Annotated in this window: 49 protein-coding genes and 1 riboswitch; of the genes, 20 read left to right on the forward strand and 29 right to left on the reverse strand. The window is 64.0% G+C overall.

Translation table 11 applies throughout. The features are described from left to right. Positions 1-40 precede the first annotated feature (40 nt). The 11 genes from GEU01_RS08150 to ade all read right to left on the reverse strand — a co-directional run bounded on the left by GEU01_RS08150 (position 41) and on the right by ade (position 12,358). Positions 41-388, reverse strand: coding sequence for an IS5 family transposase (locus GEU01_RS08150; protein ID WP_026018594.1), 348 nt, complete (start codon positions 386-388; stop codon positions 41-43). Between the two features lie 91 nt (positions 389-479). Then, a complete protein-coding gene (locus GEU01_RS08155) occupies positions 480-1,823 on the reverse strand; it encodes a nucleobase:cation symporter-2 family protein (protein ID WP_232272458.1) in 1,344 nt (447 codons plus the stop codon). 111 nt (positions 1,824-1,934) lie between these two features. Beyond that, positions 1,935-4,439 carry a TonB-dependent receptor gene (locus GEU01_RS08160; RefSeq protein WP_010508231.1) on the reverse strand — a complete coding sequence of 835 codons (2,505 nt, stop codon included), beginning with the start codon at positions 4,437-4,439 and terminating at the stop codon, positions 1,935-1,937. A gap of 485 nt (positions 4,440-4,924) precedes the next feature. Then, the gene (locus GEU01_RS08165) at positions 4,925-5,362 is read right to left on the reverse strand and encodes an ExbD/TolR family protein (protein ID WP_010508230.1); all 438 of its coding nucleotides are present in this window, start codon (positions 5,360-5,362) and stop codon (positions 4,925-4,927) included. A gap of 54 nt (positions 5,363-5,416) precedes the next feature. After that, a complete protein-coding gene (locus GEU01_RS08170) occupies positions 5,417-5,839 on the reverse strand; it encodes an ExbD/TolR family protein (RefSeq protein WP_010508229.1) in 423 nt (140 codons plus the stop codon). A gap of 2 nt (positions 5,840-5,841) precedes the next feature. After that, complete coding sequence (locus GEU01_RS22495) at positions 5,842-6,858, reverse strand: MotA/TolQ/ExbB proton channel family protein (RefSeq protein WP_010508228.1); 1,017 nt, start codon at positions 6,856-6,858, stop codon at positions 5,842-5,844. An 86-nt stretch (positions 6,859-6,944) separates the two neighbouring features. Beyond that, the gene (locus GEU01_RS08180) at positions 6,945-7,613 is read right to left on the reverse strand and encodes an energy transducer TonB (protein ID WP_019085681.1); all 669 of its coding nucleotides are present in this window, start codon (positions 7,611-7,613) and stop codon (positions 6,945-6,947) included. A gap of 622 nt (positions 7,614-8,235) precedes the next feature. Further along, positions 8,236-9,063: a hypothetical protein gene (locus GEU01_RS08185; protein ID WP_019085682.1), complete on the reverse strand. Its 828-nt coding sequence runs from the start codon at positions 9,061-9,063 to the stop codon at positions 8,236-8,238. Further along, the gene (locus GEU01_RS08190; protein WP_019085683.1) at positions 9,060-9,761 is read right to left on the reverse strand and encodes a hypothetical protein; all 702 of its coding nucleotides are present in this window, start codon (positions 9,759-9,761) and stop codon (positions 9,060-9,062) included. Before GEU01_RS08190 ends, GEU01_RS08185 begins: the two co-directional genes overlap by 4 nt. Then, on the reverse strand, positions 9,754-10,632 hold the full coding sequence (locus tag GEU01_RS08195; RefSeq protein ID WP_019085684.1) for a tyrosine-type recombinase/integrase: 879 nt from the start codon (positions 10,630-10,632) through the stop codon (positions 9,754-9,756). Before GEU01_RS08195 ends, GEU01_RS08190 begins: the two co-directional genes overlap by 8 nt. Positions 10,633-10,657: 25 nt before the next feature. Then, positions 10,658-12,358, reverse strand: a complete 1,701-nt coding sequence (ade, locus tag GEU01_RS08200) for an adenine deaminase (RefSeq protein WP_026018596.1) — start codon at positions 12,356-12,358, stop codon at positions 10,658-10,660. Positions 12,359-12,753: 395 nt separating this feature from the next. Between ade and thiC the strand changes: the two genes are divergently transcribed. Then, positions 12,754-14,595 carry a phosphomethylpyrimidine synthase ThiC gene (gene thiC, locus GEU01_RS08210; protein ID WP_019085687.1) on the forward strand — a complete coding sequence of 614 codons (1,842 nt, stop codon included), beginning with the start codon at positions 12,754-12,756 and terminating at the stop codon, positions 14,593-14,595. Between the two features lie 125 nt (positions 14,596-14,720). On the opposite strand, the gene GEU01_RS08215 is transcribed toward thiC, so the two are convergent. The 4 genes from GEU01_RS08215 to GEU01_RS22500 all read right to left on the reverse strand — a co-directional run bounded on the left by GEU01_RS08215 (position 14,721) and on the right by GEU01_RS22500 (position 17,411). Then, positions 14,721-15,149, reverse strand: a complete 429-nt coding sequence (locus tag GEU01_RS08215) for a hypothetical protein (protein ID WP_010508217.1) — start codon at positions 15,147-15,149, stop codon at positions 14,721-14,723. Further along, complete coding sequence (locus tag GEU01_RS25675; protein WP_152927701.1) at positions 15,146-15,337, reverse strand: hypothetical protein; 192 nt, start codon at positions 15,335-15,337, stop codon at positions 15,146-15,148. The genes GEU01_RS08215 and GEU01_RS25675 overlap by 4 nt, the downstream gene beginning before the upstream one ends. Positions 15,338-15,375: 38 nt before the next feature. Continuing rightward, a complete protein-coding gene (locus GEU01_RS08220; RefSeq protein WP_010508216.1) occupies positions 15,376-16,467 on the reverse strand; it encodes a branched-chain amino acid aminotransferase in 1,092 nt (363 codons plus the stop codon). Positions 16,468-16,610: 143 nt separating this feature from the next. Further along, positions 16,611-17,411, reverse strand: a complete 801-nt coding sequence (locus GEU01_RS22500; RefSeq protein WP_019085688.1) for a nitroreductase family protein — start codon at positions 17,409-17,411, stop codon at positions 16,611-16,613. Positions 17,412-17,808: 397 nt separating this feature from the next. Here GEU01_RS22500 and acuI point away from each other — a divergent pair, with 397 nt between their 5' ends. Further along, on the forward strand, positions 17,809-18,789 hold the full coding sequence (acuI, locus tag GEU01_RS08235; RefSeq protein ID WP_019085690.1) for an acrylyl-CoA reductase (NADPH): 981 nt from the start codon (positions 17,809-17,811) through the stop codon (positions 18,787-18,789). Between the two features lie 102 nt (positions 18,790-18,891). On the opposite strand, the gene GEU01_RS08240 is transcribed toward acuI, so the two are convergent. Both GEU01_RS08240 and GEU01_RS08245 read right to left on the reverse strand, forming a co-directional pair. Further along, positions 18,892-19,122, reverse strand: a complete 231-nt coding sequence (locus GEU01_RS08240; protein ID WP_152927702.1) for a hypothetical protein — start codon at positions 19,120-19,122, stop codon at positions 18,892-18,894. After that, the gene (locus GEU01_RS08245; protein WP_019085692.1) at positions 19,085-19,309 is read right to left on the reverse strand and encodes a CbtB domain-containing protein; all 225 of its coding nucleotides are present in this window, start codon (positions 19,307-19,309) and stop codon (positions 19,085-19,087) included. The genes GEU01_RS08240 and GEU01_RS08245 overlap by 38 nt, the downstream gene beginning before the upstream one ends. 91 nt (positions 19,310-19,400) lie before the next feature. On the opposite strand from GEU01_RS08245, the gene GEU01_RS08250 reads away from it, so the two are divergent. From GEU01_RS08250 to cobJ, 8 genes are all read left to right on the forward strand, one after another. Further along, positions 19,401-20,009, forward strand: coding sequence for a histidine phosphatase family protein (locus tag GEU01_RS08250; protein ID WP_232272459.1), 609 nt, complete (start codon positions 19,401-19,403; stop codon positions 20,007-20,009). A 54-nt stretch (positions 20,010-20,063) separates the two neighbouring features. Further along, a riboswitch (cobalamin riboswitch) is annotated at positions 20,064-20,308 on the forward strand. 158 nt (positions 20,309-20,466) lie between these two features. Continuing rightward, positions 20,467-20,865 (forward strand): DUF1636 domain-containing protein, encoded by a 399-nt coding sequence (locus GEU01_RS08260; RefSeq protein WP_019085694.1) that lies wholly within the window; start codon positions 20,467-20,469, stop codon positions 20,863-20,865. A gap of 5 nt (positions 20,866-20,870) precedes the next feature. After that, on the forward strand, positions 20,871-21,923 hold the full coding sequence (gene cobW / locus GEU01_RS08265) for a cobalamin biosynthesis protein CobW (RefSeq protein WP_019085695.1): 1,053 nt from the start codon (positions 20,871-20,873) through the stop codon (positions 21,921-21,923). 32 nt (positions 21,924-21,955) lie between these two features. After that, positions 21,956-25,327 carry a cobaltochelatase subunit CobN gene (cobN, locus tag GEU01_RS08270; RefSeq protein WP_019085696.1) on the forward strand — a complete coding sequence of 1,124 codons (3,372 nt, stop codon included), beginning with the start codon at positions 21,956-21,958 and terminating at the stop codon, positions 25,325-25,327. Beyond that, positions 25,324-26,547 (forward strand): precorrin-3B synthase, encoded by a 1,224-nt coding sequence (gene cobG / locus GEU01_RS08275; protein ID WP_026018597.1) that lies wholly within the window; start codon positions 25,324-25,326, stop codon positions 26,545-26,547. The genes cobN and cobG overlap by 4 nt, the downstream gene beginning before the upstream one ends. A gap of 6 nt (positions 26,548-26,553) precedes the next feature. Next, complete coding sequence (locus tag GEU01_RS08280; protein WP_019085698.1) at positions 26,554-27,195, forward strand: precorrin-8X methylmutase; 642 nt, start codon at positions 26,554-26,556, stop codon at positions 27,193-27,195. Beyond that, on the forward strand, positions 27,192-27,929 hold the full coding sequence (locus GEU01_RS08285; RefSeq protein ID WP_010508203.1) for a precorrin-2 C(20)-methyltransferase: 738 nt from the start codon (positions 27,192-27,194) through the stop codon (positions 27,927-27,929). Before GEU01_RS08280 ends, GEU01_RS08285 begins: the two co-directional genes overlap by 4 nt. Continuing rightward, positions 27,926-28,699 carry a precorrin-3B C(17)-methyltransferase gene (gene cobJ, locus GEU01_RS08290; protein ID WP_019085699.1) on the forward strand — a complete coding sequence of 258 codons (774 nt, stop codon included), beginning with the start codon at positions 27,926-27,928 and terminating at the stop codon, positions 28,697-28,699. Before GEU01_RS08285 ends, cobJ begins: the two co-directional genes overlap by 4 nt. Here cobJ and GEU01_RS08295 read toward each other — a convergent pair. Continuing rightward, positions 28,663-29,433 (reverse strand): cobalt-precorrin-6A reductase, encoded by a 771-nt coding sequence (locus tag GEU01_RS08295; protein WP_026018598.1) that lies wholly within the window; start codon positions 29,431-29,433, stop codon positions 28,663-28,665. The genes cobJ and GEU01_RS08295 overlap by 37 nt on opposite strands. 32 nt (positions 29,434-29,465) lie before the next feature. Between GEU01_RS08295 and GEU01_RS08300 the strand changes: the two genes are divergently transcribed. The 3 genes from GEU01_RS08300 to cobM are packed head-to-tail and all read left to right on the forward strand — an operon-like array spanning position 29,466 to position 31,836. Then, positions 29,466-30,716 carry a bifunctional cobalt-precorrin-7 (C(5))-methyltransferase/cobalt-precorrin-6B (C(15))-methyltransferase gene (locus GEU01_RS08300; protein ID WP_019085701.1) on the forward strand — a complete coding sequence of 417 codons (1,251 nt, stop codon included), beginning with the start codon at positions 29,466-29,468 and terminating at the stop codon, positions 30,714-30,716. Beyond that, the gene (locus GEU01_RS08305) at positions 30,713-31,087 is read left to right on the forward strand and encodes a cobalamin biosynthesis protein (protein ID WP_019085702.1); all 375 of its coding nucleotides are present in this window, start codon (positions 30,713-30,715) and stop codon (positions 31,085-31,087) included. Before GEU01_RS08300 ends, GEU01_RS08305 begins: the two co-directional genes overlap by 4 nt. Further along, a complete protein-coding gene (gene cobM, locus GEU01_RS08310) occupies positions 31,084-31,836 on the forward strand; it encodes a precorrin-4 C(11)-methyltransferase (protein ID WP_019085703.1) in 753 nt (250 codons plus the stop codon). Before GEU01_RS08305 ends, cobM begins: the two co-directional genes overlap by 4 nt. A gap of 115 nt (positions 31,837-31,951) precedes the next feature. Here the strand turns inward: cobM and GEU01_RS08315 are convergent, their stop codons facing one another. Beyond that, entirely contained in the window at positions 31,952-33,037 is a 1,086-nt protein-coding gene (locus GEU01_RS08315; protein WP_019085704.1) for a cobalt-precorrin-5B (C(1))-methyltransferase, read from the reverse strand. 71 nt (positions 33,038-33,108) lie between these two features. On the opposite strand from GEU01_RS08315, the gene GEU01_RS08320 reads away from it, so the two are divergent. From GEU01_RS08320 to GEU01_RS22505, 5 genes are all read left to right on the forward strand, one after another. Continuing rightward, a complete protein-coding gene (locus tag GEU01_RS08320; RefSeq protein WP_026018599.1) occupies positions 33,109-34,434 on the forward strand; it encodes a cobyrinate a,c-diamide synthase in 1,326 nt (441 codons plus the stop codon). 200 nt (positions 34,435-34,634) lie between these two features. Beyond that, a complete protein-coding gene (locus GEU01_RS08325) occupies positions 34,635-34,883 on the forward strand; it encodes a FeoA family protein (RefSeq protein WP_010508194.1) in 249 nt (82 codons plus the stop codon). Continuing rightward, a complete protein-coding gene (gene feoB / locus GEU01_RS08330) occupies positions 34,880-36,715 on the forward strand; it encodes a ferrous iron transport protein B (RefSeq protein WP_019085706.1) in 1,836 nt (611 codons plus the stop codon). The genes GEU01_RS08325 and feoB overlap by 4 nt, the downstream gene beginning before the upstream one ends. Further along, positions 36,715-36,975: a DUF6587 family protein gene (locus GEU01_RS08335; protein WP_010508192.1), complete on the forward strand. Its 261-nt coding sequence runs from the start codon at positions 36,715-36,717 to the stop codon at positions 36,973-36,975. Before feoB ends, GEU01_RS08335 begins: the two co-directional genes overlap by 1 nt. Before the next feature lie 320 nt (positions 36,976-37,295). Then, positions 37,296-39,545 carry an EAL domain-containing protein gene (locus GEU01_RS22505; protein ID WP_019085707.1) on the forward strand — a complete coding sequence of 750 codons (2,250 nt, stop codon included), beginning with the start codon at positions 37,296-37,298 and terminating at the stop codon, positions 39,543-39,545. A gap of 431 nt (positions 39,546-39,976) precedes the next feature. Here the strand turns inward: GEU01_RS22505 and GEU01_RS08345 are convergent, their stop codons facing one another. From GEU01_RS08345 to GEU01_RS08360, 3 genes are all read right to left on the reverse strand, one after another. Continuing rightward, positions 39,977-40,600, reverse strand: a complete 624-nt coding sequence (locus GEU01_RS08345) for a hypothetical protein (RefSeq protein ID WP_019085708.1) — start codon at positions 40,598-40,600, stop codon at positions 39,977-39,979. Continuing rightward, the gene (locus GEU01_RS08350; protein ID WP_019085709.1) at positions 40,597-41,400 is read right to left on the reverse strand and encodes a hypothetical protein; all 804 of its coding nucleotides are present in this window, start codon (positions 41,398-41,400) and stop codon (positions 40,597-40,599) included. Before GEU01_RS08350 ends, GEU01_RS08345 begins: the two co-directional genes overlap by 4 nt. Before the next feature lie 441 nt (positions 41,401-41,841). Beyond that, on the reverse strand, positions 41,842-42,600 hold the full coding sequence (locus GEU01_RS08360) for a Rha family transcriptional regulator (protein WP_019085711.1): 759 nt from the start codon (positions 42,598-42,600) through the stop codon (positions 41,842-41,844). Between the two features lie 161 nt (positions 42,601-42,761). On the opposite strand from GEU01_RS08360, the gene GEU01_RS26760 reads away from it, so the two are divergent. Next, entirely contained in the window at positions 42,762-42,875 is a 114-nt protein-coding gene (locus tag GEU01_RS26760; RefSeq protein WP_232272460.1) for a ribbon-helix-helix protein, CopG family, read from the forward strand. 324 nt (positions 42,876-43,199) lie between these two features. Further along, on the forward strand, positions 43,200-43,649 hold the full coding sequence (locus tag GEU01_RS25680) for a hypothetical protein (protein ID WP_157212828.1): 450 nt from the start codon (positions 43,200-43,202) through the stop codon (positions 43,647-43,649). 177 nt (positions 43,650-43,826) lie between these two features. Here GEU01_RS25680 and GEU01_RS26210 read toward each other — a convergent pair whose 3' ends face one another. The 7 genes from GEU01_RS26210 to GEU01_RS08410 all read right to left on the reverse strand — a co-directional run bounded on the left by GEU01_RS26210 (position 43,827) and on the right by GEU01_RS08410 (position 48,012). Next, positions 43,827-43,970, reverse strand: a complete 144-nt coding sequence (locus GEU01_RS26210; protein ID WP_019085715.1) for a hypothetical protein — start codon at positions 43,968-43,970, stop codon at positions 43,827-43,829. Then, positions 43,967-44,545 (reverse strand): twin-arginine translocation signal domain-containing protein, encoded by a 579-nt coding sequence (locus GEU01_RS08385; protein ID WP_019085716.1) that lies wholly within the window; start codon positions 44,543-44,545, stop codon positions 43,967-43,969. Before GEU01_RS08385 ends, GEU01_RS26210 begins: the two co-directional genes overlap by 4 nt. A 23-nt stretch (positions 44,546-44,568) precedes the next feature. Continuing rightward, positions 44,569-44,910 carry a hypothetical protein gene (locus GEU01_RS08390; RefSeq protein WP_019085717.1) on the reverse strand — a complete coding sequence of 114 codons (342 nt, stop codon included), beginning with the start codon at positions 44,908-44,910 and terminating at the stop codon, positions 44,569-44,571. Continuing rightward, on the reverse strand, positions 44,907-45,329 hold the full coding sequence (locus tag GEU01_RS08395) for a structural protein (protein ID WP_019085718.1): 423 nt from the start codon (positions 45,327-45,329) through the stop codon (positions 44,907-44,909). The genes GEU01_RS08390 and GEU01_RS08395 overlap by 4 nt, the downstream gene beginning before the upstream one ends. Next, positions 45,329-45,772: a hypothetical protein gene (locus tag GEU01_RS08400; RefSeq protein WP_019085719.1), complete on the reverse strand. Its 444-nt coding sequence runs from the start codon at positions 45,770-45,772 to the stop codon at positions 45,329-45,331. Before GEU01_RS08400 ends, GEU01_RS08395 begins: the two co-directional genes overlap by 1 nt. A 62-nt stretch (positions 45,773-45,834) precedes the next feature. After that, positions 45,835-46,371: a hypothetical protein gene (locus GEU01_RS08405; RefSeq protein WP_019085720.1), complete on the reverse strand. Its 537-nt coding sequence runs from the start codon at positions 46,369-46,371 to the stop codon at positions 45,835-45,837. Between the two features lie 12 nt (positions 46,372-46,383). Then, entirely contained in the window at positions 46,384-48,012 is a 1,629-nt protein-coding gene (locus GEU01_RS08410) for a gp53-like domain-containing protein (RefSeq protein WP_019085721.1), read from the reverse strand. Between the last annotated feature and the right edge of the window lie 59 nt (positions 48,013-48,071).

Below are 48,071 nucleotides of genomic sequence, written 5' to 3' on the forward strand. Positions count from 1 at the left end.
ATGGCGATGATCCTGGTGGACCATCCCGTCACACTGCGTCCTATCGTCTGACTTCGGGTCCCCCTTTTGCGCCCTGGCCATGGCGGTGCATCCGGACCACCGTGCCGTCGATCATCGCATATTCCATGTCGGTCTCGTCAGAGACCGCTTCAAAAAGCCGTTTGAAAACACCGGCTTTCATCCAGTCGCTGTAGCGGGAATAGACCGAGTTCCAATGCCCGAAATACGTCGGAAGGTCCCGCCATGGGCTGCCGGTCCGGGCAATCCATAAGACCGCCTCGATAAAAAGACGGTTGTCCTGCCCGCTGCGCCCCCGATCCGTTTTCTTGCCAAGGCACAGCGGTTCCATTTTCGCCCATTGGGCATCTGTCAGTACGAAGCGATCCATACGGATTTTGAATCACATTCGGTGACTTTGAAAAAGCACAATTCCCAACAGACCCTGAAAAAAAGCTTCACCAAAACTTTTTCACATAGCCTCAGGAGGCAGCGCGTTCGTCCACCCTGTCCACCACGCTTTCAACATCCGGCGCGCTTTTCCCCACAATCAGGTTCAGCAGCACGCCCGACAGGATACACAGCAGCACGCCATTGCCCAGCAGCAGCCGCGCCAGCCCGTCCAGGTGGGTAAACAGGTCCGGGCACGCCATGGGCAATACGCCCAGACCAATGGACACGGCGGCGATCAGGCCATTGCGCGTCCCCTCGAAACGGACATGCAGCAGTTCGCGTATGCCCCCAATGGTGGTCATGCCGAACATGACCAGTCCACATCCCCCCAGCACCGGTGGCGGCAGGGCCGCGATCAGCGCACCCAGCTTGGGAAACAGTCCCAGCCCGATCATGACCACACCGGCTGCAGCGACGACAAAGCGGCTGCGGATATCGGTTATGGCGATCAGCCCAGTATTCTGCGTAAAGGCGTTGTAGGGAAAACTGTTGAACAGGCCGCCCAGCATGGTGGACAGGCCATCGGCCCGCAACGCGCCCGCAATGGTGGCGTCAGTCACCGGCACGTCAACCACGCGGCCAATGGCCAGGCAGTTGCCAGTGGTTTCGGCCACGATGATGACCATGCTCAGCAGCATGATGACAACCGGCATGACATGGAATTCCGGCAGGCCGAATGCAAAAGGCATACTGACGGCAAACCACGGGGCATCGGCCACCATGCCATAATGCCCCATGCCGCACAGGGCCGCGAGGATACTGCCCGCGATCAGCCCCACCAGAACGCTGATATTGGCCACGAACCCCCTGCCCCATGCCTGCACCCCCACGGTGATGAGGATGGTGACAAACGCCAGGCCCAGGTTTGCAATGCTGCCAAAACCGGGCGCGCCGGGTGTGCCGCCGCCAATCCATCGCCCCGCCACCGGCACCAGCGTCAGGCCGATGATGGTGATCAGGCACCCGATCACCACGGGCGGGAAAAACCGCATGAGCCGTGCCATGACCGGCGCCAGCACCACCATCGCCAGCCCCGCGCCAATGACCGCGCCAAAGACCGAGCGCACCCCGTATATCTGGCCGATCAGCAGCATGGACGCCAGCATGGCGAAGGATGACCCCTGCACGATGGGCAGGCGGGAGCCGAACCGGCCGATCCCGATGCTCTGTATGATCGTGGCGATGCCCGATGTCATCAGCCCGCAATTGATCAGCAGCACGGTCTGTGCAGGTGACAGGTGCATGGCGGCAGCAAAGACCAGCGGCACGGCGACCGTACCGGCGTACATGACCAATGCATGCTGCAGTCCAAAGGCAAACAGCATGCCTGCGGGCAGCATTTCATCAACGGGGTGTACTGGGCCTGTTTTCACAATCCATTTCCCGGGCTGACTGCCCCCGCGTTTTCGCGACGGCGGGACAGCATTGACACAAAGAACCCCGCCTTTTTTACAAAAGGCGGGGTTTGCCGTGTGTGGTGATGATCAGAAGGAAGTGGAGATCGTGCCGGTCATGCTGAAGCGCGGCTCGACCATGAAGGAATTGCCATCCGCATAGCGACCATTGCTGGCGCCATAAAAGACGGGATAGCCAGCCCCACCATTGCTCTGCGCGCCAGCATGGTAGATCGCGCCCATCGCCCCGGTCCGGACGATCGACCCGGTCAGGTTGGTGAAGTTGAGCTTGAAGGTCGGGGACTTGGCATACATGAACGGCTTGAAGTGATAGCCAAGCGACAGGGTATCGGTCACATAACCCGGAATGCGTTCGCTGTTGTCCAGCGCCACCGACTGCGGGCCGGTATAGTGCACCGCCGCGTTGGCGAAGAAGCCACGGTACTTATACGTCAGGCCAAAGTTCGCCATGATGCGCGGCGCCATGATCGCCTGCTGTCCCTTGGCGGCATAGGTCGTGCCGGTATTGGGGTCCGTGACGTTGGAATCCTGTGTCGCATGCAGGTACTCGAATGATGCATACGGGCTGAAACCATGGATCGGGCGGCTGGCGATCATGGCGTCAAAGCCGCGCATGGTCTGGTTGCCCGCCTCGATCGGCACATACTGGTTGGCCCCGATATAGGTATCCATCAGGCGATTGGTCACGTTGTAATTGAACAGTGACAGATCAAACATGACATATTTGTCGTGATACCGGTACCCCAGTTCTTCCTTGATGGAATACTGGTTCTTCAGCATCTTGGCATATTCCGGATCCAGCCAGCCCAGGTCGGTGGCGCTCGGTTCGCGGTAATCACCCTCTGCGTTGAAATAAACCTGGTGATGATCGTTGATGGTGTAGCTGACGGAAAGCTGCGGCAGGGGTTCCGTCGTGTTGGCCCCCATCCGGCCGGTAGCGGAACCGTTCTTGCCGTAAACCCATGACCCCGTGTTGGGATTGGATGTCCATCCCTTGTCCCACGCATCGGACATGACGAACTTGAAGCCCGCATGGATCTGCAGCTTGTCATTGAAATATTTTGCCGTGTCCTGAATGAACAGGGCATGCAGTTCATAGCCCGCGTTCACACCCGTGGTGCCAAACGACGTGACCTGATAGGCAGGCCAGTTCGGGCTGGGCCCTTCACCATTCGCCATGGTGTTGCTGGTGGGATAGTTCTGGATGGTCTGGTTGTTTTCATACCAGTAGCCAAACGACAGGTGGTTATGCCTGTCGATATCATAACCGACCTTGGCCACCACACCGACCTGCCGAGCTTCGTTTTCAAGGAAGTAAGAGGTCTGGTTCTGGGCCTGCTTTACATCCCAGTACGGACCATTCGCATTGGTGCCCGACGCCGAAACATAGGGCGTGCCGTTACCCGGCGAGGCATCCCACCCCTGACCAAAGCTGAAATAGGGCTGCAGGTCGAATGCGAATTTCGCAGGCAGCACGACATGCACCGGCGCCGTCAGGAAGATCTGGTTCCAGTGATCGTTGTTGTTCTTCCAGTAGTTGTCACTGGTCGGGTCGGAGTTACGGCCGTAACCCGTGCCCGTGTGCTTGTAGTCATAGAACGCCGTGCTGTCGGGATAGGCATCAATGGTGAAATCTTCGGAGTTCCATGACAGGAACAGCCGTGCGTTCGAACCGTTTTCCCAGTCTTTCTGCAGGCCGAAATCGATATGCTTGCGCTGGTTGATGCCCGACCCCATCCACGAGCGTGCATGCGTGTTGGAGAACGAGAAGTAGCCACGGATGCCGGTCTTGCCGATATCACCCGATTCAAGGCGGATGAATTCACGCGACAGGTTGTTCGTCCCGTAGGAAAAGTCCGTCATGCCGCCGAATTTGTGCGATGCCGTGTGCGAATGTTCGTTCATCACGCCACCGGCGGCGGACATGACCGGCAGGTCGGTGCCCGCCGTGCCCGGTGTCACCTCGACACTGTCGAGGTTTTCGGAATCAATGTCTTCCGCCATGTATTTGGCCGCCGCGGCAGGCGCGCCGTCAACCATCAGGCCCATGTCCAGATCGGTCAGGCCGCGGGTCTGGATCTGGCCACCCTCCATGCCCGAGGAATCCGGGGTGGTGACATTCATGCTGGGCAGGTTCTTGACCAGATCGAGCGCCGTGCTGGTCGGGCTGCGCATGTCAATGAACTGCTTGCCCACGGTCTGGACCGCATGCGGCGCCGTTTCCAGCCGCATCATGCCGCCGCCGCCATCACGCGCCTGACGGGACGAGGCGACGCGGATCATTTCCGGCCCCTGATGGTCCACGATACCCGTGGGCTGCGCCGGGGCGGCAGTCTTCGGCTGTGCCGCCGCAACGTGCCTGGGCGTGACATGATGGTGCTGTGCCGGTGTTGAGGTCGCCGTCTGTGCCCACGCATCCGCCCCCGTGGCGATACAGACGGTCCCCACCAGGCAGGACATGGCACGCAGCCGTGTCTTCAGTCCCGGCATCCGCAGACCGGCAAGTCCGGGACGCCCCCCCGCGATCCGTACCTGACGTTTTACTGCGCTATAGATATCCCGGCCCGTCTTCATGTATTCCCCCGCAAATATATGTGGCGTCCGCTTTTACGGGCAGCCATACGGTTTCCAGTGGCAGCTATCCCCGTCTGCCTTCCTGTCCACAGCCCCCGTCCCGTCCGGTCATGCTGAAGTAATTACGGAAACTGAATATTCCGCCTGTCTGTTGACTTATGAAATACACATGCGCAGGCAAAGTTTAAAAAATGCAACACGCTGTTTATCTATCTGACCACGGCATGGCCACCGCACCGGGTATCGGACTGTATCCCCCGAAAATACAACGATTCTTGCGTTTTTTCTGATTTGCCGGAAACGTCAGGCACGGCTGGAACAGGCGGAACAATGTGGCCTGTGTGTCTTTGATACCACAGGCCCGATCACCAGAATGCCCTAAAAAACGGCATTTCTTCCCGCCGGGACCGGGCATGAAAAAACGGCCCTTCCCGAAGGAAGGGCCGTTGTGCTGGCCGATCTACAATAATCAGGAACAGGCCGGCTTACTGTGCATCCATGAACTGGTCGCTGCCCATGATACCCAGCTTGCTCACACCCAGGCGCTGCGCATCCGCCAGCACCTTCGCCACGACCTTGTAGCTGGCCAGGCGATCGGGATGGATGTGCATTTCCGGCTGGACCGGCTGGGCCGCCGCATCCCTGAAACGGGCCTGCAGGTCCGCGTCATCGGCAACGGGTTCGCCATTCCATGTGATGGTGTTGTCAAAATCGATCGCCACCGTATCCACAACCGGATCCGGAGCGGAAGACGGCGGGGGATTACCCTGCGGCAGATCGATCGAGACTGAATGCGTCTGGAGCGGAATGGTGATGATCAGCATGATCAACAGCACCAGCATGACGTCAATCAGGGGCGTGGTATTGATATCGACAATACCTTCGTCCTCGGTCGTGCTGTCTGAGCCGATATTCATGCCCATGGTCTACTCTCCCGAAATTGGCCGGGGCACACAGGCCCCGGCCGGGAATGGATATCAGCCGTGCGGCTGCTCGGTAATGAAGTCGATGTGGATGATACCGGCCTGCTGACAGGCTGCAATCACCTTGCCCACACCTTCGTATTTCGCCGCCTGGTCACCACGGATCTGGATCTGTGGCTGCGGGTTTTCCGCCGCCACGTGCTCCAGGTGGGATTCCAGGTCGGCATAACTGGTAAGCGGCGTTTCGTTCCAGTATGCCTGCCCCTGCGGGGTCACCGCGATGACGATGTTGTTCATCATCGTCCGGGTGGGCTGGTTAGCATCCATGGGGAGGCTAACCTTGATGGTATGTGTCGCGACGGGGATGGTGATCAGGAAGATGATCAGCAGCACCAGCATGACATCGACAAGCGGTGTGGTGTTGATGGCGGACACCACCTCGTCTTCATCGCTGCCACCTCCAACTTGCATACCCATGATCAGGCCACCCGGTTATCGATAGTCGTCGTGGTCGGGGAGTTGTCCGGATGAATGGTGATTTCCGCACCATGGCGATAACCACCCATCAGGATCGACTGCACGTCAGCGGCGAAGTTGCGGATCTTGTCCATCGCACCCTTGTTGCGGCGGACCAGCAGGTTGTAGCCCAGCACCGCAGGCACGGCGGTGCCCAGGCCGATGGCGGTCATGATCAGCGATTCACCAACCGGACCGGCAACCTTGTCGATCGAGGCCTGACCCGCGATGCCGATGGCCGTCAGGGCGTGGTAGATACCCCAGACCGTGCCGAACAGACCCACGAACGGCGAGGTCGAACCCACGGTGCCGAGGAAGGCAAGGCCGCCCTGCAGCTTGGTCTGGATTACGTCAACCGAACGCTGGATGGACATGGTGGTCCAGGAATGCAGGTCGATGGATTCCTGCATCGTGCCTTCGTGGTGTTCGGCGGCCTTGACGCCGGTATCGGCGATGTAGCGGAACGGGGAGTTCGCGGGCAGGGCGGCGGCGCCGTCCTTGATGGAACCCTTGGTCCAGAAGTCGCTCATGACCTGCTTGGCGGCGTTCATGACACGCGCCTGCTCAAAGAACTTGGTGATCATGATGTACCATGTGCCAAGCGACATGAAGACCATGATCAGCAGGACGCCACGGGCAATGAAGTCACCATTGGCCCACAACGCGCCAAGGCCGTACGGGTTGCCCTCGGGCGCCTTGGGGGGGGCGTCGGCCGGCGGGGCTTCAGCAGCTGGCGCAGGCGCCGGGGCGGCGTCTGCCGGGGCGGCTGCCTGCGGGGCCGGTGCATCCGCGCCGGGCGCCGGGGTGGCGGCAGCGCCGCTGCCATCGGTTGCGGGGGCGGAAACCGCCGGTGCCGTGGCCGCATCGCTAGCGGCCGGGGCGGCATCCTGGGCCAGCGCGGCAAGCGGGGAAGCCGCGCACAGCATGGCAGCGAAAGCAGCCGAGGCAACAAGAGTGTGTTTACGATGCAGTCTGATCATTTAACCAAAATCCTCTGGAGCAGGATGTTTTTTCCGAGGCGGCGGGGTGCTGCCGGCCCCCGCCGTGCCTGACCTAACATTCAGGCTCAGTCATTCAGACTGAACGTGATCGTATAGAGATGGTGGAACTCCTTGACGGGCACACCATTTTTGACAGCCGGCGCATAACGCGAACGGCGGACTGCCTTCAGCGCGGCATCAGCGAATGCCTGACCGCCCTTTACGTTGACCACCTGGCAGTTGCTGGTGACACCGCTGGGTTCCACGTCACATGCCACGGACACGACGCCTTCACGGCCTTCTTCCGACATTTCTTCCGGATATTCCGGAACGACATGGTTCAGCGGCGACGTGCCGGCCATGTGATCGGGCACCGGCGGGGCGTTGGACACGGGCGCATCAGCCGGCGGGGTCGCCTTTGCGGGCGGCATTGCCTTCGGCGGCTTCGTGTGGGTCACCTTCATCGGCGGCGGCGGCGTCGGCACCTGAATCTTCGGCGGCGGAATATACGGCGGCGGCGGCTGCGTAATTTCCGGCGGCGGCGGTGGTGGTGGCGGCGGTGGTGGCGGTGGTGGCGGTTCCTTGATCATGTGGACCTGCACCGGCGGCCGCGGCGGTTCCTTGGGTGCATCCGGCGGGGAACTGAGCCCGAACAGGAGCGCCAGCACCAGCAGCCCTTCAAACACCAGGACAAGCGCGAAAACGATTACCTTTTGTAGTCTATTATCACTCTGTTCCGCATACGTCATACCCATACCTCACTCAGAACGGCATAGTTTTAGGAAGGAATTATTACAGAATTTGTTCTGGATGTTCTGATTTCACCAATTTTACTACGGGAGTATGACCAGATTTCTACGAAACGACTGATGCGATCCGCCTTGTTCTCCCCGGCTCAACCCTGAAGCACGACACCCCCCCCTTTCCGGCGGAACGGAAAGGCACGACCATCGCCACCTCCGGCAGTGCATATGCCAATGCATGGGCATTGCATGCACCCTGCCCTGACAGGCCAAGCCACTCATTCATCACGCTTTATCCATAAACATTATTAACATCTCGAAATCAACCCTGATCTTGTATGAAATAATCTCGGTATGAACGTCCTGCCCGACACATCATGGCCCATGGCGCGGAACGCCTTATGAAACAGCCCCTGTCAGTGTCCGGCAGGCCAGTAAAAAACTCTTGCCTGCCAGCTTGATCAAAAAAAAATCCCAGTCAAGCAAACTGTTAAAAAATGAGGGAAAAAAATCTGTCATTCCCGCAGGAATGGCCTGTTTTCCCACAAACGTTGTCATTTCGATACAAATTAGCAGTTGGCAAATATAAGCTGCAACGATAAATTCATTTCACTGTATTTTCAGGTGAAATGAATCAGCTCCCGTCCCGCCCCGTCCGGGCCGGCACGCCACTGAAACGGGGCAGCGTTTCCGGTGCGGCCTGATGGGCCAGCGCCTCCCCCTGCTTCACCATTTCCAGACAGGCGGCGAACGTACTGCTCCATGCCGAACGCCGCTGTCCCGATGACAGGTCGGCAGCCGGTCCCATACGCACGGAATCGGGCAGCATCCGGTCCAGCGGCACCGGCTCGTCATGGGCCCGCGCCAGGCATGTGCGCACGCGCGTGCGGGCGTCCTCCACGGAAAACAGGTCAAGCTGCACGGGGGCGTAGCACGGTGTCTCCACCGGCATGACGCCCCAGTTGCCATCGAATACCGCAAGGCACCCCCACAGGAATTCGATCCGGTCCACTTCCCACTGCGCCGATTCGTCCCCTTCCGGGGCGACCGCGCCACCAAAGGCATGAACATCACGACCAAGTTGTTCGCGCACCGCAAGCCAGCCTGCAAGGCGGACGGCATCCTCCGCCGCCATCAGGCGCGTGCGCAGGTCCACCGCTTCCTGTGTCGCCTGCTGCTGGCGCGGGTCATCCGCTGGCAGCATGAGGCGCGAACGCAGCAGCAGCAGCCCCGACGCCATGACCGCCCATTGCGCCTTGATCCCCAGCGGCAGGGACGTATGCGTGCGCGCCGCTTCGGCCAGCTGGTCAATCAGGGTGACGATATCCAGCCGCGCCAGGTCGATTTCCCGCGCATGCACCAGTTGCAGCAGGTGCGACAGGCCACCGTGGTAGATGTCGAGTACAATGACCGGTTCGCCATCGGGCAGCTTTCCGCTGAACAGGTCGGCCTGCCCCGTCATGCCAGCGACCGTTCCGACAGGCGGAATGTCAGGGTGGGGTAATGTTCCTCCATCCGGCGGATCACGGGCGCGGGCGTGCCCATGCGGGTAAAGAAGCCATACACCATGGCCCGGTGGTCACGCGGCAGGCGGCGGCCAGCCTTGCGGCCCGGCAGGTGGCGCACCTGCCGCGGCGCTTCGGTCAGGCCCCAGTTATCGCGCAGCCAGGCCCGTGCATCGGGATGGGTGGCGCCAAGCTGGAGAATCCGTTCCGGCACCGGGACAAGCTGGTGGAAATCCAGCGGGCAGGCCTTTTCCGCCCGCAGGCCCAGACGGGCGTGACGGGCCTCCGCCGCCGCGCGGAACTGGCGCGCCAGAATCCGGCAACCATCAATGGACAGCCCGGCCCGACCGCGCGCGGGGGAATTGGCGCCGATTGCCAGCGCGAACATGTCTTCCTCCACCCGTTCGGCATCAAACGGCCATGGGATCAGGCCGGGGCCGGCGGCCTCCGCCACGAAGGCGTCCATGCCCGTATCCGGCCCGTAGACCAGCAGGTGCCACCACTGCCATGGCGAGGGTTCGGCAGGCTGCGGCCATGCGGAAAGCGGACGCCGCCCCCGCCGTCCCGGCGCACGGCGCGTGGCCTCGGCGGTTTCCTCCTCCCGTGCAGTGGCAGGGGGCAGGTCGGCCCAGGGCAGGCGCAGGTTTTCAGTCATGGGCCAGCAGGCGTTCATACGGGCGCAGGGCGCGCGGGTCACGATAACGGGTATGCTGGCACAGGGCTTCGGTTTCCATGCCCTGCCGCAATGCCGCGACAATATAGCCCGAGCGCAGGGCATGGGCGCTTAACGTCGCGGCGATATCCGGCGGGACTTCCGCCATCAACGCGCGGCGTTGCAGGATACGGGTCACGGCATATGGGGTCAGCGCCCGTCCGCCCACGCGTTCGCCCTTGGAAATGGCACGGAACAGCGGCCCGGTCTGCCGGTGCGCCACCTGCTGCCACGCGGCAAACGCCGCGGCGGGACACATCGCGCTGTCAGACGACAGGGGCAGGCCGACCGACTGTGCCGCGCCTTCCTCCCGAATGTCCAGCACGACCTGTGTCCGTTCAACGCGCACGTCTTCCACCTGCAGTCCAACCAGTTCCGAGCGCCGCAGCGCCCCCGCGAAACCGAACAGCAGCAGGCAACGGTCCCGCAGGCCCCGTGGGGATCCGTCCGTACAACATTCAACCATGGCGCGCAGCATGTCCGGCGTCACCACCGCAGGCGGCGCGGCCGGCCGGCTGGCACGTTCGGTCATGTCTGCCACCGCCGCACGAAGAACGGGGTCGGTCACATTCCACGCCATGCCGTTAAAACGGTGCATCTTGCCAATCGCGGCCAGCCTGCGCCGGATGGTGGCGGGCGCGAATTCCGTCAGGCTGCGCAGATAGGTCGCCACGACCTGCGCCGTGGCGGGAATGGGAGAAACGGCATGGACCCCGCACCAGTTGGTGAAATGCACCCAGTCCGCACGATAGGCACGCAGGGTGGCCACGGCCTCGCGCGCGGGGGGGGCGGCGACATCACTGGCCCCTGTCATGGGCTGCTCCTGTATCGTGACCGTGTCAGACCAGTTCCATCCGGTTGACATCCACCATGCCGAAATCCGTAATCTTGAGATGCGGGATAACCGGCAGCGGCAGGAAGGCCAGCTGCAGGAACGGCTCATCAAGCTGGCAACCCAGCGCGCGGGCGGCGGCGCGCAGGACCTCCAGCTGGTCACGCACGGTCTCGAACGGGGCGTCACTCATAAGGCCCGCGACCGGCAGCGGCATGTCCGCAACAACCATTCCGTCGCGCACCACGACAAAGCCGCCGCCGGTCTTTTCCAGATGGTTGACCGCAACCGCCATGTCCGCGTCATTCATGCCCACCACGCAGATATTGTGGCTGTCATGCCCGACCGAGGACGCCATCGCCCCGCCCGACAGGCCGAATCCCCTGACAAACCCGCGCCCGATATTGTCATTGTGCCCATGCCGCGCCACCACGCAGATACGCGCGATGTCCTGCGCCGGGTCGGGCTGGACAATACCATCGACCACCGGCAGGTCGGCATGCAGGAAAGGCGTGATGATCTGGCCGGGCAGCAGACCGATCACCGGGCGCTGCGTGCCGCTGCCCTTGATCTGCATGTCCTGCGCGCTGACGGGGGCGGGCAGGCTGATGCTGTCGGTGCCGACGGGGGGTATGATGTCACGCGCGGCAAACAGTGCGTCATTCACCAGCCGCCCCGCGCTGATCACGTCCGATACCCGGCATTCGCGCAGGTCATCAAGCAGCACGATATCCGCACGCCGGCCCGGCGCGATCATGCCCCGGTCGCGCAGGCCGAACGCATTGGCCGCACTGAGCGAGGCGCTGCGATACGCCGCCAGCGGTTCCACCCCCAGCGAGATGGCAAGGCGGATCAGATAATCCAGATGCCCTTCATGCGCGATTTCCAATGGGTTGCGGTCATCGGTGCAGAAGGCGAAGAACGGTGACGTAACCGGATTGAGCAGCGGCACCAGCGCACGCAGGTCCTTGCACACCGACCCCTCGCGGATCAGCACCATCATGCCCTTGCGCACCTTTTCCAACGCCTCTTCCGCCGTCGTGGCCTCATGGTCGGTGGTGATGCCCGCGGACAGGTAACCATTGAGCCTGCGGCCGCGCAGCAACGGCGCATGGCCGTCAATATGCCCCCCCGCGAACGCCTCCAGCTTTTCCATGCACACCGGGTCGCCATTCAGGACGCCGGGAATGTTCATGAACTCGGCCAGGCCAATGACCTTGGGGTGGTCGCGATACGGCAGCAGGTCAGCAGCCCCCAGCGTCGCACCCGATGTCTCAAGAGCGGTGGACGGCACACAACTGGACAGGTTCACCCGCAGGTCCATGACCGTGCGCATGGCCGCTTCGGTAAAATAGTCCAGCGCCGGACGACCCAGCACGTTGGCCATTTCATGCGGGTCGCATATGGCGGTGGTCACACCATGGGGCAGCACGCAGCGGTCGAATTCAAACGGGGTGATCAGCGAGGATTCGACATGCAGATGCGTGTCGATGAAGCCCGGCACGGCAATGCGGCCATGCCCGTCGATCACGGTCGTGCCCTCGTACTGGTCCAGCGTGCCGACAATGGTGTCACCACATATGGCGATGTCGGTCGGCAGCAGTTCGCCCGTCACCAGATCGAACAGGCGGACATTACGGATCACGGTGTCCGCCGCCACCCGTCCGCTGCCCTGTGCAATCCGATCGGAAATCACGCTACCTGCCATGCTGCCCTGCTTCCCCACAAAAGATGGATGTTTCCCGCACTCTATCACAACCGCGCGGCTGGCAAATCGGCACACGAATTCTTTTTCATCCCGCCCGTTCGTACCCCTTCCAACAATGTTGACAAGTGCCGGGCGTTTCATGATCCTGAAATAACCAAGGGGAGTCCCGGCAAGGGGCTGAGATACCGCTGGCATGGGCCGACCATGCGCGCGGGGACCCTTCCGGGCGCATCGTGCGTTCCGGGGAACCTGATCCGGCTCATACCGGCGGAGGGACTGGTGCAGACAATCGGCACGATGCGTCAGATCTGACGACACTGCGCACATGATCCCCATGTGGCGTTCCGGTTTTCTCCCCCACCCCCCCTGTCGGAGAGAAAACGAGGAGCATTGTCATGACCACCGTTGCTTCGCCTTCATCTCCCGACCATGTCACCACCGGCCCCATCATGGGGTCCACCAAGGTCTGGTCCACGCCTGAAGGGCATGCGCATATCCGCGTGCCCTTCCGCGAAATCGCCCTTGAACCCAGCGCCAACGAACCGCCGGTGCGGGTCTATGACACCTCCGGCCCCTATACCGACCCGACCGTGCGGATCGACGTGCGCGCGGGGCTGGAGCCGATCCGCGCGCCCTGGATCGCGGCCCGCAACCTGCCCACGGTCACGCCACGCACCGTGCGCCCCGAGGACAATGGCTTTGCCAGGGGTGAAAACCTGGTCCCCGCCTGCCCTGCGCCCCATGCGGTGCATGAAGGCCAGCCGGGACAGATGGTCACGCAGTACGAATTCGCCCGTGCGGGTATCATTACCGAGGAAATGATCTACGCCGCCCACCGCGAAAACCTTGGCCGCGCCACCATGGACGAAGGGGCCAAGGCCCGCCGCGCGGATGGCGAGGATTTCGGGGCCGACATTCCCGCCTTCGTCACCCCGGAATTCGTGCGGTCCGAAATTGCGGCGGGCCGCGCCATTCTGCCCGCCAACATCAATCACCCCGAACTGGAACCCATGGTGATCGGTCGCAACTTCCTGGTGAAGGTCAACGCCAATATCGGCAATTCGGCCGTCACATCATCGGTTGCGGAAGAAGTGGAAAAGATGGTCTGGTCCATCCGCTGGGGCGCGGATACGGTCATGGACCTGTCCACGGGGCGTAATATCCACAACATCCGCGACTGGATCCTGCGCAACGCGCCGGTGCCCATCGGCACGGTGCCGCTGTACCAGGCACTGGAAAAGGTCGGCGGCGTGCCGGAGGACCTGACATGGGAAATCTTCCGCGATACGCTGGTCGAACAGGCGGAACAGGGCGTGGACTACTTCACAATCCACGCCGGCGTGCGGCTGCGGCATGTGCCGCTGACGGTCGACCGCGTGACGGGCATCGTATCACGCGGCGGGTCGATCATGGCGGGATGGTGCCTGCACCACCACCGCGAGAGCTTCCTGTATGAGCATTTCGAGGAAATCTGCGACATCATGCGCCGCTATGATGTCTCGTTCTCGCTGGGGGACGGACTGCGCCCCGGTTCCATTGCCGATGCGAATGACGCGGCCCAGTTCGCCGAACTGGAAACCCTGGGCGAACTGACGAAAATCGCATGGGCCAAAGGCTGCCAGGTCATGATCGAGGGGCCGGGCCACGTGCCCATGCACAAGATCAAGGTCAACGTGGAAAAGCAGCTGCGTGAATGTGGCGAAGCGCCGTTCTACACGCTTGGTCCGCTCACGACCGATATCGCGCCGGGTTACGACCACATCACGTCAGGCATTGGCGCCGCCATGATCGGGTGGTTTGGCACGGCCATGCTGTGTTACGTCACGCCGAAGGAACATCTTGGCCTGCCCGACCGCAATGACGTGAAGGTTGGCGTCGTGACCTACCGCATCGCCGCCCATGCCGCCGATCTGGCCAAGGGGCACCCGGCGGCGCGCATCCGTGACGACGCGATCAGCCGCGCGCGCTTCGACTTCCGCTGGAATGACCAGTTCAAGCTGTCGCTCGACCCGGATACGGCGTGTTCCTATCATGATGAAACGCTGCCGCGCGAAGCGCACAAGAACGCGCATTTCTGTTCCATGTGCGGCCCCAAATTCTGTTCCATGCGCATAAGCCACGACCTGAAGGCCAATGCCGCACGGCAGGCGGGGCTGGAACAGAAAAAGGAGGAATTCCGCAGCAACGGCAACCGGATCTATGTGCCGGTGGATGAAGCGGCAACACCTGCGCAATAAGACGCAGCCTGCCACCACCAGACATACAGAAGTTCTTGGTGAAGCTTTTTTCAAAAAACTTCAGGGAACGCCGCCTTTTTGAAAAAAGGCGGCACCCAAAAACTTCTGTCCCTTGAAGTAATCTTCTAGCGGGAAATGGTAACGCAGTCCGCATCGGACACCGGCGCTTCGGCTACCCTGTCCCGCGCGACGGCACGCCCCCCCGCGCGGCGGATCATAAGGAACGGCCCCGACCAGGAACCGGCAATCCGCCATTCCCCCTCGATCTCGCTGCCATCCGCGTTCAGTGTGCCCGTGTACAGCACGGCATGCTGGCGCACGCCGTCTTCGTACGTTTTCGTAAAACGTACCCGCGTCCCGCTCCGCTCCCCCCGCGCCGTGGCGATGAAACATTCACCGGCATTGGCCCCCGACGTGGCGCGTTCCGTCACCGTGCCGCCCACATGGCCACCATTCTCGAACAGCGAGGCAGAGAAAAACTCGGGTGTCAGCGTGTGAGGATAGCTGAACTGCCCGTCCCACTGTCCTGTCACATCCAGTGTCTTCTCGCTCATCGATCCTGTTCTTTCCCTGTAACGATAAAAATTCCAGAAGTTCCGGGTGCTGTTTTTTGAAAATCAGCGTTTTCTGAAGCTTTTTTAAAAAGCTTCACCAAAAACTTTTCCATTATCCGCACGGATGCAAACGGGGCGGCCCACGCTGCAACAGCATGGGCCGCCCCTGAATGATGATCATCCGTCATGGCCGGGCATGCGGGACACCCGATCCATGAGCGAAAAATCAGATAACCTTTTCCACCCAGCCATGGGTGTCGGGCGCCGTGCCGCGCTGGATGCCGATCAGGGCATTGCGCAGCTTTTCGGTCACGGGGCCAATACCCTTGCCATCACCGATCACCACTTCGCCCTTGTGGCTGCGGAAACGCCCGATGGGGGACACCACCGCCGCCGTGCCACAGGCGAACACTTCCTTCAGGCGTCCGGACGCGGCATCGGCATAAAGCTGGTCGATGGCATAGGGTTCCTCACGCACGGTCAGGCCCATCTCACGCGCCAGGGTCAGCAGCGAGTCGCGCGTGATGCCACGCAGGATCGTGCCGGTCAGCGGCGGGGTGGCAAGCGTGCCGTCATCAAAGACGAAGAACACGTTCATGCCGCCCATTTCCTCGATCCAGCGGCGTTCCACCGCGTCAAGGAACAGGACCTGCGCACAGCCATGGCCCTTGGCTTCCTGCTGCGCCAGCAGGCTTGCGGCGTAATTGCCACCGCACTTGGCTTCCCCCGTGCCGCCGGGGGCGGCGCGGCAGAAATCGGACACCCACACGCTGACCGCCTCCGCGCCAAAATAGGCGCCCACGGGCGATGCGATGACCATGAACATGTATTCCGACGCGGGCTTCACACCCAGGAACGTCTCGCTCGCGATCATGTAGGGGCGGATGTACAGACTTTCATCGGGGTTGCCGGGCACCCATGCGTGGTCGATGCGCACCAGCTGGCGCACCGCCTCGACAAACACTTCATCAGGCAGGTCGGCCATCGCCAGACGTTCGGCCGACTTGCGGAAACGGGCCGCGTTGGCATAGGGGCGGAACAGGGTGATGCCGCCTTCGGCCGTGCGATAGGCTTTCATCCCCTCGAAAATTTCCTGCGCATAGTGCAGCACGGCCGCCGCCGGGTTCAGCGAAATCGGTGCATAGGGCTGTACGCGGGCATCATGCCATCCCCTGCCTTCCACATAACGGATCACGACCATATTGTCGGTAAAGACACGCCCGAAACCGGGATTGGCCAGGATCTCCGCCCGCCGCTGCGGCGAAACCGGTGATGTGCTGGGGGAAAGCGTAAAGGGAAGGGAAGTGGCGCAGTCCATAGCCGTTGTTTCTCTCTCATCATGGCGCTGGCGCGATACATAAGGCGCGCCCCCTGCCCGCCAACAGACGCGGGCAATATGAGCAGAAGTTCACCAGAACATTGTGCCGGTCAACCCCGGCCCATGCGCATGACCCCTGCTTTTCATGCCTCGCCCAGCATGAAGCCAAGGGTCCGCAGCACCTGCGGCAGGTGTTCACGACCATGCAGCGCCTTGATGTCACCCAGCCTTGCCACCACGCTTTCGCTCCATCCCAGCGCGGGCTGCCCCTGTGCCGCACGCGCGGCGCGCAGGCGTTCGTCATAGGCGGCAATGGTGGCGCGGTCATTGGCGGCGGCGGGATCGTACTGCTCGGCATGCAGGACGGCATGCTGCGGCAGGCGGGGGCGGATGGCGGTCGGCTTCTTGCGGTCGGGGTAGCCCACGCTCATGCCGAATACCGCAAATGTGCGCGCAGGCAGGCCCAGTTCCGTGGCGATGGCTTCGGGCTGGTTGCGCACCCCGCCCACATACACGATTCCCAGACCGTAGGATTCGAACGTGGCCGCCGCGTTCTGCGCGGCAAACGCGGTATCCATCACCGCACCAAGAAAGGTATCCAGACAGTCTGCTCCCGGCAGTGCGCGACCCTGCGCCTGTCCCACATGTTCCAGCCGCGACAGGTCGGCAATCCATGCAAGGAACAGCGGCGCCTGTGCAATGAAATCCTGGTCCCCCGCGATTTTCGCCAGCCGGGCACGGCGGGCGGGGTCACGCACGGCGATCACGCTCCATGCCTGCAGGTTGCATGACGTCGAGGCCGACTGCGCCGCCGCCACCGCCGCTTCCACCACACCATCGGGCAATGGCGCCGGACTGAAGGCGCGAACGGAACGATGGGTCATGAGGCTGCGCGCCACCGGGCTTTCGGGCAGGGCGCCGGCGGGCGGGCGGGCGGATGCCATAGCGCGCCTGCCACAACGCGTTCATGGAAGACAGGGCGGGAAAGGAAGAAACTGTGACGTCGGACATCGGCATGCCTCCTGCCTGTGCAATAGTGGCTGAAAAAGCAGCACACCACACCGTCCCCCCTGCGGGAAGCGTGGGAAGGTCACACCAGACCTGCACTTTTTCATGCCAACCCGCATCAAGGGCCAGGATGACAGGGGCGATCTGGAACCCGACCGCAACCCGTTTTAAAATCCTTTTGTATAATCAACAATTTTCCGGACCGCGCCGCTTCACGATCATGCGAAATCACGCGGCTGTACATAGGAAGATGCACCTAATTCGGGCATGAAGGATGCATTGAACGTGGTCCCGCGTTCCTTTTCCCCTTCATCATCACGGAAGACTGCCAGCATGTTCGATGCCCTCATGATCAGCCGCGCGGATGGCGTGGTCACGACCCGGCTGGAGCAGGTCGATCCCACGGCCCTGCCCGAAGGGGACGTGACGGTGGAAATCGATCATTCCAGCCTGAATTACAAGGACGCGCTGGCCATGACCCGTGGCGCGCCGGTGGTGCGCCAGTTTCCCATGATCCCCGGCATCGACCTGGCCGGACGCGTGCTGCATTCCGATGACCCGGTCCACCGCCCCGGCGACCAGGTGCTGGCCACCGGCTGGGGCCTGGGCGAACGCCACTGGGGTGGCCTGGCCCGCATGGCGCGCCTGCCGGGACGCTGGCTGCTGCCACAGCCCGCCGGCCTGAGCGCGCGGCAGGCCATGGGAATCGGCACGGCGGGCTTTACCGCCATGCTGTGTGTCATGAGCCTGGAGGAAGGCGGCGTGACCCCCACCAGTGGCCCCATCGTCGTCAATGGCGCGGGCGGCGGCGTGGGGGGCATGGCCATTATGCTGCTGGCACAGCTGGGCTATCAGGTGGCGGCGGTGACAGGGCGGCCACAGCTCCATACCTACCTGACCGGGCTGGGGGCCACGGAAGTGCTGCCGCGCGATACCCTCAGCCCCACCGGAAAGGTGCTGGAAACCGCACGCTGGGCGGGGGGAATCGACGTGGTGGGGGGCGAGACGCTGGCCACCATGTGCGCTTCTGTCCAGTACGGGGGCACGGTGGCGGCCTGCGGGCTGGCGGGCGGGCTGGCGCTGCCGCTGACGGTGGCGCCCTTCATCCTGCGCGGCATACGCCTGCAGGGAATCGACAGCGTGATGTGCCCGCGTCCGCGCCGCATGACCGCATGGGCCCGCCTTGCGCGCGATATCGATCCCGCGCGACTGGACAGCATGCTGCATGACGCCCGCCTGGCCGACGCCATCGCGATCGCGCCGCGTATCCTTGCCGGTCATATCCGGGGGCGGACCGTCATCAATATGGTCTGAGATGCCGCCCTTCATGCACCGGCGTCGCAATTTCCGAAGCTTTCTGAAAACAGCTTCACCAAAGACTTTCTTATGATTTACAGACCGTTTCAGAACTGGATTTCAGAAACCGTCTGAAATCAAATTATTGAAAATAAACAAAAGTTCTTGGGCGCCGCCTTTTTTCAAAAAGGCGGCGTTTCCTGACCGCATTTCAGGAAATGGTCTTTCAGCACGCACAATAAAAAACGGCATGCCCGCCGGGGCATGCCGTCCTTCATTCACCGTCGCGCCATAGCGGGCACGCAGCCCTGGTTCAGTGGCAGGGGAAACCCAGCAGGTGACGGCCATCATGCACGAATTCATGCACGTAATGGCCAGAAATGAGGGAGGTCGCACCCTGCTCGACGCCCACGAAATAGATCAGCAGCGACGCCAGGACGAGCCCGAACACACCCCACGGCAGCAGGTCGCGGACCGGGATGGAAACCTGCGGTGCGGCGACAGCGGCGCTGGACAGAACGGATGTATCTTGGCTCATACTGGTAACTCCATGGATCACGTGCGACCCGGAGCAGCATGCAGGGGACACACCATATCGGGCCGTCCTTCCCATAACCGGATCTGGGTCCATGTTTTCAAAATTGACACGGAAGGTCAATCATTCCCTTGCAGACCCCACGTCTCCCCCACACGCAGGGCAGCAGGGCGTGAACCAGACCCTGACCTGTCTCGCGCTGCCTGCCCCCGACTGCGTCCGCCGTGGCGTTTTCCCGATGCATGGCGAAACATGCCCCCTGCCCGCCAGCCTTGCCCGGCATGTCATGGATGCCGGGCAGGTCCTGTTCCCCCCCACCATGCCGGCCTTCGGCGCGCGCCACGCCATGCCCGAACCCGCCCTGCGCGCGCCCGGCATGGGGACATGGGCCGGACAGTCGTTGAAAGACCTGTCCCCCGCCGACCTTGCGCGCTGGATCGCCGATGCCGGTTTCGCCCCGCCGGGCGGGGAAAGCCGGACCGCACACCTGCACCGCGTGGCGCGCTGGCTTGAAACCCTGTCCCCCACGCCCGCACGGGTTACGGTGGTGGCCGACGCCACGGTTGTCCGGGCGATCACGGTCGCCGCCCTTGGCGGAACGGCCGCCATGCTGTCGCGACTGGATATCGCGCCCCTGACCCGTACATGCCTGACCCGTCATGCAACATGGCGCGTGGCTGTCAGCGGCGCACCGCTGCCATGACCGCATGACATGCGCCCGCATGCCGGGTTTCTTTGACAGTGCGGGGATCGATCGTCTAAATCCGCCGCTGATGGTTCCCCCTTGTGGGGGAGAATAGGGAAGACGGTGCGCCATACCGGCAATTCCGTCGCTGCCCCCGCAACTGTAGGTGGCTGTCTCCCGGCCCGGTCCGCGTCCTGCGGGCCGACATGCGCCACTGGTTCCCATGATCGGGACCGGGAAGGCCGCCGGGATCGAGGGTGCTGACCCCAGCACCCTCCGCCACAAGCCAGGAGACCTGCCATCATGTCCGCCCGCAGGCGGACATAACAGGACCGAATTCGATCGCATGGCCGGCGGGGTGCCCGGCACGCGACAGGCGCCCGCCCTGCCCATGCGCAGCGCGCAAGGCCATTGACCGCGCACCCCGCCCACCGCTGCCCGCGCGCAGCAACGCCGCGAAAGGGCACGCACCGTCATGAGCACCCCCCCACTACCCGCATCCTCGGAAGCCGGGCCCGTTCACCTGCATGTCTGCGTGACCTGCCGCCGTGGCCTGCCCGCTTCCGACAACCCGCCCGGACGCCAGCTGTTTGATGCCATGCAGGCGCTGGCATCAGGCAACCCGCAGGTCGTGGTGCATGAAGTCAACTGCCTTGCCGCGTGCAATGACGGCTGCACCGCCGTTGTGGCCATGCCGGGCAAATGGGGCTGGCTGCTGGCCAGACTTGGCCCTGAAAAGGCGGCGGACCTCATGACCTATATCGCCGCCTACGGCGCATCCCGCAGCGGCACCGTCATGCCGTCCCGCCGCCCCGCCAGCCTGTCGGACATGGTGCGCGGCCGTTTCCCCGCATCCCTTTTTTCAGGAGCCTGATCGCCATGACCCCATCCGCCACGGCCCGCGCCAGGGTACCCGTCACTGTCATCACCGGCTTTCTGGGGGCGGGCAAGACCACGCTGCTGCGCCACGTGCTGGCCAATGCGAAAGGACAGCGCATCGCCATCGTGGTCAATGAATTCGGCACGCTGGGCATCGATGGCGATACGCTGCGCGCCTGCGGCGTGGAAGGGTGCCGTGACGAGGATATCGTGGAGCTGACCAATGGCTGCCTGTGCTGCACGGTGGCCGATGACTTCCTGCCCACGATGGAAGCCCTGCTGGACCGTGAGGCGCCACCCGACCATATCGTGATCGAGACATCGGGGCTGGCGCTGCCCAAGCCGCTGCTCAAGGCATTTGGCTGGCCCACCATCCGCACCCGCATGACGGTGGACGGCGTGGTCACGGTCGTGGACGGTCCCGCCGTCGCCGCCGGCCGCTTTGCCGATGACCCCGACGAAGTCGCCCGCCAGCAGGCCGCCGACCCGTCGCTGGACCACGACAACCCGCTGGCGGAAGTGTACGAGGACCAGTTGCTGTCCGCCGATCTGGTGGTGCTGAACAAGACCGACCTCATGACCCCGGCGCAGGCCGACGCGGTGGAAGCGTCCATCCGCGCCGAGATCCCGCGCGTGGTCAAGGTGGTGCGCGCGACCGACGGACAGGTGGACCCCGCCATCCTGCTGGGCCTTGACGCAGCGGCGGAAGACGACCTTGAAGCCCGCCCGTCCCACCACGACGCCGAAGGCGGCGAGCACGAGCATGATGATTTTGAAAGCTTCGTCGCCCCCATCCCTGAACAGGACAGCGTGGAGGGCTTCATCGCCCGCCTGAAAACACTGGCCGGACAGCACGACATCCTGCGCATGAAGGGCTACGCCACGGTGCGCGGCAAGGCGATGCGCCTTGCGGTGCAGGGGGTCGGCAGCCGGTTCCGCCATCAGTTCGACCGCGCCCTGTCCCCTGACGCGCCGCGCACGGGCAGCCTTGTGGTCATTGGCCAGAAGGGCATGGACCAGTCCGCCATCACTGCCACGCTGGCGCAGGCGTAGCGGCGGGCGACTGAGGGAAACGGGCAGCCACCATGCACCTGCTTGCGCGTGAGGTCCGCACGCTGGAAGACGGCGAACAGGCGGAAGACCTGGGACATGCCCCGGCGGATATCGTGTTCCTGTCCTTTTCGGACAGTGACCTGCTGTGCCTGAACGCGGCCCACGCGGCGCGGGGCGCGCCGACTGCGACCCTGCGCACGGCCACGCTGTCGCGCCTGCTGCATCCCATGTCCATCGACCTGTACGTGGCCGACACGATCATGGGGTCGCGCTGCGTGGTGGTCCGGCTGCTCGGCGGCGTGGAATACTGGCGTTATGGCGCGGAAGAACTGTCGCGTGCCTGCCAGCAGCCCGGGATCCCGCTGGCCTTCGTGGCGGGGGACGGGCGTGACGACCCGCGCCTTGCCGCGCTGTCCATCGTGCCGGAAGCCATGCGCACCCGCCTTGACGCGCTGCTGCGCACCGGCGGGACGGCCAACATGCAGGCCGCCCTGCGGCTTATGGCGCATCTGGCCGGATGTGGGCCGGATGACGGGGCCGCCCCCGTTCCCCTGCCACCGGCCGAAGTACTGCACGCCGCCGATCCAGCCCTGCCGTTGCGGGCCATGGTGGTGTTCTACCGCGCGCACCTGCTGGCGGGGGACATTGCCCCCATCACGCAGCTTGCGGCCCGACTGGCCAGCCATGGCATGGGGGCGGACCTTGTCCATGTCACGTCGCTCAAGAATCCCGAATCCGCGCGCATCGTGGCCGCGCGGCTGGCTGAAAACCCGCCGGATGTCATCATAAACGCCACCTTTTTTTCCGCCCGCACGGGCGACGACAGCGGCTCCCCGCTGGATCTTGCGGGCGTGCCGGTGCTGCAGGTGCAGCAGCCGGGCATTCCCTTTGCCGTATGGCGCGACAGCGTGCGCGGCCTGTCGCAGGCCGATCTGGCGATGCAGGTTGTGCTGCCCGAACTGGATGGCCGCATTCCCGCCTGCCCCATTTCCTTCAAGGAAGAAACGGCCCCCGGCCTGCCCGCGCGCCATGACCCCTATCCCGATGGCATCAACCTGACCTGCGCGCGCGCGGTGGGCTGGGCGCGGCTGGGGCATGAACCACCCGCCACGCGACGGGTCGGGATCATCCTGTCCGATTATCCCGGCGCGCAGGGCGTGCCCACGGGACAGGCGGCGCATGCCGTGGGGCTGGACAGTTTCGCGAGCCTTGCGCACATCCTCCGCCTGCTGCGCGACGCCGATTACGATACGGGTGACGGCACCCTGCCCACGGCGGACGCGCTGGCCCACAGGCTGGCGCGCGCATCGGCACAGCCCTTCGTTTCCGTCGCCACCTACCGCGCGTGGCTGACGGCACTGCCCCCCACGCTGCAAGATGCGCTGGCTGCCTGCTGGGGCGCGCCAGAAGATGACCCCACCGTAACGGATGGCCAGTTCTGCCTGCGCCATGTCCATATCGGGCGCGTCGTGATGGCATTGCAGCCCGATCGCGGGGCCACGACCGACCGGCATGCGGGCTATCATGATCCCGACACGCCACCCCGCCATGCCTATGTCGCGTTCTACCTCTGGCTGCGCCATGAATGCGGGCTGGACGCCACGGTGCATCTGGGCACGCATGGCACGCTGGAATGGCTGCCGGGCAAGGCGGCGGCCCCTTCGGCCACGTGCTGGCCATCGGTGCTGGTGGGGGGCATGCCCGTCATCTACCCCTTCATCGTCAACAACCCCGGCGAGGCAGCCGCCGCGCGGCGCAGGCTGGGGGCGGTCACCATCGGCCATATGACGCCCCCCATCGTGCCTGTTGGTACGGCGGGGGCCGATACGGGCGACCTTGAGCGCCTGATTGATGAATATGCCGCGGCCGACGGACTGGATCGCAGGCGGGGTGCGATCCTGCGCGGGGAAATCCTGCAACGCGCCGACAGCCTTGGCCTGCTGAGCGAAACCGGCGTGACCCGCACGGATGACGAGGACGAAGCCCTCGCCCGACTCGATGCCTATCTGTGCGACGTCAAGGATTTGCAGATCCGTGACGGGCTGCACGTATTCGGCAGCCCTCCCCCGCGTGCGCCCGAACTGGCGCAGGCCATTGCCCGTTCATGCGGCGGGGTGGCGACGGACGACATCACGAAGCGCCTGCTGGCCTGCGGGCATGCGGAAGGCACGGCGCTGCTGGCGGCCCTTGACGGGCGGTTTGTTCCTGCCGGGCCCGCGGGCGCGCCCACGCGGGGCCGGGCCGACGTGCTGCCCACGGGGCGCAACCTGTACGCCATGGACCCGCGCGCCATTCCCACCCGCTCCGCCCTGGTACTGGCGCAGCGCACGGCGGCGCTGCTGCTGGAAGGGCACCTGCAGGACCAGGGCGAGCCGCTGCGCAGCGTGGTCATCGACCTGTGGGGATCGGCCAGCCTGCGCACGGGGGGCGAGGATCTGGCCCTTGCGCTGCTGCTGATGGGGGTGCGCCCGGTATGGGATGGCGCGTCGGGACGGGTGACGGGGATCGAGATCATTCCCATGGCCGAACTCGACCGCCCGCGCGTGGATGTGACGCTGCGCCTGTCGGGCCTGTTCCGTGACGCCTTTCCGGGGCAGATCGCGCTGTTTGAACAGGCGGTGCAGGCCGTTGCCGCACGCGGTTTCGAGGCCCCCGACCTCAACCCGCTGGCGGCACGGGCCGCGGGGCTGCAGGGGGCTGCATTGCAGGCCGCGACCGCCCGCATGTTTGGCGCGGCACCGGGCAGCTACGGCACCGGGGCGGAAGACCCGCTGGCGCGGGGCACGTGGACCACGCGGGATGATCTGGGCCGGGCATGGCTGGAGGGGTCGGCATGGACCTATGGCGGCGCGCGGGAAGGCCAGCGCCAGCCCGACGCGCTGGCCGCGCGCATGGCGGGGGCGGCGGTCGTGCTGCATGTGCAGGACAATGCCGAAACCGACATTCTGGAAAGTGCCGACATGGCCACCCATGAAGGGGGCATGGCGGCGGCGGCCAGCATGCTGGGCAACACGCCGCGCATGCTGCATGGCGACACTTCCCGCCCCGATGCGCCGCGCCTGCGTGCAACGGCACAGGAAGTGGCCCGGGTCACGCGCGGGCGACTGGCCAATCCGGCATGGCTTGCAGGCATACGTCGCCACGGCTACCGGGGGGCGGCCGAGATCGCGCGGGGGATGGAGGCCCTGCACGGATTCGCCGCAACCGTGCCCGCACGCTTTGACCGGCAATTTGACCTGACCTTCCGCGCCCTGCTGGACGATGCGGAAATGGATGCCTTCCTGCGCCACGCCAATCCGGACGCCCATGCCGCCATCCGCCGCCTGCTGGCCGATGCCCTGCGCCGGGACCTGTGGCGGCCACGCAGCAATTCCGCAGCCATGCTGCTGGACCCGCGGCCATGACCATAGCCCCCACCGTGCGCGGCTGGTGCCCCGGCCTGCACACCCCGATGGAAGCAGCCGATGGCTGGCTGGTGCGCGTGCGCCCGCCGCTTGGCCGCCTGTCCGGGGCACAGGCCCGACAGATCGCCCGCGCCGCCACCATGCACGGCAACGGACTGATCGAACTGACCAGCCGGGGCAACCTGCAACTGCGCGGCCTGACATCCGACGGCACCCGCGCCTTCGCCCATGACATGCGTATTGCGGGACTGGCTGGCGCCGACGCCGCGACCGAAGCCCGGCGCGGGCTGCTGCTGTCACCGCTGGCGGGCATCGATCCCGCCGCCGCACCTGACGCACCCGACGTGATCCGTGCGCTGGATACCGCCCTTACGAACGCCGATACGTTGCGCGGCCTGCCCGCCAAATTCGTGATTGCGGTGGAATGCGGCGGCCATGTCCCGGCGGGCACGCTGCGGGCGGATATTGTCGCCCGCGCCACGGATACCGGATGGATGGTGGTGTGCGGCGATCGCGCGCTGGCCTGTCCCGGCGCGGATGTCGCGCGCATTGCCGTTGCACTGGCGCATGCGCTGGCCGCGATGAAACCCGTCATGCGTCCGCTACGTGATCCCATGCTGGGGCAGGCCGCCTTTGCCCGCATCAGGATGCCCGATACGGCAACCGCTCCCTCCGCCCGTCCGCACCGGCCCGTGCTGGCGGGTCCCCTGCCCGGTCACGCCATGGGGGTGGTACTGCCGCCCGGTCCCATTGCGGCCAGGATGCTGGAAGACATCGCGCGGTGGTGCGACGAACGTGGCAACGGCCACGTGCGCGTGGCCCCGTGGCGCGCGATCGTGCTGGAACAGTGTGATACGCCGCCCCCCCTGCCCGGCCTGATTACGCAGGTGGATGACCCGCGCCTGCGCATATGGGCGTGCATCGGCACGCGGGGCTGCGCGTGCGCCACGCGCGACGTCATTGCCGATGCCCATGCGCTGGCCCCCGACCTGCCGCCGGGCGTCAGCCTGCATGTATCGGGCTGCGCCAAGGGATGCGCCCACCCCGCCCCTGCCGACATCACGCTGGTGGCGGGACCGGACGGCTATGGCCTGTGCCCGCATGGCCGGGCGGACAACACGCCTGTGGACATCGGGCTTTCACTGGCACAGATACATCCGATCGTGCGGGGCTGGTCCCCGGCACCCCACCGATCCCACCCCACGCCACGGGAGAACTGAACCGGCATGACCCCGCAGACGGAACCGTACGACTACATTCATGACGGGGCGGCGATCTATGCCCGTTCCTTTGCCATCATCCGCGCCGAAGCCGATCTGAGCGGACTGGGCGAGGCGGAAGCTCGCGTGGTCGTACGCATCATCCATGCCTGCGGCATGGTGGATGTGGTGAAATCCATCCGCATGTCCCCCGATTTCGTAAGCAGCGCACGTGCGGCCCTGCTGGCGGGCAAGCCCATCCTGTGTGACGCGAACATGGTCGCCCACGGCGTGACCCGCGCGCGCCTGCCGGCCGACAACCCGGTCATCTGCACGCTGCGCGACCCGCGCACGCCGGTTATTGCCAGGGAGATCGGCAATACCCGCTCGGCTGCGGCAATGGACCTGTGGGGCGACCAGCTGGATGGCGCGGTGGTGGCCATTGGCAATGCGCCGACCGCCCTGTTCCACCTGCTGGAAATGATCCGCGCGGGCGCGCCCCGGCCTGCTGCGGTCATTGGCATGCCGGTCGGCTTTGTCGGTGCGGCGGAATCCAAGGAAGCGCTGGCGGAATTTGGTGACCTGCCGTTCATCATCGTGCGTGGCCGCCTGGGCGGCAGCGCCATGGCGGCAGCCACCGTCAACGCGCTGGCGAGTGAAGCGGAATGACCGGCAACGCCGCAACCGGCCGCCTGTCCATCCTGGGCATGGGGCCGGGTGACCCGGAACTCATGACCATAAAGGCCGCGCGCATACTGCGTGAAAGCCCGGTGGTGGCATGGTTCTGTCGCCATGACCGTCCCGGCCATGCCCGCCAGATTGCGGGCGACATGCTGCCCGAACGGGCGAAGACCCTGCGCTTCGCCTATCCCTTCACCACGGAAATCCCGGTCAGCGACCCGGCCTATCTTGTACGCATGGCCACGTTTTATGACGAATGCGCCGAACACATTGCAGGACACCTGCAAAATGGCCAGGACGTGACCCTGCTGTGTGAAGGGGACCCGTTCCTGTTCGGATCGGCCATGTATGTGTTCGACCGGCTGCATGAACGCTTTGCCTGCACCGTCGTGCCCGGCATTACCGCCATGGGCGGATGCTGGTCGGCGGCACGGCAGCCCATGGTGCATGGCGATGACGTGCTGTGCGTCATTCCAGGCACGCTGGATGAAGCGGCGCTGACCACATGGCTGGAACGGGCGGATGCCGCCGTCATCATGAAACTGGGCCGCAATCTTGAAAAGGTACGCACCGCCCTGCGCCATGCCGGACGCGAGGAGCGGGCGATCTATGTCGAACGCGCGACCCAGCCGCAGCAGTGCTGGATGAAGCTGACCGACATGACGGGACCGGCACCCTATTTCTCCATTATCCTTGTGCCGGGGCGGGAGGACGCGCGATGACGCAGGCGGCAGGGCGCATCTTCATCGTGGGGCTTGGCCCCGGGTCGCCGGAACAGGTAACCCCGCAGGCCAGTGCCGCACTGGCGCAGGCCACCGACCTGATCGGCTATGCGCCCTATGTCGCGCGGGTCGGGGCCGGGCCGGAAGTCGTGCGCCACGCCTCTGACAACCGTGTGGAACTCGACCGCGCGCGCCATGCCATTGAACTGGCGCTGGCGGGACGGACCGTGGCAGTCGTATCCGGTGGCGACGCGGGCGTATTCGGCATGGCCAGCGCAGTGTTTGAGGCCATCGACCACGGCCCCGCCGCGTGGCGGGGGGTGGATGTTACGGTCATACCGGGTGTTTCCGCCGTGCTGGCCGCCGCCGCCCGGCTGGGCGCGCCGCTGGGGGGGGATTTCTGCGTCATTTCCCTGTCCGACAACCTCAAGCCGCGCGCGGTCGTGCACCGCAGGCTGGCGGCCGCCGCCGGGGCCGGGCTGGTCATTGCGCTGTACAACCCGCGATCAAAGGCCCGCCCCGACCAGCTGGGCGAGGCGCTGGACCTGCTGCGCACCATCCTGCCCGGTGATGTGCCGGTGGCGTTCGCCCGCGCCATAGGCCGCCCGGACGAACAGGTGATCCTGACCGATATCGCGCATGCCGACCCCGAACAGGTGGACATGAGCACGCTGGTGCTGATCGGCTGCCCGCTGACCCATGTGATCGACTGCGCGGATGGCGGCAAATGGCTCTATACCTCCCGCCGGGTGGAAGAGACGTGCGCGTAAAGGCGTTCCAGCCATGCCATGGCCCCCACCGCGTCCGCCACGGTGGGGGCGGCGGCCACTGGCGGCCGGTCCACCATGATGACCGGCACCCCCCCCGCGCGCGCCGCCGCCAGCTTGGCATAGGTGGCGGTTCCGCCCGAATTCTTGGTGACGATCACATCAATCCGTTCATCACGCAGCAGGGCGTCCTCAGCCGCGACATCAAAGGGACCACGTGCCTGCAGCACCCGCGCACCAGGCGGCAGCAGGGACGCATCCGGCCGGTCCACGCTGCGCAGCAGCCAGTCATGCGCACCTGCATGATGGAAGGGCAGCAGGTCCTTGCGCCCCACCGTCAGCAGCACGCGGCGCGGCGTACTGCCCAGCGCGCGGGCGGCCGCTTCCATGTCAGCCACCCGTATCCAGCGGTCACCCGCCACCGGCGTCCAGCCGGGGCGTTCCACGCGCAGCAGCGCGACACCGGCCTGCGTACACGCCTGCGCGGCGTTGGCGCTCATGCGCACGGCAAAGGGATGGGTGGCGTCGATGACCGCGTCCGTCCGATGCGCCACGAGCCAGTCCCGCAGGCCATCCACCCCGCCAAATCCGCCAATCCGGACGGCAAGCCGTGGCAGGACCGGCGCACGCGTGGCCCCGGCGAGGGAGACCGTGGCATCAAAACGCGCGCCCGCCTGTTCCAGCAATCCATACAGTTCGCGGGCCTCCGTCGTGCCCCCCAGAACCAGAACCCGCATCTTTTCCCTTCCGCGTTCAACGGGGACCGCGCATGACCACCCCATGGCTGCATGTTATCGGCATTGGCGAAGAGGGTGTCGAGGGGCTGCCCCCCGCAACCCGCGCGCTGGTCGCGGGGGCCGGGCTGGTGGTCGGTGGTGCGCGCCACCTTGCCCTTGCGGCATCGGTGATAACCGGACGGACGCTGGCGTGGCCACACCCCTTTGCCGATGGCATTGCCCGGGTGCTGGCCCATCGGGGGGAATCCGTCTGCGTGCTGGCATCGGGGGATCCGTTCCTGTTCGGAGTGGGGACCACGCTGCGCCAGCATGTGCCGATGGGCGAAATGGCCTGTCATCCCGCCCCGTCCTGCGTGGCGCTGGCATGCAACCTGTTGGGCTGGGCGGAACAGGATATAAATGTACTGTCCCTGTGCGGTCGCCCGATGGAGGCCGTGGCCCCTACCCTGCAGCCCGGTGCGCGGCTGGTGGTGCTGTCGGCGGATGAAGACAGCCCGGCGCACTTCGCCCGCTGGCTGCATGAACGTGGTTTCGGGCCGTCCATTATGCACGTGCTGGGCGCGCTGGGCGGGGCGGGACAGACACGCCACACCGGCACGGTCGCGGAAATGGCGGCGGCGGATGCGCCCCGCCCGCCCCGGCTGAACCTGATGGCGCTGGAGATCGTGGCCACGCGGGATGCGCTGGTCATCCCGCTGGCCTGCGGCCTGCCCGATGACATGTTCGCCCATGACGGGCAGATCACCAAGCGCGAGATCCGGGCCGCGACCCTGTCCGCCCTTGCCCCGCGACGGGGCGAGGTACTGTGGGACATTGGCGGGGGATCAGGGTCCATCAGCATTGAATGGATGCTGCGCCACCCGGCCAACCGGGCCATCGCCATTGAAAAATCAGCCGACCGCCGGGCGCGTATCGCCCATAACGCCCTGAACCTGGGCGTGCCCGCGCTGCATGTCGTGGCGGGGGAAGCGCCTGCCGTCCTGCCCACCCTTACGGCCGATGGCCTGCCCGCACCCGACGCCATTTTCATTGGGGGGGGCATAAGCAATCCCGGCATGCTGGACACCGCATGGCACGCCCTGCGGCCGGGCGGGCGACTGGTCGCCAATGCCGTGACGCTGGAAAGCGAGGCCGCTGTCATCGCCGCCCATGCCCGCTGGGGGGGAATGCTGACGCGCATGCAGGTGGAACGGCTGGAAGCCATCGGGCGCTTCCACGGTTTCCGTCCCGGCATGACCGTGACCAGCTATGCCGTCACCCGCACGGCAGACGCACCTGCATGATTGTCGCGGGACTTGGCCTGCGCAGCGGGTGCGCGGCGGACGTGATCCTTGACCTGCTGCGCGAAGCCCATGAACGCTGCGGCCTGCGACCGGACCTTGTGGCCGTGCCCGCCTTCCGCTACCGCGAAGCCGGGTTGCAGGCGGCACTCGCCCGGCTGGGCCTGACGCTGCGCGCCGTGACACCCGACGAACTGGCCACAGCCCAGCCACGCTGCGTCACCCGTTCCGCCCGCGCGCAGGCAGCACTGGTGGTGGCATCGGTCGCGGAAGGCTGCGCGCTGGCGGCGGCGGGGGCGCGGTCACGCCTGATCGTGCCGCGCCTGACCGGCACCCACGCAACATGTGCCATGGCACAGGGAGAAAATGCATGACCGTACATTTCATTGGCGCAGGCCCGGGGGCCGCCGACCTGCTGACGCTGCGCGGGCGCGACCTGCTGGCGAAATGCCCGGTCTGCCTGTACGCAGGCTCCATCGTGCCGACCGAAATGCTGGCACACTGCCCGCCGGATGCGCGGCTGGTGGACACAGCCCCCCTGACGCTGGACCTGATCGAAGCGGAATACGTCAGGGCCCACGCGGCAGGACAGGACATAGCCCGCCTGCATTCGGGCGACCTGTCGGTCTACAGCGCCGTGGCCGAACAGATCCGCCGTCTTGACCGCCACGACATCCCGTGGACCATGACGCCGGGCGTGCCCGCCTTTGCCGCCGCCGCCTCCGTGCTGGGGCGTGAACTGACAATGCCAGAAGTGGCGCAGAGCGTGGTGCTGACCCGTATCAGCGGCCGGGCATCGGCCATGCCGGAGCGTGAGAAGCTGGCGGCTTTCGGCGCGACGGGCGCGACGCTTGCCATCCACCTGGCCATTCATGTGCTGGACCAGATTGTGGCTGACCTGACCCCGTTTTACGGCGCGACGTGCCCCGTGGCCATCGTGGCGCGGGCGACATGGCCCGATCAGCTGGTGCTGCGCGGCACGCTGGGGGATATTTGCCAGAAGCTGGCTGAAAATCCGATCGAGCGCACGGCGCTGGTGCTGGTTGGCCAAGCGCTGAGCACGCATGATTTCCGTGAAAGCGCGCTGTATAACGCCGATTACCACCGCCGTTTCCGGTCCTGAAAAACTGTCCCAGACAGAAGTTCTTGATGAAGCTTTTTTCAAAAAGCTTCAAAGAACGCCGCCTTTCCGGAAAAAGGCAGCACCCAAAAACTCTTATTTTTATCAAAGCATTATTCTAGACTGGCGAAGGACCATACCGGGCAACAAGCAGGCCCGCGCGGTCGAACAGCAGCACATCCAGCATGCAGTCGCATCCTGCCAGAACATCCCGCGCACATGCCCATGCCCCACGCGCCACCGCCGGGCCAAGGGGAAATCCCGCCTGCTGCGCCAGCGCGAAGGCAGCGGCGACGGAATGGGCCTGCGCAATGGCCGCCACCACCGCGTCGGGGGCCGCGATATCGCGCGCAAGATCCGCCAGACGGGTCATGTCCGCCTGCCCGCGGCGGGAATGCAGGTCAAGAAACCCCTGCGCCAGCTTGGTCATCTTGGCCACGCCGCCGCCAATGGTCACGCGGCCCACCGGATGACGGCGCAGGTATTTCAGCAGGCCACCGGCAAAATCCCCCATTTCCAGCATGGCTTCTTCCGGCAGGCCGTACAGTGCCCGCGTGGCGCGTTCCGACACATCACCCGTGCAGCCCGCCACATGCGGCAGGTCCAGCGCGCGCGCCACGTCCACACCACGATGGATGCTGTCGATCCACGCGGCACAGGAAAACGGCACGACAATGCCCGTCGTGCCCAGAATGGACAGGCCGCCAACAATCCCCAGGCGACCATTGAGCGTATGCCGCGCCATACCCCGTCCCCCCGCGATGGACACCGTCACCACCACATCCGGCTCCCGCCCCGCCACGTCACGCAGGGCGGTGCGGATCATGTGGCGGGGCACGGGGTTGATGGCAGGTTCACCCGGCGGAATGGGCAGGCCGGGCAGGGTCACGGTCCCCACGCCATCACCCGCCTGAAACACCACGCCGCTGCCCGGCGGGCCACGGCGCACGTCCACGCGCACATGCGCGCCGTGGGTCACGTCCGGGTCATCGCCCGCATCCTTCACCACCGCCGCCCATGCGCCATCGCCTTCATGCCCGTGGGCGGCCAGCGCAAAGGCCACGGACTGCCCGCCGGGCAGGGTGATGGTCACCGGATCGGGAAATTCGCCCCCGCACAGCCCATTCCACGCGGCACGGGCGGCGGCGGTGGCGCAACTGCCTGTGGTCCATCCCCGGCGCAGGCTGGTATGGGTACGCTCCATCTGGGTGATCTTCTTTCCCTACGGGGTAATAAGGTGGCTCCGCTCACCACGGTCTAGCAGGAACGGACACGATGACACGAGGGCTGATGATAGCCGCGCCCCGATCAGGCGGCGGCAAGACCACGCTGACGCTGGCCCTGCTGGCCGCCCTGCGCCGCCGGGGCGTTGGGGTGCGCGGGGCCAAGACCGGGCCGGATTATATCGACCCCGCCTTTCATGAAGCACTGACCGGGCGTTCCAGCCTCAATCTGGATAGCTGGGCCATGCCGCCCGCACTGCTGGATGATGTCATGGCGCAGGCCTGCCTGGACTGCGAGATACTGGTGACCGAGGCCTCCATGGGGCTGTTTGACGGGCTTATGGACCCCCGTGGCGCCCGTGGCGCGCCGGCGGATATCGCCGCGCGCTTTGGCCTGCCGGTCATACTGGTGCTGGATATTTCCGGGCAGGGGCAGTCGGCGGCGGCCACCGCGCTGGGCTTCGCCACGCTGGATCCCACGGTCCGGATCGCAGGCGTCATCCTGAACCGCGTCGGCTCCCCCCGCCATGCCGCCATGGCGACACAGGCCATTACCGCCACGGGCATACCGGTGCTGGGCGCGTTCGGGCGTGATACGCAGTTGCAGATGCCCGAACGCCATCTGGGACTGGTGCAGGCGCGTGAGCATGGCGGCCTGGACGAACTGGCGGCGCGGCTGGCGGCACAGGCGGAACGCGACCTTGACCTGGACGCCATACTGGCCTGCGCCCTGCCGCCGCATATCGACCCCGTGGCACCTGCAACCATCGCCCTGCCCCCACCGGGACAACGGATCGCGGTGGCGAATGATGCGGCCTTTTCCTTCCTTTACGCGCATGTCGTGGCGGGCTGGCGCAGCGCGGGGGCGGAGATCCATCCCTTTTCCCCCCTTGATGACGAAGGCCCGGATGACAGATGCGATGCCTGCTGGCTGCCCGGCGGTTATCCCGAACTGCACGCCGGACAACTGGCGGCGGCAGGACATTTCCGCCATGCGCTGGCGCGGTTCGCGCAGACCCGGCCGGTGCATGGGGAATGCGGCGGCTTCATGGTGCTGGGGGAAAGCCTGACGGACAAGGCGGGCGAGACCCACCGCATGACCGGCCTGCTGGGACATGCCACGTCCTTTGCCAGGCGCCGCATGAATCTTGGATACCGTAGCGCCACCCTGCGCCATGACTGCGCCATCGGGGTCGTGGGCACAGTGTTGCGTGGGCATGAATTCCATTACGCCACGGTCACCGATCCCGGCCCGGATGCGCCGCTGGCCAGCCTGCATGATGGCTATGGCGTGGACCGTGGCGCCGGCGGCGCACGACGCGGGCATGTATCGGGCACGTTCTTCCATGTGCTGTCCACGGCGGGAACCCTGTCCTGACGGGCGGCCCATCACCCATGGCCAGAGGTATGGCGACACGCGCTCACGCAGCGGCGCACGGCTTCCCTGGCGTTACATGCGCCACGAACATACCCGTACCCGCCATGGCGCAGGTATCGGAACAAACATGATGGACAACATTTCCACCAGTATTTAATAATAATTATCACTTACTTCTATTGTCCGGATAATATCGCCTTATGCGACTGAGTGACCTGCCACGCGGAACCGACGCCGTGATTGACAGCGTTGATGACCACGGCAGCACCGACCCCGTGGCCCAGAGACTGCGTGAACTCGGCTTCGTGCCGGGTGAGGCGGTGCGCATTGTCGCGACAGCCCCCCTGGGGGGCGACCCGCTGGCGGTGCGCATCGGCTTTACACGCTTTGCCCTGCGCCGCACGGAAGCAGCCCGCGTGAACGTACACACTGCGGGGGTGCAGGCATGACGGCCCTCAACATCGCGCTGGTGGGCAACCCGAACTGCGGCAAGACGGCGCTGTTCAACCTGCTGACCGGCAGCCGGCAGAAAGTGGCCAATTACGCTGGCGCCACGGTGGAACGCAAGGAAGGCTGGTTCACCACGCCCGCGGGCCGTACCGTGCGCCTGCTGGACCTGCCCGGCGCCTACAGCCTGAACGCCACCAGCCCCGACGAGGCCGTAACCCGCGACGTCTGCGCCGGAACCTACCGGGGGGAGGCCGCGCCCGACCTGCTGGTCTGTGTTGCCGATGCGACGAACCTGCGGCTGCACCTGCGCTTCGTGCTGGAAATGCGGGCCCTTGGCCGCCCGGTGGTGCTGGCGCTGAACATGATTGACGCGGCACAGCGCAACGGCATGGAAATCGACCTGCCGCGCCTGCAGGCCGAAATCGGCATGCCGGTGGTGCCAACGGTGGGCATCCGGCGCGACGGGGCACGCAGCCTGCTGGAACGGCTTGATGGCGCGCCGCCGCCAGTCCCCGTCGCGCTGCCCGCCGGCACGGACCTGCATGCGATGGTGCGCCAGATCCTGTCGGACTGCGTGACCCATTCCACCCCCCTGTCCGACCGGGTGGAAGAACGGCTGGACCGCTGGGTGCTGCACCCGGTGTGGGGACCGGTCATCCTGATCGTGCTGCTGTTCTTCATGTTCCAGGCGGTTTTCGCGTGGGCGCAGCCCCTGATGGACGGAATTGACGCGGGCATGGGCTGGCTGGGGCAGCAGGTCGGGCAATTACTGCCCGATGGCGTGCTGCGCAGCCTGATCGTGGATGGCGTAATCGCGGGGGCGGGCAGCGTCGTGACGTTCCTGCCGCAGATCCTGATCCTGTTTGCATGGATACTGGTGCTTGAGGAATCGGGGTACCTGCCCCGCGCCGCGTTCCTGCTGGACCGGCTCATGTCCTTTGCGGGGCTGAGCGGACGGTCCTTCATCCCCCTGCTGTCCAGCTTCGCCTGCGCCGTGCCCGGCGTCATGGCCACGCGCACGATCCAGAACCCGCGCGACCGGCTGGTGACCATCCTGATCGCGCCGCTCATGACCTGCTCGGCCCGGCTGCCGGTCTATACGCTACTGATCGGGGCGTTCATTCCCCATCGCAACATTGCCGGGTTCCTGAACCTGCAGGGGCTTGTCCTGTTCGGGCTGTATGCGCTGGGCATCGTGTCGGCCGTCGTGGTGGCGCGCGTGCTGCGCTGGCGCAACCCCGACCGTCAGGAAGCTACCCTGCTTATGGAACTGCCCGCCTACCGGCTGCCCAATCCGCGTGACCTGGCGCTGGGGCTGTGGGAACGGGCGCGCATATTCCTCATGCGCGTGGGCACGACCATTGTCTCGCTCACGGTGTTGCTGTGGGGACTATCCAGCTTTCCCGCCCCGCCACCGGGCGCGCCGGGACCGGCCATCGACTGGAGCCTTGCAGGCCGGATCGGCCACCTGATGATGCCGATCTTCGCGCCGCTGGGCTTCAACTGGCAGATCTGCGTCGCCCTGATCCCCGGTCTTGCCGCGCGTGAGGTCGCGGTGGGCGCGCTGGCCACGGTCTATTCGCTTGGTTCCGGCACGGATACGGATCAGGCGGCCTTACAGCTTGGGCAGATGCTGCCGACGCACTGGAGCATGGCCACCGCACTGTCGCTGCTGGCATGGTATGTGTATGCGCCGCAATGCGTCGCGACCCTTGCGGTCATCCGGCGCGAAACCGCGTCATGGCGGGTGGTGGTGCTGGCGGCGGGCTACCTGTTCGCCCTGGCCTACGTGGCGGCATTCCTGACCTACCATATCGCACGGATGTTCTGATGCACCTCGCAACGCTGTTCCAGACGCTGCTGGCCTGCGGGCTGGTCGGGGCGTGTGCCCTGTACTGGACGGGCCGGCTGTTTCCCCTGCTGGCGCAGAAGGGGTGGCGGCAGGCGGCGACCATGCTGCGGCATGTCCATGCCCCGCCTGTCCTGATCCGCTACGCCGACCGGCACGCAACCCCGCGCACCGGCGGGGGCTGTGGCGGGTGTTCGGGCTGCGGTGGCAAGACCTGCGCGCCCGACAGGCCGGTCAGGTAAAGATACGCATTTTAGATAAATGACCAGATGGATCAGCGCGACAGGATGGGGTATATAGACCATCCGGTTTGGTCATGATCATGCGCTATGGTTCTTTTTTATATAAATTCAGAATAAACATTATTTCATATAATGCGGGATATATGTCCTTCGTTCATATGATATCCGCTTGCCCACTGCTACCACCGTCCTGCCTGCCTTGATATGTATGATGGCATGTCCGGCAAGCGGCGTGACCAAACCGTTCCATGACTTTATGACCCCCGGTCCGCACGGCTTGCGGCGACGGGCTGCCCTTGTCCCTTTTGCGAGGTAATTCAATGTCCAAGCCTAACCTGAGCGCTGAAGTCCTTATTTCGGCACTGGAACAGGCCATAGACGCAACCGTTATTATTGATGACCAGAACCATGTCATTTTTTTCAATAGCGCTGCGGAAAACCTGTGGGGCCTGGACAGGAAGGACGTGCTTGGCCAGAACGTGAACGTGCTGGTGCCCGCGCAGCAACGCAGCGGGCATGACGCGTTCGTGAACCGCAGCCGCGCCAGCGGCCAGGACCGGATTGTCGGCACATCGCGGGAAGTGGAATTCACCCGCAGCGATGGGGAATACATATGCGGTGAACTGTCGCTGTCGAAGGTCGTCACGCATGACAAGCGCGTCTTCTTCATGGGGGTGATGAAGAACGTCACCAATGAAAGCCAGCAGCGCAAGATCCTGATCCTGCAGAATGACGTGCTGCAGGCACTGGCCAGCGACATGATGATACAGGACGTGGCCGACCTGCTGTGCCGCCGGGTGGAAAGCTTCGTGCCCGGCACGGTGGCGGTCCTCATGCTCATCACCGCTGATGGGCAGTTGCGCGTGCTGTCCAGCCCCACCCTGCCGAAGCGGTACCGGACGTCGCTGGAAAGCCTGTACATTTCCTCTTCCGAACTGGAAAAGCTGCGGGTGGATCCCAACTACGCCACGCGGCTGGTATGGGACAGCTACCGTTCGCTTGGTATCTCGCTGGGGCTGCAGCAGTGTTTCTGCACGCCGGTCTGCACGCGTTCGGGCCAGGTCAAGGGCATTTTCGCCCTGTATGCGCGTGAGGACCAGGGCCGCAATACATGGCCGCAGCGCATTGTTGATTCATGCATTCCCTTCTGTGCGCTGGCGTTCGAGCAGAATGCGACGCAGGAACATATTTCCCATCTTGCCAATTTTGACAGCCTGACCGGGCTGCTTAACCGTTCGTCGGTCCACAAGGTGATCGAGAGCATGATCAACAAGCAGGATGGCAACCGCCAGTTCGCCATCTTCATGCTCGATATCGACCGTTTCCGCGATATCAACGACGCGCTGGGCCATGTCTATGCCGACCAGTTCCTGGTCGAGATCGCGGCCCGTATCCGCGCCATCGCACTGGACGGGTATGTCATCAGCCGTTCCGGCGGGGATGAATTCGTGGTGGTGGTGCCCAACTGCCCCACCAAGGAAGCCACGGAGTTTGCCGAACGCCTGCTGGCCACCATCGCCAAGCCCATGCAGATCGGGCAGAACACGCTGACGATTTCCTGCTCGATCGGCATCAGCACCTATCCCGACAACGGACCGGATAGTGAGTCCCTGCTCAGCACGGCGGATGTGGCGCTGCGACAGGCCAAGGAAAACGGGCGCGGCACCTTCCGCTTCGCCAACCTGGAAAAGAACCAGGTGGCGCAGGACCGGCTGGTGCTGGGTTCCGCGCTGCGTGATTCGCTGGCAAAGGGCATGCTCAACCTGCATTACCAGCCGCAGGTGCGCACGCATACGCTCGAACTCAGCGGGGTGGAGGCCCTGTCGCGCTGGCACCATCCGACACTGGGCAACATCTATCCCTCCCGCTTCATCGCGGTGGCGGAGGAAACCGGCCAGATCGAGGCCATCGGCCGGTGGTCGCTGCTGGAAGCATGCCGCCAGATCGTAAAATGGGATCGCGACGGCATCCATGTCCCCACCGTGGCCGTGAACCTGTCGGCGGTGCATTTCCGCAACCGCGCGCTGCCCGAGCACATCGCGGCCCTGCTGAAGGACCATGACCTCAAGCCCGCGCGCCTGACGGTGGAAATCACCGAAAGCGTGATGATGGACAACAGCCGCGATACCGAGGAAGTGCTGCAGTCCATCCGCAACCTTGGCTGTGGCCTGTCGATGGATGATTTCGGCACGGGGTATTCATCGCTGTCGCGTCTGACGCGCCTGCCGCTGACGGAAATCAAGATCGATCGCAGCTTCATCAATGAATTCGAGCATGACACCAACGCACAGGCCGTGACCATGGCGGTGATCGGCATCGGGTCGCGCCTGGGCATGACGGTGGTGACCGAAGGGGTCGAGACGGAACAGCAGTGGCGCCTGCTGGAGGAACTGAACTGCGATGTGATGCAGGGCTACCTGTTCGCCAAGCCGCTGGCCCCCGATGACCTGGAAAAATGGGTCAGGCAGCACAAGACAATCCGTGAAATCATGCCGACCACGCCTTCCGCCAAAAATGTTTCCGACAAGAAAATATTAGCGCATTGTTTTAATTCATTAATTTTCCAATAAGGTTTCAGTTTTGCGCAAACGTATGGCGAACGTGATCGGAAACCATTCTTGTACTTTCATGCATCTTCCCCTATAATCACCCAGCTGCGGCACCCATCCGGTTGGTGCAGGTCACGATGCCGCAGCGCCGCATTTCTAGAGACCCTCGGGTCGCAGTGGGTGGAAGCCCCGCACCAGTTTCAGGTTCCAGATACTGCGGCAGCGTGGATGGACATGCCGCACCCCTAATGAGGTCAGCCCGCTGCGCTTGGGAAACATGACATTTAGGATGCGAAAGCAAGGTGCGAATATCGGGTGAGCCCGACGCCGTAGCCGGTATCAAGCCCGGCCCGCAGTAATCTGGCACAGAGCGGCAGGGCCTTCGGGTTCCTGCCGTTTCTATTTCCTGCACCCTCTCCGCAAACAGAACAGCCGGTGCAGCCAGCGCCAGATCACCGATGACCGCCCACGAATGGCGCGACTGGATCACGCCCGTCACACTCGCCTGCGTCCCAGGTATCAATCATCGCCTGCACCCTCCCTCGCAGTTCCTCCCGATCAGCAATCAGTCGGGCTGCCTCAGCGTGCCGGGCATCATCATTCTGCGCGAACATGGACGCCTCATAGCCAAGCTGCCGCCCCATCTCCACGTCAGGCATGGATGATAGGGGCGCATAGGCCACCGGCAGGCTGACCATCTGCCCGCGTACCCGGCTTGCATCGGCCTGCACGCCAAATGTGGGCGCGGTCGTGATTGCCCCCACGCTGAACTGTCCGCCATGCGTGAACTGACCAGACAGTTGCAGAGTCACGTCCCCCGCAATCGTTCCCACCACTGGATCGGACCGTCCCTGACTGCATTGTGCCGCCCGGACAGCGCGGACGAACAGGGCGTCCTGATCCTCAGTCCAATCGCCCGCGTGCGATACCGATACCACTCCTGCCTGCGCCAGACTGGACTGGATGCCTGTCATGGCCTGCGGGATGGTAGTTGCGACGCGGGCCGGGTGGGCAGCGCACCCCGACAGGCCGACCATGCAGGCGAACAGGAAGGCTACGCGGTCGGACCGGTTCATGCTGCGCCCCGCAGATATGCCGCATTGGCCTCGACCAGCGCGGTCCAGTCATCGCCAGCCGGATACAGGCCGCCAGGCGCGTGTAATTGCCCCCACGCCAGCCCATGCACTTCCATGATGCGGGAACGGACCCAGCGCCATGTGGCTTTCTGCTTGCAGCCCCATGTCAGGAGCGTCACAAGGTCGGTGTCAGCCGTGCCCGCGTAATCCCACAGCAGCAGGCAGTGGCCGCCTGCGCTGCCCGGCGTCGGGTCGCCATGATCGGCCGGACTATCCGTGTCCCACACGGGCGGCAGGTTGCCATCCTGGTCTTCCCACATATCCGCCGTGGCAAGCTGCACGCCCAGATAGGCAGCAGACAGGCCTGCGGTGATGTTGCGGATTCCGTTCAGGTCGCCCGGATCGGCACTCCCCCAGCACGGATACAGGGTCTGATCGGTCAGGGCGCATCCGTCACGGGACGCTGATGTCAGCACATCAACCTCCACGCCACCGTTGTCCGTGTTCGGGTTGCCTGGCACGTAGCCGGTGGACTGGCTGTAGAACCGGATTGCCGCGTCTGTGGTGATGCCTGCCACGTCAAATCCGGCCAGCGCAGCCGTGGCGTGCATGTGGTTGAAGATACCTGCCGATGTGCAATCCCCCAGCGCGTCATTGCCGAGCATGGCGGGGTGCGGGTCGATATGGTCACGGATCAGCCGCGCCGGAGCCTGTCGGGCGCAGAATCCGCGCATGACGGACAGGTGTGGCTGGCCGGGCCGGTGTTCAGCCGGGCGGCAGCCGAGTTTACGATTGATCATGGCTGGATGTTCTCAAACACAGTTACAAAAATGCACTGCCCCTTGGGGATATTTTCGGAACGGCAATCTCTGTATGTCGAGCATCCCGAAAGGCAGATGGCTGTCATAATCAGGCAGCCGAGAAAGCGTTTTGTCATGGTATATCCAATAAAAAAGGCGGCTCCGAAGAACCGCCTTGTGGTTATGCAATCTGTTTTTGTCGTTCTGGTTGCAGTTGCGTCCCCCGCCGCCTCTGCAACCAGTTCTGCCGGGCCTGCTCGACGTAGGGGCGGATTCCCCGGCGCTTCTGGATTTCCAGACTGCGCCAATTAGCCTGCATGAACGCCTCAGTATTCCGGGGTTCGTTCGCCACGACACGGTTCCAGTCATCGCATTCAGCCATCCAGATCAGGAGTTCTTCGTCAGATGGTAGGTGCCCGCTGACCGGGAGACCGGCGTGGATTACGCCGGTTCGGTCTCCCGTTTCTTGGCGAAAGGGCGCATGGCATCCTCGACAACTGGATCAAGCTTTGCACCCGGCACGATCTGGGCAAACTTCAGCAAGCCCTTGGTCGTGATGCGAATGGTATTTCCAAGATGCTCCTCGCCGTTATTGTCGGTGTATGGATGCGCCTTGTTCCGCATGTATCCGGCATCAATCCTGTCCTGATAGGCCAGCTTTACCTTGCCGCGTGCATAGCGCCAGCGGTTGGTATCAAGGAACTTGGTAAACACGCCGGGCTTTACCTGGATCATTTTTGCCACTTCGTGCTGGCCAAACTCTCCCTCTGCAAACGAAATGCGGTCCAGAGCCTCGGCCTTCACGGCAAGCTCCCTGTTCTCCGCCTTCAGGGCATCGCGTTCCTTCGCAATGCGGCCCGCTTCGAGAAGGGCTTCGGCGTAGGTCTGGGGAACTAACGGCTTGCGCTCCTGCGCTTCCAATTCCATCCAGCGGTCGATGATCTTGAGGCGCATGTCATCCCGGTAGCCCGCAATCAGGTTGAGCGTTAGATTCTTGGGAAGGGCGTATTCCTCGTATTCCTGCCCATTCTGGGGGTCTGTCCAAGTTTGGGCATACCCATTTTCGGTCAGCCCCAAGTTGGCGAGCATCTTTTTAATATCACGGCGGACGTGCCTATGCTCTTTCCCTGTAAGACCTGCGATTTCACGGGAGGACATGGTAAGCGGAATCGTGGTAATGGCAGCGGTAGCTGTCGTCATGGGGTATGTTCCCTTGATGATAGTTAGGGCGGCGCAGGAAGGTAGGATTTCCTGTTGCCGTCCGCATTATATGCTGGCATAAAATATGCATGTCAACATTAAATGCCAGCAAAAAAAGAAAAGGCCGACCGAGGGTAGACAGCGACGAAGTGAGTGCGCGGTTGCAGCGCCCCCTTCTCGATGCGTTGGAGGCATGGGCTGCCGATAACGGTATCACCCGCGCCGAAGCCATCCGCCGCCTGATCGCGAAGGGCCTTGAGGTGGAGAAGGGCTGAATAATTGTAACAATGGAAGCCGCACCGTCTGAGTAGACGGGGCGGCATCTAAAATGGGCCTGCGCCATTTATGAGAGATGTGGCAATCTGCCTCCCATCCATGTTATGCATTCATTCACGATGCATATAAGGCTCTCATCGGGGAGAAAATCAGTATGGCTAATCATGCGCGGCGCTTGATAGCGAGCACCATTGCCGGGTTTGCGGGCCTGCTCACTTTCGCAAGCCCGGCTGAATATCACCCTGTCCCAACGGCAAACGAGATCAGTGCGCGCTCATGGAGCCGAGTGGGTTCGTCCTTGCGTAGAGCAATGAAAGACGCGGATGCCCGAACACCATCCATTGCAAAATCCCTCACCCCAGACGCCTGATAAGGTTACCGCGAACGTCGGACCGATAGCCGGTCATCCCCTTTTGGGTGTCGCAGGCGCAACGGCAGTTTTCCAACAGCACAGCGGTCCCCTGCCTACCGCAAGTGAGCTTGCGGCATATGGCGCAGTTCAGTCGGATATGCCTGAACGCATCCTGCGTATGGCAGAACAGAACGCCGCCGATGAGCGATTCAGGCTGCAACGGGAACAGACCCAGCGCTTCTGGATGGATATGACTGGCCGCCTGCTCGGCTTTATATTCGCGATGGGTGCGCTCATATCGGGGGTGATTCTATGCCTGAATGGCCATGATGCGGCAGGCGGGAGCATTGGGGCTGCAGCCGTTGGAGGGACGGTTCTGGCCTTGATTACCGGGAAATCCGTTCAGAACCTCAAGAAGTGAGGATGATGTTCATGGATATTATCGCCTTCGTCGTCATGCCTATCGTTCTGGCAGCTGGCGGAACCATTCTCGCCAAAATGCCCATCAGAAATTGAGGAACATGAAAAAGCGTAGGTTTATCCCCGTCCCTTAAATGGGTCGGGGTTTCTTTATTTGGACTGGGGCTGACGGGACCAGCTAAAGCGCAGGCGGCCCAAGCGTGTCGTCAATCTGCCGCCTGCGCTGATGTTCCCGCCATGCGGCAATGCCGAACGCCAGCACCTGCGAGAACGCCGCGCCGGTCAGGAACAGGCCCAGACCGGCGAGTGCGTGGGTGGTCATCCCTGCGACGCCGCAAAAACAGCGATCTGCCCGATGGCCGCATCCCCGTTCAGGGGCGACACGCCACGCAGGCGCGGGCCAGACATGTCGATCATGGCCTTGAGCAGGTCAATCAGCGTTTCCGCCGCCCCTGCTGCCGTCTTGGCCTCGGACACCACACTGCTGGACAGGTTCGCCGCCGTGCCGGTGATGACCGCAATGATCAGCGTGTCCACCTTCTCCACATCGGCAAGAATGCTGTCGAACGCCGCCTTCACGCTGGCGCTGTCATAGGACACGGACGTGCTGGACCCGGCGGCAGTCGAGAATGCGGACAGGGCCGATTTCAGCGATGCAATGACCGTGTTCGCCAGTGCCAGATTGGCAGTGCCCATGCCGCTCGCTACGAACGACACGTTGACGGCTGTGCTGGCGAAGGACAGGATCGCATTGCCGTAATCCACGACCTCGGCCACGTTCAGGGTGATCGTGGTGGTCGTGCCGGACTTGGTCGTGGTGCAGGCTGCCAGCAGGCCAGCCGCCAGCGTTCCGGCCCCGGCGCGCAGCAGGGACCGGCGGGAGATGTTCGGGTTCATGATGTGTTTTCCTTGTTGATCGATTAGGAAACCGGCGTTTCCGGCTGGCCCTTCTTGTTCAGGACCGGGATACCGGCCGAGGCCACAGCCTGCTTGGCGGCAGGCTTGTCTGCCACCGGCACGCGCACGCCAGACTGTCCCGGCTTGAAGTGGTTTTCAGCCCAGCCGATGTTAAGGCCGATGGTGGTCATGACCTGATAGGCCACGGCCCACTTGCTGCCTGCATGCGGCGGCGGGATCATGGCGGTTGCGGCCCCGCAGGCGATGATGAACAGAGCCACATACAGGTCATACTGCGTGGGCACTTCGGTCAGCAGTAGCGCGATGACCGCGCCAAGTCCGCCGAACTTCGCGGTGGTGTTCATGCGATTTCTCCGTTTGATCCGGACAGGGCGCTGGAAATCTGCGCCGGACTGAGATGCCCCGGTCCGTTCTCCATGGTGGTGATCCCCTCGATCAGCCCCCGCATGGTGGCCGGGTCGCGTAGGTCCAGCACGGTATCGGCCTGCACGCCCATATGGCGGCATAGGCCGGAAATATAGGCCCCGGTGGCGTTCTCGGTGGGTGGCGCGTAGACCGATATGATGCTGGATACCGTGGTTAGGCCGCGCTCGGCGTAGCGCAGAAGCTGGTCACGTAGCGCCCGGATGCCGTCACCCATGGTCGGGAACGCGGCAAAGCGCGGTTCCGCAACGCCGGTTTCCAGATGCGCGCCCGGCTGCCCGACATAATCAAGGTTGCCGGGGTTGTTGTTGCGGATGCCGCGGGGAAGTTGTCCGGTCATTATCCCGCAGGCTCCTGAAGGTGGAGAATGCTGTGCCATATGGTCTGTCCGAATTCCTGCCAGCCCAATAGGGTGCCGAGACCGGCAAGGATCACGACCGCCCACGTGGTATTGCGATTGAATAGGCGCTGGCGTTCATCGCGCGCGCCGCGTTCCTTGCTGATGGAGTCAAGAGCCTTGTCGATTTTGTCAGACAGCGTGTGATCGCGTTCTTTCTGGCTTCGGGCGCGTTCACGTTCTTCGCCGCGCTGCTCTGCAATCTGCTGCATGATGTTCTGTTGGCCGCCCTGAAGAACGACAACACCGGCATTCAGCCGTTCAATCTGAACATCGTGCCGCTCCAGGTGCCCGTCATGCCGCTCCAGGTGCCCGTCATGCCGATCAAGCCGCACATCATGCTCATCCAATCGCGCCAGAACATCCAGCGTCGGTTCATCAATCATTCATCTTCTCATGAAAAAACCGCCTCAAAGGGCGGTCGGGCAGGCGCGGATTGTGGGGCCGGTCAGACTGCGGCGGCAGCGACCGTGACGCTCAGACTGGCCGGATTGGTCAGGCCATCGGTGTTTGTGGCACTGATCGTGACAGTCCCTGCCGCCTTGGGCGTATAAGTCACTGTCTGGGCTGTGTTCGTGCAGCCGTTGAATGTCACGGTATCAGCCGAGAACGTCCCGCCTGCGTTCCCGTCGGATAGCGTGACCGTCGTATCCGCACCCGGCCCGTCATTATCCGGCGTCAGGGTCAGTGTCAGAGGCGACCCCGCCGCCGCCGTGGATGCGCCGGACAGCGTATATTCCGTGGATGGCGTATAGATGCTGCCCGTCGGGTATTTCCCGTCGGCATCCAGCGCGTAGGCAAAACCCGCCGGAACGGTAAGGCCTGTCAGGGAAAATAGCATCTGCGTGCCCACTACGTAACCGACGGCCTGCGTTGTCATGGCGGCTGGCGTGACGGTTTTCCCATCAATCCCGGTATAGGATGCAGGCTGGTATATGAGGGCGGTCGTGCGGTACAGGATGTAGTTCTGTGCTGTGACGGTCATGCGTCAGTATCCTTATGCTGCACCCATAGCCATAACGGTCACTTCGACCGGGGCTGTAGAGGGAATGGCCGTGCCATACTGTGCCAGATGGACGTTGAACTGGGATTTTGTGGTTGTGCCGTAATAAACGTTGGCGCTCACCGAGTTACCCTCGCCATCGCGGGTTTCACTTGACGATACGGCAACATAAGGTGCTTCGCTGAACGCGACTGGGAACGTAATCGTCTGCGTATCGGAAGCCATGACCTTGAAGGATAGGAATCGTAACGACCCCATGACAAACGTATCATAATCACCTGTGACATGAGACGCAGAGGATGTGACCCACGTTCTCGCGGTTCCGCTTGCCCCTACTGCCCACATCGCGCCAAAATATGAACTATAACCGAACCTGGTTATACCATCCGTCGTACTATCATTCTGCTGCTGCACGCTGGTTGCAATGCCCGACGCAAGTGTCGCGTTTTCATTGGCCTGCGAAGTTTGGAATGTAGTCAGGTTTGATTGGACCGTTGTGATGTCCGCTGCAATCGCGATCCCTTCAAAAACGTTTGTCGTGCCATTGTTGTAGACCGCAATGGGGCGGCCTGTGGACTCCTGCTGGTACAGACCCAACATCTGGTAATCACCCGACCCCTTACCGTAAATGCCGGATACACAGTCGCTGATATCAGCGGACAGGGTGGCATTTGTAGCGGCCTGGCTGGCGATCGCAGCCGTCAGGTTGGTCTGGACCTGCTGCACGTCTGCCTGATTGGGCAAGTCAATAAGCGTGGCCGCGCCCGTGGCGTCCTGGTAGGTGAACGCCGGGCGCTGCGTCGAACTCTGGAACCACAGCCCCATGCCCGGCAGGTCGCCGGTCGTACCCGTGATGGTGGCCAGATACGTGCCGGACAGCAGGGTGCCCTTGTCCACGCCATCAATCGCTATGCGCAGCAGGCCGGAATAGGTTGCGTCCTGACCCAGGTTGATCTTGTCGGTGGTCTGGCTGGGGCCGCCGCCCTGCTGCACGGGGGTGAAGCCCAGTGCATCCTGCTTGGCCGCCTGCAGCTGCGGGATGGTGTCGTAAAACGGCGCGCCACCCGCCTGTGCGATCATGTCCGCCGTGATGGACGTGGCCCCGGCGGGAACGGTTATGGTCCACAGCGGATATGCGCCATCCGGCACGGACGCGCCAATGCCGATCTGCGCCATGTCCTGCCGCACGGTGGGCGCGGTCTTTCCGCTGTTATCGGCACCGGCATAGGTCACGGACGGGTCGGCGGCGTTGTAGAACGGCAGTACGGTATCATCCGTATCGACCGTGGCGGGCGTGACATAAACGGTATAGGTCGCCCCTGCCCCCGGCACCGCCAGCGTGACGGGATCGCGGCTGGCGTACTGGCGCACCAGCGCGCTGGAAACGGCGGCAAGCGTGCCATAGGCGGATGCATCCACCACGCCGGGGGCCAGAAGGGATCCGGGCGCGACGGTCACGGCCAGCCCGGTTCCGGGCGCGCAGGCAAAGCCGCTGGCGGCCACGGTGGACCAGCCGTAAGCCATGGCCGCAAGCTGGCCCAGACCCACATACGCATTGCGCTGGGCGTTCAGCTGGTCGCTGTCCAGCGGGATCTGCGCGGGGTAGACGATCTGTCTGTCCATTATTCAGGGTTCTCCACGTCCTGAACCCACGCGATGGTGCCTGCGGGCATCACATCGGC

Source organism: Komagataeibacter europaeus LMG 18890, from assembly GCF_000285295.1.
GTDB lineage: Bacteria > Pseudomonadota > Alphaproteobacteria > Acetobacterales > Acetobacteraceae > Komagataeibacter > Komagataeibacter europaeus.

Coding starts and splice junctions, on each gene's coding strand:
- GEU01_RS08190 (WP_019085683.1), bottom strand. CDS start 9,761: ATGACTGAAAACCTGCGCCTGCCCTGGGCCGACCTGCCCCCTGCCACT.
- GEU01_RS22505 (WP_019085707.1), top strand. CDS start 37,296: ATGTCCAAGCCTAACCTGAGCGCTGAAGTCCTTATTTCGGCACTGGAA.
- GEU01_RS08300 (WP_019085701.1), top strand. CDS start 29,466: ATGACCACCCCATGGCTGCATGTTATCGGCATTGGCGAAGAGGGTGTC.
- GEU01_RS08215 (WP_010508217.1), bottom strand. CDS start 15,149: ATGAGCGAGAAGACACTGGATGTGACAGGACAGTGGGACGGGCAGTTC.
- GEU01_RS08405 (WP_019085720.1), bottom strand. CDS start 46,371: ATGACCGTCACAGCACAGAACTACATCCTGTACCGCACGACCGCCCTC.
- GEU01_RS26210 (WP_019085715.1), bottom strand. CDS start 43,970: ATGACCACCCACGCACTCGCCGGTCTGGGCCTGTTCCTGACCGGCGCG.
- GEU01_RS08400 (WP_019085719.1), bottom strand. CDS start 45,772: ATGATTGATGAACCGACGCTGGATGTTCTGGCGCGATTGGATGAGCAT.
- cobW (WP_019085695.1), top strand. CDS start 20,871: ATGACCCCATCCGCCACGGCCCGCGCCAGGGTACCCGTCACTGTCATC.
- GEU01_RS08195 (WP_019085684.1), bottom strand. CDS start 10,632: ATGACAGGGGCCAGTGATGTCGCCGCCCCCCCCGCGCGCGAGGCCGTG.
- GEU01_RS08305 (WP_019085702.1), top strand. CDS start 30,713: ATGATTGTCGCGGGACTTGGCCTGCGCAGCGGGTGCGCGGCGGACGTG.
- cobN (WP_019085696.1), top strand. CDS start 21,956: ATGCACCTGCTTGCGCGTGAGGTCCGCACGCTGGAAGACGGCGAACAG.
- GEU01_RS08250 (WP_232272459.1), top strand. CDS start 19,401: ATGTTTTCAAAATTGACACGGAAGGTCAATCATTCCCTTGCAGACCCC.
- GEU01_RS08325 (WP_010508194.1), top strand. CDS start 34,635: ATGCGACTGAGTGACCTGCCACGCGGAACCGACGCCGTGATTGACAGC.
- GEU01_RS08160 (WP_010508231.1), bottom strand. CDS start 4,439: ATGAAGACGGGCCGGGATATCTATAGCGCAGTAAAACGTCAGGTACGG.
- GEU01_RS08170 (WP_010508229.1), bottom strand. CDS start 5,839: ATGGGTATGCAAGTTGGAGGTGGCAGCGATGAAGACGAGGTGGTGTCC.
- GEU01_RS08285 (WP_010508203.1), top strand. CDS start 27,192: ATGACCGGCAACGCCGCAACCGGCCGCCTGTCCATCCTGGGCATGGGG.
- GEU01_RS08280 (WP_019085698.1), top strand. CDS start 26,554: ATGACCCCGCAGACGGAACCGTACGACTACATTCATGACGGGGCGGCG.
- cobJ (WP_019085699.1), top strand. CDS start 27,926: ATGACGCAGGCGGCAGGGCGCATCTTCATCGTGGGGCTTGGCCCCGGG.
- GEU01_RS08315 (WP_019085704.1), bottom strand. CDS start 33,037: ATGGAGCGTACCCATACCAGCCTGCGCCGGGGATGGACCACAGGCAGT.
- GEU01_RS25680 (WP_157212828.1), top strand. CDS start 43,200: ATGCCCGAACACCATCCATTGCAAAATCCCTCACCCCAGACGCCTGAT.
- GEU01_RS08410 (WP_019085721.1), bottom strand. CDS start 48,012: ATGGACAGACAGATCGTCTACCCCGCGCAGATCCCGCTGGACAGCGAC.
- GEU01_RS08345 (WP_019085708.1), bottom strand. CDS start 40,600: ATGAACCGGTCCGACCGCGTAGCCTTCCTGTTCGCCTGCATGGTCGGC.
- GEU01_RS08385 (WP_019085716.1), bottom strand. CDS start 44,545: ATGAACCCGAACATCTCCCGCCGGTCCCTGCTGCGCGCCGGGGCCGGA.
- GEU01_RS22495 (WP_010508228.1), bottom strand. CDS start 6,858: ATGATCAGACTGCATCGTAAACACACTCTTGTTGCCTCGGCTGCTTTC.
- cobM (WP_019085703.1), top strand. CDS start 31,084: ATGACCGTACATTTCATTGGCGCAGGCCCGGGGGCCGCCGACCTGCTG.
- acuI (WP_019085690.1), top strand. CDS start 17,809: ATGTTCGATGCCCTCATGATCAGCCGCGCGGATGGCGTGGTCACGACC.
- GEU01_RS08390 (WP_019085717.1), bottom strand. CDS start 44,910: ATGAACACCACCGCGAAGTTCGGCGGACTTGGCGCGGTCATCGCGCTA.
- GEU01_RS08165 (WP_010508230.1), bottom strand. CDS start 5,362: ATGGGCATGAATATCGGCTCAGACAGCACGACCGAGGACGAAGGTATT.
- GEU01_RS08350 (WP_019085709.1), bottom strand. CDS start 41,400: ATGATCAATCGTAAACTCGGCTGCCGCCCGGCTGAACACCGGCCCGGC.
- ade (WP_026018596.1), bottom strand. CDS start 12,358: ATGGCAGGTAGCGTGATTTCCGATCGGATTGCACAGGGCAGCGGACGG.
- GEU01_RS08260 (WP_019085694.1), top strand. CDS start 20,467: ATGAGCACCCCCCCACTACCCGCATCCTCGGAAGCCGGGCCCGTTCAC.
- GEU01_RS08335 (WP_010508192.1), top strand. CDS start 36,715: ATGCACCTCGCAACGCTGTTCCAGACGCTGCTGGCCTGCGGGCTGGTC.
- cobG (WP_026018597.1), top strand. CDS start 25,324: ATGACCATAGCCCCCACCGTGCGCGGCTGGTGCCCCGGCCTGCACACC.
- GEU01_RS22500 (WP_019085688.1), bottom strand. CDS start 17,411: ATGGCATCCGCCCGCCCGCCCGCCGGCGCCCTGCCCGAAAGCCCGGTG.
- GEU01_RS08360 (WP_019085711.1), bottom strand. CDS start 42,600: ATGACGACAGCTACCGCTGCCATTACCACGATTCCGCTTACCATGTCC.
- GEU01_RS08295 (WP_026018598.1), bottom strand. CDS start 29,433: ATGCGGGTTCTGGTTCTGGGGGGCACGACGGAGGCCCGCGAACTGTAT.
- GEU01_RS08240 (WP_152927702.1), bottom strand. CDS start 19,122: ATGATGGCCGTCACCTGCTGGGTTTCCCCTGCCACTGAACCAGGGCTG.
- GEU01_RS08150 (WP_026018594.1), bottom strand. CDS start 388: ATGGATCGCTTCGTACTGACAGATGCCCAATGGGCGAAAATGGAACCG.
- GEU01_RS08220 (WP_010508216.1), bottom strand. CDS start 16,467: ATGGACTGCGCCACTTCCCTTCCCTTTACGCTTTCCCCCAGCACATCA.
- thiC (WP_019085687.1), top strand. CDS start 12,754: ATGACCACCGTTGCTTCGCCTTCATCTCCCGACCATGTCACCACCGGC.
- GEU01_RS08245 (WP_019085692.1), bottom strand. CDS start 19,309: ATGAGCCAAGATACATCCGTTCTGTCCAGCGCCGCTGTCGCCGCACCG.
- GEU01_RS08320 (WP_026018599.1), top strand. CDS start 33,109: ATGACACGAGGGCTGATGATAGCCGCGCCCCGATCAGGCGGCGGCAAG.
- feoB (WP_019085706.1), top strand. CDS start 34,880: ATGACGGCCCTCAACATCGCGCTGGTGGGCAACCCGAACTGCGGCAAG.
- GEU01_RS08395 (WP_019085718.1), bottom strand. CDS start 45,329: ATGACCGGACAACTTCCCCGCGGCATCCGCAACAACAACCCCGGCAAC.
- GEU01_RS08185 (WP_019085682.1), bottom strand. CDS start 9,063: ATGACGGGGCAGGCCGACCTGTTCAGCGGAAAGCTGCCCGATGGCGAA.
- GEU01_RS25675 (WP_152927701.1), bottom strand. CDS start 15,337: ATGACGGATGATCATCATTCAGGGGCGGCCCATGCTGTTGCAGCGTGG.
- GEU01_RS08180 (WP_019085681.1), bottom strand. CDS start 7,613: ATGGGTATGACGTATGCGGAACAGAGTGATAATAGACTACAAAAGGTA.